Below are 57,214 nucleotides of genomic sequence, written 5' to 3'. Positions count from 1 at the left end.
CACCTTCGGCCTGGTCGCCGTCGACCGGGAGACATTCGCCCGCAGCCCCAAGCCGAGCCTCGCCTGGCTGGGCGGCGTCGCCGGCCGCAACGGCCTTCCTGCATCCTGACCTGGTGTTCAACTCGACGCACCGACGGCGCAACCCGCTCACCGGCGAGTGGGTCCTCGTCTCCCCGCACCGGACCGCGCGTCCCTGGCAGGGGCAGGTCGAGGACCCGGCGGTGCCCCGGCTGCCCGCCTACGACCCCGGCTGCTACCTCTGCCCGGGCAACGAGCGGGCCGGCGGGCAGCGCACCCCGCGGTACGACGGCACCTTCGTCTTCGACAACGACTTCGCGGCGCTGACCCCGGACGTGCCGGCCGCGGCCACGGACCGATCCGGCCTGCTGGTCGCCGAGAGCGAGCGCGGCGTCTGCCGGGTGGTCTGCTACTCGCCCCGGCACGACCTCGCGCTCGGGCAGCTGCCGGAGGACCAGATTCGCGGGGTGGTGGACACCTGGGCCGACCAGTACACCCAGCTCGGCGGGCTGGACTGGGTCAGCTGGGTGCAGGTGTTCGAGAACCGCGGCGCGGCCATGGGCGCCAGCAACCCCCACCCGCACGGCCAGATCTGGGCGCAGGAACGGCTGCCCACCGAGGCGGTGCGCGAGCTCGCCACCCAGCAGGCCGCCGCCGAGGCGGGGAGCTGCCTGCTCTGCGAGTACCTGGCCGTCGAGGAGGCCGACGGCGAACGCGTCGTCTTCCGCGACGAGCACGTCACCGTGCTGGTCCCCTTCTGGGCGGTCTGGCCGTTCGAGACCCTCGTGCTGCCGCGCGCCCACTGCGGCGCGGTGCCCGACCTCGATGGCGCCCGGCGGGACGCGCTGGCCGGCGCGCTGGGCCGGCTCGCCCGCTGCTACGACGGGCTCTTCGGGGTGCCCTTCCCGTACACGATGGGCCTGCACCAGCGCCCCACCGACGGGCGCGAGCACCCGGGCTGGCACCTGCACGGGCACTTCTACCCGCCGCTGCTGCGCTCGGCGACGGTGCGCAAGTTCATGGTCGGTTACGAGATGCTCGCGCAGCCGCAGCGCGATCTCACCCCCGAGAGCGCGGCCGCCCGGCTGCGGGAGGTGACCGCGTGACCGGCGTCGCGGCTCGCGAGACCTTCGCCCGGACCGTAGGTGGCGAGCCCGATCTCGTCGTCCGCTCCCCCGGGCGGGTCAACCTGATCGGCGAGCACACCGACTACAACGACGGCTTCGTGCTCCCGGCCGCCCTGGACCGGGGCACGGTCGTCGCGGCCCGCCGGCGGTCCGACGGCCGGCTGCGGACGACCGCCGTGCGCATGGGCGGGAACGACGACCGGGCGGTGGCCGACCTGCGGCCGCAGGAGGGCGCCGGCTGGTCCCGCTACGTGGCCGGGGCCGCGGCCGTGCTCCAGGACGAGGGGCACCAGCTGACGGGCGCGGACCTGGTGATCGACAGCGATCTGCCGATCGGGGCCGGCCTCTCCTCGTCCGCGTCGCTGGAGCTCGGCGTGATGGTCGCGCTGCTGGCGCTGACCGGGGACGCGCTCCCGCCGGAGACGCTGGCCCGCCTCGGCCAGCGGGTGGAGAACGAGGTCATCGGCGTGCGCACCGGCATCATGGACCAGCTCGCGATCGCCGGCGGCGTCGCCGGGCACGCGGTGCTCGTCGACTGCCGCAGCCTCGCCACCGAGGCGGTCCCCGTGCCGGCCGGGACGGCGATCCTCGTCCTCGACAGCGCCGTTCCGCGCACCCTGGCCGGGTCCGCGTACAACGACCGGCGGGCCGAGTGCGAGGCCGCGGTCGCCACGCTGCGCGTGGTCGAACCCGGTCTGCGGGCCCTGCGCGACGTCTCCCCCGACCTGCTGGCCGAGCACGCGCACCTCCTCGACGACGTGCAGCTGCGCCGGGCGCGGCACGTCGTCGGGGAGAACGCCCGGGTGCTCGCCGCCGCCGACGCGCTCCGGCGCGGGGACGCGCCCGCCTTCGGGGAGCTGATGGACCGGTCGCACGCCTCGCTGCGCGACGACTACGAGGTGAGCGTCCCGGAGCTGGACGCACTGGTCGGCATCGCCCGCGGCACGGCAGGCGTGCTCGGGGCGCGGCTGACCGGGGCCGGCTTCGGGGGGTGCGCGGTGGCGCTGGTGGAGCGCGACTCCGCGGCAGCGGCGGCCGCGGCGATCACCGCGGCCTACCGATCGGCGACGGGCCGGCCGGGAGAGGCGACGATCTGCACGCCGTCGGACGGCACCGGGGTGGTGTGACCGCGCGGGCGCTCCGAGGGGGTCCGGGCGGTCGGCCCCGCGTCCGGGAGCCGACCGCCCGAACTGATCAGCCCGAGCCGGAAACCGGGCCGATCCGCCGGTCCGCCGCCGCCCACGCGGCCGCCGCACCGGACGAGGGGAGGTACGTGCGCGTCTCCTGGGTGGCCCGGAGGAGCGCTCGCAACTCGGCGAGCCCTCCCTCGAGCACCCCGGCGGCACGGGCCTGGACCAGGGCGTTGCCCAGGGCCGCGGCCTCGACCGGGCCGGCGACCACCGGCAGGCCGCACGCGTCCGCGGTGAGCTGGCACAGCAACTCGTTGCGGGCGCCCCCGCCGACCAGGTGCACCACCTCGACGTCCCGGCCGGAGAGCTCCGCCGCCCGGCGGACGGTGCGCCGGTAGGCCAGCGCCAGGCTGTCGAGGATGCAGCGCACCGTCTCGGCCTGGCTCTGCGGTGGGGTCTGGCCGGTCTCCCGGCAGACCGCGGCGATGCGCGCCGGCATGTCCCCCGGCGGCAGGAACCGGGAGTCGTCGGGATCGACGACCGCGGTGAAGGCCGGCACCCGGGCCGCCGCGGCGAGCAGGTCGGCCAGGTCCGCGGGCAGGCCGGCGGCCGCCCAGGTGCGCACCGACTCCTGCAGCAGCCACAGCCCCATCACGTTGCGCAGGTAGCGCACCGTGCCGTCGACCCCGAGCTCGTTGGTGAACCCGGCCCGGCGGCTGTCCTCGGTGAGGACCGGAGCGTCCAGCTCGAGGCCGACCAGCGACCACGTGCCGCACGAGACGTAGGAGTACCGGTCGGACTCCGCAGGCACCCCGACCACCGCCGACGCCGTGTCGTGCGACCCGACCGCGGTCACCGGGACCGGCCCGGCCAGACCCGTCTCGGCGAGCACCTCGGCGGTCAGCTCCCCCAACCGCTCCCCCGGCTGCCGCAGCGGTGGCAGCAGCCCCCGGTCCAGACCGAGCCGGTCGACGACGTCCCACGCCCACTCCCGGGTCGTCGCGTCGAGCAACCCGGTGGTGGAGGCGTTGGTGACCTCCGCGCCCACCGCGCCGGTGAGCCAGTACGCCAGCAGGTCGGGGACCAGCAACGCCGTCCGGGCGGCGGCGAACTGCGCGCTCCCCCGGGCCGCGGCAAGCTGGAACACCGTGTTGAACGGCAGGTGCTGCAGGCCGTTGACCCGGTACAGCTCGTCGGGCGGGACGACCGCGTGCACGTCCGGCACCGCGGTGGCGTGCCGGCCGTCGCGGTAGTGCAGCGGGTTGCCCAGCAGCGCGCCGTCGGCGTCCAGCAGCCCGACGTCGACCGCCCAGCTGTCGATGCCGACCCCGTCCAGCCGGCCGGCGTCCCGGCCGGCCGCCCGCAACCCGTCGAGCACGCCGGCGTAGAGCCCGAGCACGTCCCAGTGCAGGGTGCCCGCCGTGCGCACCGGCCGGTTCGGGAAGCGGTGCACCTCGTGCAGGTCGAGCCGATCCGGGCGCACCGTCGCGGCCATCACCCGGCCGCTGGAGGCGCCGAGGTCGACGGACGCGAAGGCGGGCATCAGCGGAGGAAGGCGCCGGCGACGCCGGAGTCGACCGGGATGTGCAGCCCGGTGGTGCGGGTGAGCTCGCCACCGGTGAGCGCGAAGACGGCGTCGGCCACGTGGTCGGGCAGCACCTCGCGCTTGAGCAGCGTGCGCTGGGCGTAGAACTCGCCGAGCTCCTCCTCCTTGACCCCGTAGACGGCCGCGCGCTGCGCACCCCACCCACCGGCGAAGATGCCCGAGCCGCGCACGACCCCGTCGGGGTTGATGCCGTTGACCCGGATCTGGTGCGGCCCGAGCTCCGCCGCCAGCAGCCGCACCTGGTGCGCCTGGTCGGCCTTGGTGGCGCCGTAGGCGAGGTTGTTCGGGCCGGCGAACAGCGAGTTCTTGCTGGAGATGTAGACGACGTCGCCGCCCATGCCCTGCTCGATCATGATGCGCGCCGCCTCGCGGGAGACGAGGAAGCTGCCCTTGGCCATGACGTCGTGCTGCAGGTCCCAGTCGGCCTCGGTGGTCTCCAGCAACGGCTTGGAGATCGACAGCCCGGCGTTGTTGACCACCAGGTCGACGCCGCCGAACGCGAGGGAGGCCTCGCGGAAGGCGGTGGCCACGGCCTCGGCGTCGCTGACGTCGGCGGCCACGCCGAGCGCGACGTCGGACGAGCCGATCTCCTCCGCGGCGACCTGCGCCCTGGCGAGGTCCAGGTCGGCGACGACGACGCAGGCGCCCTCGCGGGCCAGCCGCTGGGCGATCGCCTTGCCGATGCCGCTGGCCGCGCCGGTGACCAGCGCCACCCGGGACGCCAGCGGCTTGGGCTTCGGCATGCGCTGGAGCTTGGCTTCCTCCAGCGACCAGTACTCGATGCGGAACTTCTCGCTCTCGTCGATCGGCGCGTAGCTGGAGACCGCCTCGGCGCCGCGCATCACGTTGATGGCGTTGACGTAGAACTCACCGGCCACCCGCGCGGTCTGCTTGTTGGCGCCGAAGCTGAACATGCCCACGCCCGGCACCAGCACGATCGCCGGGTCGGCGCCGCGCATGGCCGGGCTGTCCGGGGTGGCGTGCCGGGAGTAGTAGGCCGCGTACTCGGCGCGGTATTCCTCGTGCAGCTCCTTCAGCCGCGCGACGACGTCCTCCACCGGGGCGTCGGCCGGCAGGTCGACGACCATCGGGCGCACCTTGGTGCGCAGGAAGTGGTCCGGGCAGGAGGTGCCCAGCGCGGCGAGGGGGGCGAGCTTCTCGCGGGAGAGGAACTCCAGGACGACGTCGGAGTCGGTGAAGTGGCCGACCTGCGGCTTGTCGGTGGAGGCCAGTCCGCGGATCACCGGCGCGAGCGCGGCGGCCTTGGCGCGGCGCTGCTCCTGCGGCAGCGGCTCGAAGCCGGGGACGACGGCGCCGAACGGCTCGGCCTTCCCCTTCTCGGCGAGGAACGCCTCCGCAGTGCGGATGATCTCGAGGCTGTTGGCCTCGCACTCCTCGCTGGTGGCGCCCCACGCGGTGATGCCGTGCCCACCGAGGATGCAGCCGATCGCCTGCGGGTTCTTCTCCTTGATCGCGGCGATGTCCAGGCCGAGCTGGAAACCGGGCCGGCGCCACGGCACCCAGACCACGCGGTCGCCGAAGCACTCGCGGGTGAGCGCCTCGCCGTCGGCCGCCGTCGCCAGGGCGATGCCGGAGTCCGGGTGGAGGTGGTCGACGTGCGCGGCGTCGACGAGGCCGTGCATCGCGGTGTCGATCGACGGTGCGGCGCCACCGCGGCCGTGCAGGCAGAAGTCGAAGGCGTGGACCATCTCGTCCTCGCGGTCGACACCCGGGTAGACGTCGACGAGCGAGCGGAGCCGGTCCAGCCGGAGGACGGCGAGGCCGGCCTCCTTCAGGGTGCCCAGGTCGCCGCCGGAGCCCTTGACCCAGAGCAGCTCGACCGGCTGCCCGGTGACCGGGTCGGTCTCGCTGCCCTTGGCGGAGGTGTTGCCGCCGGCGTAGTTGGTGTTGCGCGGATCGGCGCCCAGCCGGTTGCTGCGCTCGATGAGGTCACTGACCACGGGGTTGCTCACGTTCGGGAGTCCTCTCTTGATGGCGTTTCGTGCCCAGCCGTGGCCCCCTGCAGGGCCCCGCCGCGAGCGGAGCGAGTGGCGGGGGGGCAGGGGGTCCTTTCTCAGGCGCCCCAGCCGGCCTGCTGGCCGCCGACGCGCTCGCGCTCGATGCGCTGCTGGTAGCCGCTGCGCGCATAGGCCGCGTAGGGGTCGGGGTCCAGGCCCTGGGACTCCCGCAGCTCGCCCAGCAGCGGGCGGACGTCGGTGCTGAACGCGTCCATGAGCACCGAGTGCGCGTCGAGCACCTCACCGGCCTGCTGCGCGGCCGCCAGGGCCTCGCGGTCGACCAGCAGCGCCTTCGCCGTCGCCTCCTGGACGTTCATCACCGAACGGATCTGCCCGGGGATCTTCTTCTCCAGGTTGTGGCACTGGTCGAGCATGAAGTTGACGCCGGACTCCGGGCGGAGCGCGTCGTTGCCGACGATCTCGTTCATGATCCGGAACAGCTGGAACGGGTCGGCCGAGCCGACGATGAGGTCGTCGTCGGCGTAGTTGCGGGAGTTGAAGTCGAAGGCGCCCAACCGCCCGGCCCGCAGCAGCTGCATGACGATGAACTCGATGTTGGTGCCCGGGGCGTGGTGCCCGGTGTCGAGGACGACCGTGGCCTGCTCCCCCAGCGCCAGGCAGTGCACCAGCGAGGTGCCCCAGTCGGGGATGTCCATCGCGTAGAAGTGCGGCTCGAAGAACTTGTACTCGAGCAGGATGCGGTGCTCCGGGTCGAGCATCGCGTAGATCTGCTGGAGGGAGTCGGCCAGCCGGTCCTGCCGGGAGCGGAGGTCGTCCTGGCCCGGGTAGTTGGTGCCGTCGGGCAGCCAGATCTTGAGGTCGGTGGAGCCGGTCTGGCGCATGACCTCGATGCACTGCGCGTGGTGCTCGACCGCGCGGCGGCGCACCGCCGGGTCGGCGTGGGTGAGCGAGCCCAGCTTGTACTCGTCGTCCTGGAACAGGTTCGAGTTGATCGCGCCGATCGTGACGCCGAGGTCGCGGGCGTGTGCGGCCAGCTTGCCGTAGTCGTCGACGAGGTCCCACGGGATGTGCAGCGAGACCCGCGGTGCCGCCCCCGTGTACCGGTGCACCTGGGCGGCGTCCTCGAGCTTTTCGTAGGGGTCGCGGGCGACGCCCGGCTGGCCGAACACCTTGAACCGGGTGCCGGAGTTGCCGAACGCCCAGGACGGGAGCTCGATGGTCTGGTCGGCCAGCGCCGCGAGGGCGCCGGTGCGGAGGTCGGTCACGGGCGTGCTCCGTTCGAGTGCGGGGGTGGTGCCTGCTCGAGCGCCGCGATCTGGGCGTCGAGGTCGAAGACGAGATCGAGCTGCTGCTTGGCGCGGCCGTCGCCGCCGGGCAGGTCGAAGAAGGGCGCCATCTCGGCCTCCCACCGGGCGCTCACGTCGGTGGCGTCCATGGCCGCTTGCGCGGCGGCGAGGTCGTCGGCGACCACGGTGCCGACGAGCAGGCCGTCGTCGCGCAGGAAGAGCTGGTAGTCGCGCCACCCGGCGTCCCGCAGCGCGTGCAGCATCTCCGGCCAGACGGCGGCGTGCCGCTCGCGGTACTCGGCCAGCCGGTCGGGCCGAACCTGGAGTGTGAAGCAGATGCGGGGCACGAGGAAGTTCCTCTCAGGTGTTCGGGCGCGGGCCGGGCCTGCCGCCGCCGACCGGACGACGGCCGGCGGCGGCAGGCGAGGTGCGATCGGCTCAGAAGTCGAACTCGCCGATGTTCTCGGCGTCGAAGACCGTGGGTTCGCCGAGGACGACGACCCCGCCCTCCTCGACGGTGTACTCGCCCAGCTCGCCGGCCTCGAAGGTCTCGCCCTCCTGGCCGGTGATCTGCCCGGCGGCGAGGGCCGCCCCGGCGTAGGCGGCCAGGTAGCCCAGCTCCTCGGGGTTCCAGAGCGCGAACGCCTGGACGGTGCCGTCCTCCACGTACTCGCGCATCTGGTTCGGCGTGCCGAGACCGGTCAGCGCGACCTCGCCCTTGTACTCGGAGCCGGACAGGTACCGCGCCGCCGCGGCGATGCCGACCGTGGTCGGCGAGATGATGGCGTCGAGGTCGGGGTGGGTCGCCAGCAGACCCTGGGTCTCCTGGAAGGACTTTTGGTCCTCGTCGTCGCCGTAGACGGTGGCCACGATCTCGATGCCGGGGTACTCCTCGGCGGCGTACTCCTTCATCATCTCGATCCACGCGTTCTGGTTCGTGGCGTTGGCCGTCGCCGACAGGAAGGCCACCTGGCCCTCGCCGCCGATCTGCTCGGCCACCAGGTCGATCTGGGTCTGCGCGATGCCCTCGGCCGTCGCCTGGTTGATGAACAGGTCACGGCACTCGGGGTCGGTGTCGGAGTCGAAGGTGACGACGGCGGCGCCGGCCGAGCGCGCCTGGTCGAGCGCGCCGCAGATCGCGTTCGGGTCGTTGGCCGAGGTCAGGATGACGTCGGCGCCCTGCTGGGTGAGCGTGTTGATGTAGCTCACCTGCGAGGAGGCGCTCGCCTCCGACGGACCGGTGACCGTGAGCTCGCCGTCGAACTCTGAGACGGCTGCCTCCGCGCCGTCGGCGGCGGTGTCGAAGTACGGGTTGTTGACCTGCTTGGGCAGGAAGGCGACGGCGAGGTCGGCGGGGATCTCGGCGTCCGGGTTCGCCTCGGCGGCCGCGCCGCCTCCGCCGCCGGTGGTCTCTTCGTCGCCGCGGGTGGTGCCGCCACAGGCGGCCGTCGCGAGGACGAGGGCGGCGACGGCGACACCCGTCACGCCGCCGCGCAGCGGCCGGCGGCCGGTCAGGAAGCTGGTCATTGGTTCCCTCTCTGGAGTGCGCCGGCGTGAGAGCGGCCGGGGTCGGTGGGTCGGACGGGCACCCGTCGGTGGGTGCACGGCGGTGGTGTCACGGGATCCGGCTCCGGGCAGCGGCACGCCGCCGGACCCATCCGATGACCTGGGGGGCGACCACGGCGGCGATGAGCAGCACGCCGGTCACGATGTTGAGGACGTCGGCCGGCACGCTGGCCAGGCGCAGGGCGTTGCGCACGGCACCGAGGAGGAGCGCGCCGGCGAGGATGCCGACCATCCCTCCCCGGCCGCCGAAGATCGACACCCCGCCCAGCAGGATGGCGGCGACGACCTGCAGCTCGAGCCCGGTGGCGTTGTCGGCGCGGGCGCTGCCGTAGCGGAGGGTCCAGTAGACCCCGCCCAGCGCGGCGATCACCCCGGTGACGACGAACAGCCAGAACTTGGTGCGGGCGACGTCGATGCCGCTGAAGCGGGCGGCGTCCTCGCTGTTGCCGATCGCGTACAGCGACCGCCCGATCGGGGTGGCGTGCAGCACGACGCCGAAGACGAGGACCAGGACCGCGAGGGGGACGGCCGCCACGGGGATCCCCGAGTCGCCGATCGTGCTGATCGCCCACGTGGTCCACGCCCGGGGGAAGTCGGCCACCGCCTGGTCACCGAGCACGACGAAGGCCAGCCCCCGGTAGAGGGCGAGGCTGCCGATGGTGACCGCCAGCGACGGCAGGCCCAGCCGGGTCACCAGCGCGCCGTTGACCGCCCCGAGCACGGCGCCCAGGAGCAGGCACAGCGGGACGATGAGCTCCAGCGGGAGGCCGGCGATCCACAGCTGGCCCATCACGGCCCCGGTGAGGCCGACCGTGCTGGCGACCGACAGGTCGATCTCGCCGGTGATGATGACCATCGTCAGCGGGAGCGCGATGAGCACGATGACGATCACGTCGAGCAGCAGGAAGCCGGTGTTGCGCGCGGTGGCGAAGCCCTCGACCGAGAGGGAGGCCAGCAGCACGAAGACGACGAGCACCAGGGTGATGACCCCGTCGCCGGTGCCCAGCAGCCGCATCCGGTCCGACAGCGTCCGCGGCGGCGCCTGGTCCTCGGCGGGCGGGGCGACGGTCTCAATGGCCACGGGAACTCCTCCTCCGCAGGCGCCCGGCCAGGCGCAGCGCGAGCACCCGGTCCAGCGCGATGGCGGCGATGATCAGGGCGCCGACGGCGGCGTTGCGCCAGAACGGGTCGATGCCGAGCTGCGGCAGGGCGGTGCCGATGGTGGTGAGGAGCAGGGCGCCGAGCGCCGCGCCGGCCACCGAGCCGCTCCCGCCGAAGATGGCCACGCCGCCGACGACGGCGGCGGCGACGACGGTCAGCTCGTATCCGGTGCCGGCGGTCGCGTCCAGCGTCTGGAAGCGGGCCGCGTACAGCACCCCGGCCAGCCCCGCGAGCGCCCCGTTGACCACGAACGCGCTGAGCACCCGCCGGCCGACCGGGATGCCGGACAACCGCGCGGCGTCCGGGTCCGAGCCGATGCCGTACATCTCCCGGCCGCTGCGGTAGCTCCGCAGGTAGTAGCCCACGACGAGCACCACCAGGACGGCGACGAGGAAGAGCACCGGGATGCCGAGCAGCCGGGCGGTCCCCAGGGACTTGAACCCGCTGGGCAGATCGGCGGCGTTGATCTGCAGCCGGCCGCTGGTGCTGGCCCACAGGGCGTCGATGCCGCGGAAGACGTAGAGGGTGCCCAGGGTGACCACGAGCGAGGGCACCTTCGCGACGGCGACGATCACCCCGTTGACGACGCCCGCGACGGCGCCGACCGCCATGCCGACGAGCACCGCCAGCAGTACCGGCGTGTCCGGCTGCGTCGCCAGCAGCGTCCCGGTCGCGTAGGCCGACAGGCCGAGCGTCGAGCCGACGGAGAGGTCGACGTTCCGGGTGATGATCACCATCGTCTGGCCGGCCGCCAGCACCGTCAGGATGGACGCCGACAGCAGCAGGTCGCGGATGTTCTGCTGGGAGAGGAACCGCGGCTGGACGACCACCGTCACGACGACGAGCAGCAGCAGCGCGGCGAGGATGCCGAACTCGCGGACGGCGAACAGCCGGTGCACCAGCGGGCTGCCGCCGGTGCCGCGGCCGGACGTCTCCTCCGGGGCGGCGGGAGGCCGGGTCACCGCCGTGCTCACGACGCCACCGCCGTGCGGGTCGCCTGGCCGGTGGCCGCGAGCATCACGTTGCTCTCGTCGGCCCGGGAGCGCGGGATGTCGTCGACCAGCCGCCCCTCGTGCATGACGAGGACGCGGTCAGCCATGCCCAGCACCTCGGGGAGCTCGCTGGAGACCATGACGACCGCCATCCCCTCCGCGGCGAGCTGCGACATCAGCCGGTGCACCTCCGCCTTGGTGCCGACGTCGATGCCCCGGGTCGGCTCGTCGACGATCAGCACCTTCGGCCCGGTGGAGAGCCACTTGGCCAGCACGACCTTCTGCTGGTTGCCGCCGGACAGGGTGGAGACGGGATCGCTGAGCCTGCCCGCCTTCACCTGCATCCGGCGGGTCCACTCCGCCGCGGCGTCCCGCTCGCGCCGGGCGGACAGCCAGCCCCGCCGGGACAGGGCCCACCGGCGGGTGAGCGTGGTGTTGCGCTCGACGGAGAGCTCCATGACCAGGCCCTGCTGACGGCGGTCCTCGGGCACCAGCGCGACGCCGGCGGCCATGGCCGCTGCGGGGCTGCCGCGGCGGAGCTCCTGGCCGGCGATGCGCACGGTGCCGGCGTCGTAGGGGTCGACGCCGAACACCGCGCGCACGACCTCGCTGCGGCCCGCCCCGACCAGGCCGGCCAGCGCGACGATCTCACCGGCGCGCACGTCGAAGGAGACGTCGCTGAAGACCCCGGCGCGGGTGAGTCCGCGGACCTCGAGCAGCACCTCGCCGGGCTCGACGTCCTGCTTGGGGAAGAGGGTGGCGACCTCGCGGCCCACCATCGCGTGCACGACCCGGTCGACGGTCAGCTCCGAGGTGCGGTCGGTGGAGACCCACTCGCCGTCGCGCATGACGGTGATCCGGTCGCAGAGTTCGAACACCTCGTCGAACCGGTGGGAGATGAACAGCACCGCGGCGCCGGCCTCCCGCAGGGCGCGGGCGACGGCGAACAGCCGCTCGACCTCGACGCCGGACAGCGCGGCGGTCGGCTCGTCCATGACCAGCACCCGCGCGTCGAACGACAGCGCCTTGGCGATCTCCACCATCTGCTGGTCGGCGATCGACAGGCCACGCGCGGGTCGGTCGGGGTCCAGGTCCACGCCGAGGCGGTCGAACAGCTCGCGGCACCGCGCGGCCATCGCCTTGCGGTCGATGCGCCGGCCGGCCGTCAGGGGCTGCCGGCCCATGAAGATGTTCTCCGCGACCGACAGGTCGGGGAAGAGCGTGGGCTCCTGGTAGATCACCGCGATGCCCGCGGCCCGTGCGGTCGCCGGGCTGTCCAGGCGCGCCGGTTCGCCGTCCAGGAGCACCCGTCCGCCGTCGGGGGCGTGCACCCCGGCGAGGATCTTCACCAGCGTCGACTTGCCCGCGCCGTTCTCACCGACCAGGGCGTGCGCCTCACCGGCGCGCAGCTCCAGCCGGGCGCCGCGGAGCGCGGCGACCGCCCCGAAGGACTTGCGCACGTCCTCCAGCGCGAGGACGACGTCGCCGGGCGCCGCCGGCTCCTTCGTGTGGTCCACAGTGACCGCCTCCGTGTCCGATGTCATCGCTGTGAATCGTTTCAGACGCGATGTGACGGCCACCATAGAAAGGTCCCGAATGTGTGTCAACCGCCACGCTCATGGCCGTGACTTGTGCGCGACGAGGGCGCGCGCTGTGCGGTTGACACGTTTCAGAGGGTGGCCCCATCATGGCCTGCACCGGGTCTCGCCGCGAGGTCCGTCGACGCGCGCCCGAGGAGGAGCACTGACCGCCAGCATCCGGGACGTCGCCGCTCGGGCGGGCGTCTCGGTGGGCACGGTCAGCAACGTCCTGAACCGGCCGGAGGTGGTCGGCGCGGCCACCCGCGAGCGCGTGCTCGCCGCGATCGCGGAGCTCGGCTTCGTCCGGAACGAGTCCGCCCGGCAGCTGCGCGCCGGCTCCAGCCGGACCGTGGGGCTCGTGGTCCTGGACATCGCGAACCCGTTCTTCACCGATGTCGCCCGTGGCGTGGAGGAGGTGGTGGACGCCGCCGGGCTGTCGCTGATCCTCTGCAACACCGACGACCGCCCGGAGCGGGAGACCGCGCACCTCGCCGCCCTCGCCGAGCAGCGGGTGCACGGCGTGCTCATCACGCCCACCGCCGAGCTCAGCCCGGACCTCGCCGCCCTTCGCAGGAGAGGCGTACCCGTCGTGCTGCTCGACCGCCGGGCTCCGGACGGTGACCAGTGCGCGGTCGCCACCGACGACGTCCTCGGTGGCCGGATCGCCGCCGAGCACCTGCTCGAGCGCGGCCACCGGCGCATCGCCTTCATCGGGGGCGCCTCCGGACTGCCGCAGGTGCACGAGCGGCACGCCGGCGTGGCCAGCGCCGTCCGCGAGGCGTCGGGCGCCGAGCTCACCGTCCTGTCCCCGGAGGAGCTCACGGTGGCCGGCGGACGCGAGGCGGCGGGGCGGATCATCGGCATCCCCGCCACCCGGCGCCCGACCGCCGCGATCTGCGCCAACGACCTGCTCGCGCTGGGGGTGCTGCAGGAGATGGTCCGGCACCGCGTGCGGGTCCCCGACGAACTGGCGATCGTCGGCTACGACGACATCGACTTCGCGGCCGCCGCCGCCGTCCCGCTCACCTCGGTGAGCAAGCCGCGGCACGCCATGGGCCGCCGCGCCGCGCAGCTGCTCCTGGACGAGGCGCGCGAGGGCCACGTCCACGAGCAGCCCGTCTTCGAGCCGGTGCTCGTCGTCCGCGAGTCGAGCATGGTCCGGCGGGATCCGGCGCCCGACCGGGAGGGGATCCGATGAAGGTCGCGCTCTTCGCCACCTGCCTGGTCGACACGATGGTGCCGCGGGTCGCCGAGGCGACGGCGGTGCTGCTGGAGCGGCTCGGCCACGAGGTGGTCGTGCCCCCGGGCCAGAGCTGCTGCGGGCAGATGCACGTCAACACCGGCTACCGGCGCGAGGCGGTGCCCGTCATCGCCAACCACGTGCGCGCGTTCGCCGGGGCGGAGGCGATCGTGGCGCCGTCCGGCTCCTGCGTCGCCTCCATCCACCACCAGCAGGCCGCCGTCGCCCGCCGCGCCGGGGAGCACGCGCTCGCCGACGACGCCGCGGCGCTGGCCGAGCGGACCTACGAGCTGTCGCAGTTCCTGGTCGACGTCCTGGGCGTCACCGATGTCGGGGCGTACTACCCGCACCGGGTCACCTACCACCCGACCTGCCACTCGCTGCGGATGCTGAGGGTCGGCGACCGGCCGCTGCGCCTGCTGCGCGCCGTCCGCGGCCTGGAGCTGGTCGAGCTGCCCGCGGCCGACCAGTGCTGCGGGTTCGGCGGCACGTTCGCGGTCAAGAACGCCGAGACCTCGACCGCGATGCTCACCGACAAGATGGCCAACGTGCTCGCCACGCACGCCGAGGTGTGCACCGCGGGCGACGCCTCCTGCCTCCTGCACATCGGCGGCGGGCTCTCCCGCCTCCGGGCCGGCACGCGCACGGTGCACCTGGCCGAGATCCTCGCGTCGACGGAGGACGCCGTGGCCCCCGAGCAGTCGACCCGACCGGCGGTGCGCTCGTGACCGCCGTCTTCCTGGGCATCCCGACCGCTCCCCGGGGCGTCGGGCACCTGCGCGGCGACCGGTCGTTCCCCGACGCCGCGCGCGACTCGCTGCGCGACGGGCAGCTGCGCGCCAACCTCGGCCATGCCACGGCGACGATCCGGGGCAAGCGGGCCGCCGTGGTCGGCGAGGTGCCCGACTGGGCGGAGCTGCGCGAGGCCGGCCGGGCGATCAAGGCGGCCACGATGGCCCGGCTCGACGAGCACCTGATCGCGCTGGAGGAGCAGGTCACCGCCCGCGGCGGCACGGTGCACTGGGCCCGCGACGCCACCGAGGCCAACCGGATCGTCCTCGACCTGGTGCAGGCCACCGGCACCGACGAGGTGGTCAAGGTCAAGTCGATGGCCACCCAGGAGATCGGGCTCAACGAGGCGCTGGAGGCCGCGGGCATCGCGGCGCACGAGACCGACCTCGCCGAGCTGATCGTGCAACTGGGCGAAGACCGGCCGTCGCACATCCTGGTCCCGGCGATCCACAAGAACCGGGCCGAGATCCGCGAGATCTTCCTGCGCACCATGCCCGGGGTGGACCCCGAGCTCACCGACGACCCCCGTCGGCTGGCCATGGCGGCGCGGGCGCACCTGCGCGAGCGCTTCCTCCGGGCCCGGGTGGCGATCAGCGGGGCGAACTTCGCCGTCGCCGAGACCGGCACCCTCGCCGTCGTCGAGTCCGAGGGCAACGGGCGCATGTGCCTGACGCTCCCGCAGACCCTCATCACCGTGATGGGCATCGAGAAGGTGGTGCCCACCTGGACCGACCTCGAGGTCTTCCTGCAGCTGCTCCCCCGCTCCTCCACGGGCGAACGGATGAACCCCTACACCTCGCTGTGGGCCGGGGTCACGCCCGATGACGGACCGCAGGAGTTCCACCTCGTGCTGGTCGACAACGGGCGGACGGCGGTGCTCGCCGACGAGGTGGGGCGCGAGGCGCTGCACTGCATCCGCTGCTCGGCGTGCCTGAACGTCTGCCCGGTGTACGAGCGCGCCGGTGGCCACGCCTACGGGTCGGTGTACCCCGGGCCGATCGGCGCCGTGCTCTCCCCCCAGCTCACCGGCGTCGAGGACAACGCGTCGCTGCCGTACGCCTCGTCGCTGTGCGGCGCCTGCTACGACGTCTGCCCGGTGGCGATCGACATCCCCTCGATCCTGGTGCACCTGCGCGCCGAGCACGTCGAGGCCCAGACGCGCACGACCCCTGAGGCAGCGGCCTTCCGCCTCCTCTCCCGCGTGATGGCCTCCCCGCGGCTCTGGCGGCTCGCCCAGCGGGCCGCCGGTCTGGGCCGGTTCCTGGCCCGTGGGCGGCCGACCCTCCCGGCCACGCTGCCGCCGCCGCTGTCGGCCTGGACCCGGTCCCGCGACCTCCCCACTCCGCCCGGGAAGACCTTCACTTCTCAGTGGGCCGAGGAGCACCGGCGGTGAGCGCGCGCGAGGAGGTGCTCGGGCGGATCCGCGCGGCGCTGGGCCCGGACCGGCGCGCCCCTGAACCCGTCCGGCGCGACTACCGGCGGCGGGACGACCGCCCCGCCGCCGTGCTGCACGAGGTGCTCACCGACCGGCTGGAGGACTACAAGGCCACGGTGGTGCGCTGCGCGCCGGCCGAGGTGGCCTCCACCGTGGCCCGGTCGCTCGGCGACCTGGACCTGCCCCCCGACGCCGTCGTCGTCGCGCCGGGCCTGCCCGCGGACTGGCGGCCCGACGGCGCGGTGCCGGACGACGGCCGGCCCGCGGTCGGGCTGGCGTCCTTCGGCGCGTCGGTCACCGGGGTGGCCGTGGCCGTGGCCGAGACCGGCACGCTGGTGCTGGACGGCTCCCCGAGCTGCGGCCGGCGGGCCCTGTCGCTGCTGCCCGACGTCCTGGTGTGCGTGGTGACGGCGGACCAGGTCGTCGGCGGGGTCCCCGAGGCGCTCGCCCGGCTGGACCCGACGGCCCCGCTCACGATGATCAGCGGCCCGTCGGCGACCAGCGACATCGAGCTGCAGCGCGTCGAGGGCGTGCACGGCCCGCGCACCCTGGTCGTCGTCCTCGCCGGCTGACCGGCCGATCGGCCGGACGGCCACCCTCTCCGGCGGAACGGTGCCTAGCCTCGGTGCGTGCCCTTCACGCTTCCCGACGCCCACCTGCTCGCCCTGGAGGCGCACGAGGGCCAGGTGGACGAGGACGGCCGCGACCACTACCTGGCGCAGCTGCGGCCGCTCGCCGAGGCGCTGCGGCCGTTCGGACCCGAGGCCGAGATGGCCGGCGTGCTCAAGGACGTCGTGGCGGGCACCCGCGACCACCCCGACCCGGCCCGCCGGTACGACCTGGACCGGTTGCGGGCCCTCGGGGTGCCGGGCGTGGTGGTCGAGGCGATCGACGCGGGGACCCCGCGCCCGGGCGAGCCCTACCTGTCCGGGTTCGTCCGCCGGGTGGCCGCCCACCCGCTGGCCCGCCTGGTGAAGCTGGTGGAGAACAAGGCCGACCTCGCCGCCACGGAGCGGCTGGCGGGCACCGACCCCGACCGGGCACGCACCCTCCGCGAGGGCCGCTACCGCCCGGTCCGCCGGATGCTCCTGTCCGCCGAGGCGGCCGACCGGGTGCACGGCCACCGCATCCTGGTCTGACGGGCCGGCGCCGCACCCGCTGTGTCGGCCCGTGGTGGTGTCGCCCCGTGCCGACGCCACCACGGGTCGACGACCGGCGCGGCCCGCCGGCGGGTCAGCCTCCCGGCGCGAGCGCGGACGACAGCTCCGCGCACAGCTCGGCGAGGGCCTGCGGCGCGCTGCGGCAGAGCCTCGGGAAGGCCAGGTACCCGTGCGGCATCCCGACGTAGGTCGTTGCCCGCACCGGCACCCGCGCGGCCCGCAGCGTCTCCGCGTAGCGCAGCCCGTCGTCGCGGATCGGATCGTGCTCGGCGACCTGCACCAGCGCCGGCGGCAGGCCGCCGTGGTCGGCGGCGAGCAGCGGCGAGACGTACGGGTGCGCACGGTCCCGGTCGCCCAGGTAGTGCGCGCGGTAGGCCTCCATGTCGCGCCGGGTGAGGACGGGGGCATCGGCGTTCTCGGCGATGGAGGCGCTGCCGAACGTCAGGTCGGTCGCCGGGTAGAGCAGCGCCTGGACGGCGATCGCCGGCCCGGACCGGTCGCGGGACATGAGCGCGACGACCGCGGCCAGGTTCCCCCCGGCGCTGTCGCCCATGACCGCCAGCCGGCCCGGATCGGCCCCCAGCTCGCCGGCGCGGGCGGCGACGTCGACCAGCGCCGCGTAGCAGTCCTCGGGCGCGGCGGGCCACGGGTGCGCCGGCGCGAGGCGGTAGTCGATCGACACCACGACGGCGCCCACGGTCGCGGCCACGTTGCTGCACAGCCAGTCGGCCTGGTCGAGCGAGCCGAGCACCCAGCCGCCGCCGTGGAAGTTGACCACGAGCGGCAGCGGCCCGCCGGCGGCGCCGCGGGGGCGGTAGACCCGCATCGCCAGCGGTCCCGCCGCGCCGGCGGTGACGCCGTCCTGCAGGGTCACCCCCGGCGCCACCCCGCCCAGGAGCAGGTCGGTCACGGGGTTGTGCCCGGGCGAGCGCTCCTGGACGCGAGCGAGCCGCTCGGCGTCCAGGGTGGCGACCGACCCCAGCCGCAGCGCCCGCCCGAGCAGCCGCACCCGCAGGTCGAGGCGAGCCACGTCAGCGCCCGAGGATGCCGAGGTCGACCGGCAGCTGGACGCCGGTCACGTGCCGCGCCTCGTCCGAGGCCAGCCAGGCCACCGCATGCGCGATGTCCTCGGGCTGGGAGATCGGGTCGGGCAGCGCGCCCATCAGCATGGGGGCCAGCGTTGTGGCGTACTGCTGCGCGAGTTCGAACATCTCCGCAGGCTGCATGCCGGTGGCCACGCCGTGCGGGTGCACGGTGTTGACCCGGATGTTGTGCTGCCCGAGCTCGTTCGCCATGGTCCGCGCCAGGCCGACGATGCCGTGCTTGCTGGCCGCGTAGTCGGCGAGGAACGGCAGCCCCCGCAGCCCGGCCACCGAGCTGATCACGATGATCGAGCCGCCGGTGCCCTGCTCCAGCAGCACCGGCACGGTCGCCTTCATCGTGAAGAACGTGCCGGTGAGGTTGGTGTCGATCGTCTCCTGCCACTTCTCCACCGGGATCTCCCAGGACATCGAGCCCGAGCAGATGCCGGCGTTGGCGACGACGACGTCGAGCCGGCCGAACTCCGCCACTCCGTCGCGGACCACGGACATCTGCCCGTCGAGGTCGCGGACGTCGGCCTTGCGGGCCAGGATGCGCCGCCCCTGCGCCTCGACCAGGCGGGCGGTCTCGGCGAGGTCCTCCTCGGTGGGGCCGGCGTAGGACGTGGTCTTCGCCGTCTCGCAGTTGTCGATCGCGATGACGTCGGCGCCCTCGGCCGCGAGCCGGACCGCATGGGCGCGGCCCTGGCCGCGGGCGGCGCCGGTGACGTAGGCGACCTTGCCGGCGAGGCGGCCGGACGTGCTGGTGGTCACGCATCTCTCCTGTGGTGAGGGAACCGGCGCGCGGTCGCGCGCCGGGAAGGTGGGACCGGGCTCAGGCGGGCCGGCGGGCCATGTGCCGGGCGGCGCGCAGTCCGAAGACGGCGGCGGGCCCGATGGTGGAGCCCGGGCCGGGATAGGTCCGCCCCATGACGGAGGCGGAGTTGTTGCCCGCGGAGTACAGGCCCTCGATGATCGAGCCGTCCTCGCGCAGCGCACGGCCGTCGGGGTCGGTGACCACGCCGCCCTTGGTGCCGAGGTCACCGATGACCACGCGGAACGCGGTGAACGGGCCCTTCTCCAGCGGACCGAGGCACGGGTTGGGCCGCACGGTGGGATCGCCGTAGTAGCGGTCGTAGGCGGAGTTGCCCCGCCCGAAGTCGCCGTCGATGCCGGCGCGGGCGAACCCGTTGAACCGCTGGACGGTCGCCTGCAGCCGGCCCGGCTCCATGCCCAGCCGCTCGGCCAGCTGCGGGATGCTCCCGGCCTTGACCATGATCCCGGCTTCGCGCATCGCCTTGTTCAGCCGCGGGTCCAGGGCGAACGTCCGCAGGTACCGGCGGGCGTGCCGGGCATCGGCGACGAGCCAGTACGGGCCGTCCTTGTCGTGCTCGAGCATGTGGTGGCCGAGGTCGACGTAGGACTCCGACTCGTTCGCGAAGCGGTCACCGCGGGCGTCGGTCATCAGCGAGTAGGGCATCGACCGCTCCCCCACGATGAACGCCGGCGTGTGCCCGGCGGGGGCGGCGACGGACGCGCCCCACCAGGCCTCGTCCATGAGCTCCAGAGCCGCCCCCGCGCGCTGCGCGATCTCGATCGGGCCACCGACGTTGCCGGGGTTGCCCGACGGCGAGCCGTCGATGCCGTGGTGCTTCTGCCGCCAGTCGCGGTTGTGCTCGAACCCACCGCCGGCCAGCATCACGCCGCGCACGGCGCGGATGCGCACCTCGCGACCGGTGCGGCGGACCCGCACGCCCACCACGCGCTCGCCGTCGAGGACCAGGTCCTCCAGCGGCGCCTGCAGCCAGAGCGGCACCTTCCCGTCGACCACGACGGCCTTGCAGAAGGCGGTGGCCAGGGCCACCCCGATCCCGACCACCCGCCGCCCGCGGGCGACACCACCGAGCGCGCGGAACACGAACCGCGCGCCGCGCACGAACCCGCCCGGGGTGGACCAGGCCCGGCCCAGCAGCCATACGTCGTCGGTCTTCACCGGGAGCGGCACCGCGTTGCGCAGGGTCGACCACCAGTCGCCGATCTGCTTGGAGTCCAGCGGCTCGGCCTCGAGCGAGCGGCCGATCTTGCCGCCGGGGAGCTCGGGGTAGTAGTCGGGGTAGTCCTTCGCCCGGGCGAAGGCGAGGCCGTGCCGTTCCGCCGTCGTCACGAAGTCGGCGACACCGTCGACGAACGCCTCCTTGCGCTCCCGCGTCGCGGCGCGCCCTTCGTCGCCGACCGTCGCCTCCAGGTACGCGAGCGCCTCCTCCCGGGAGTCACCGGCGCCGGCGCGGCGCATGAGCGGGTTGTCCGGCAGCCACATGCCACCCCCGGACATCGCCGTGCTCCCGCCCCACTTCTCCGTGCCCTCCAGCAGGAGCACGCTGAGCCCCTCGTCCAGGGCGCCCAGCGCGGTGGCGAAGCCGGCGCCACCGGTACCGACCACGACGACGTCGTAGGTCTCGTCGAACTGCTCCACGCTCCTGGCCACGGTGCCCTCCTCGCCCACCGACCGGACAGTGTTGTCCGGATCGCTAGGGTGTGAGCATGGCCACGTCGGGCGGGAGAGTCAACCGGGGTCCGGCAGCGGCTCCGGACAACCGGCGGGCGATCCTGCAGGCCGCCCGCCGGGTCATGGCCTCGGGTGGCTACCGGGTGCCGCTGAGCGCGATCGCCCGCGAGGCGGGCGTGGGGCAGGGCGTGCTCTACCGGCACTTCCCGACGCGGCTGGATCTGGCGTTCGCCGTGTTCGAGGACAACTTCGCCGAGCTCGAGGCGATCGCCGCCGATCCGGACGCGGGGTCTCTCGGCCGGCTGTGGAGCCGCCTGGTCGACCAGGCCATCGAGACCACGGCCTTCGTCGAGATGGTCGTCGACGCTCGCCGGAACCTGCCCGAGTACGACGGGGCGGAGCGGCTGCTCGGCCTGGTGGAGGCCACCCTGCGCCCCGCCCGCGACGCCGGGGTCGCCCCCCCGGAGGTCAACGCCGACGACGTGCTGCTCGCCCTCCGGATGACCTTCGGCGTGGTCATGACCGCCGCGACACCGGACGCCGTCCGGCCCGCCGTCGACCGGGCCCTGGCACTGCTGGACCCGCCGTGGGCCCGGCCGCGTGCCGGGGTCAGCCGGTGAAGGCCTCGATCTCGGCGAGCCGGGAGGGGGTCACCGTCTTCAGCCGGGCGACGGCGCGCGCCAGCGGGACCAGCTCGATCTCCGTCCCCCGCAGCGCGACCATCTGACCGGTACGGCCCTCGTGCGCGGCGATGGTGGCATGCAGGCCGAAGCGGGTCGCCAGCACGCGGTCGAACGACGTCGGGGTCCCACCGCGCTGGACGTGCCCCAGCACCGTGGCCCGCACCTCCTTGCCGGTGCGCCGCTCCAGCTCCTCCCCCAGCTGCTGGGTGACGCCGGTGAACCGGCGGTGGCCGAACTCGTCGACGCCGCCGCGACGGAAGGCCATCTGCCCGGGCAGCGGCTCGGCCCCCTCGGCGACGACGCCGATCACGTGGGACGCCCCGCGGGCGAACCGGTCGCAGACCAGCCGCACCACCTCGTCCACGTCGAACGGCTGCTCGGGCACCAGGGTCAGATGGGCGCCGGCGGCCAGGCCGGCGTGCAGCGCGATCCACCCGGCGTGCCGGCCCATCACCTCGACCAGCAGCACGCGCTGGTGCGACTCGGCGGTCGTGTGCAGCCGGTCGATGAGCTCGGTGGCGATGCTGACCGCGGTGTCGAAGCCGAACGTCAGATCGGTGCCGTCGATGTCGTTGTCGATCGTCTTCGGGATGCCCACCACCGGCACGCCGGCCTCCGACAACACGTGGGCCGCGGTGAGGGTGCCCTCCCCGCCGATGGGGACGAGGACGTCGACCCCGTGCTCGTCGAGCGTGCCGATCATCTCCTCGATGCCGGCGTGCAGCTTCTCCGGAGCGACGCGGGCCGAGCCGAGCGTCGTGCCACCGCGGGTGAGCAGGCCGTCGACCGCGGCCACGTCCAGCGGCGTCCAGCGGTTCTCCAGCAGCCCGCGCCAGCCGTCGCGGAAGCCGATCACCTCGCTGCCGTAGTGGGCACCGGCGGTGCGCACCACCGAACGGATGACGGCGTTGAGGCCGGGGCAGTCCCCGCCTCCGGTCAGGATTCCGATGCGCACCGGCTGGCTCCTCGCGCTCGTGGGCCGGGTTGACCCGACCATACGTCATGACGTCTCGACGACCGCCCGCCGACGCGCGGGGTGCCTGCGAGCCGTCGGCGCGGCGCGCCTGCCGGTCACCGCCCGGGGCGGAAGGGGTTCCGGCCGGGCCGGAACAGCGTCTCCTGGGTGAAGCTCGCGCCGAGCACACCGCCGGCCGTGGTGATCGATCCGGTGTACCAGCCCCGCCCCCCGGACACGGTGCGCGGCACCATGTCCATGAGCACCCAGTCGTCCAGCGGCGCGTGGCGGTGGAACCAGACGGCGTGGTCCAGGCTCGGGCCGGGGGCGGCCTCGTCGTCGGGCAGCGCCGACAGCCCGGTCCCGATGTCGGAGAGGTAGGTCAGCACGCAGGCGTGCACCAGGTGGTCAGCCGGCAGCGGCACGGTGGCCCGCGCCCAGAAGCGGGTCGGCCAGTGCGCGTCCGGGTAGGGCTGCGGGGGCCGGCGGCTTTCCATGGAGAACACCCGGGGCAGCTCGAAGACCGGCAGTCCGTCCGGCGCCTCGACGGCGGGGGTCGGCTGCACCTGCTGGTCCGGGCCGGGACCGGGCACCGCGAACGAGGCCGACATGCTGAACACGACCTCGCCGCCCTGGAGGGCGACCACCCGCCGGGCCGAGAACGAGCCGCCGTCGCGGTCGCGGTCCACGCGGAAGATCGTCGGGCGGGCGGCGTCACCGCTGCGCAGGAAGTAGCCGTGCAGCGAGTGCGGGAGGCGGTCCGTGGCGACCGTGCGCCCGGCGGCGTACAGCGCCTGCGCGGCCACCTGCCCGCCGTACAGCGGGAAGGGGTCGCTGAACAGCAGGGTGCTGCGGTACAGGTCGCGGTCGATCTCCTCCAGAGCCAGGACGTCGAGGACCGTCGGCCCCGCCGCTCGGCGTGCGTCGTCGGCAGCCACGGTCTCCACGCAGGGCACCCTAACCGGGTGCTCGGATCGGGTTAGGGTCCCCTCTGTACCGTCGCCAGTCGTGATGAGCGAGCCACGGAACGGCGACGAACGACCGCCCCGCAGACGGATCCCCCGGATCGGCGAGGTGGTCCGGACCTCGTGGCTCACCCCGCACATGGTCCGCGTCGTGCTCGGCGGCGAGGGCCTGGCCGGCTTTCCCGACGGCGAGTTCACCGACCGCTATGTCAAGCTGCTCTTCCCGCCCGCGGACGCCTCCTACGCGGTCCCCTACGACGTCGAGCAGGTGCGTGCCGAGCTGCCCGCCGACCAGTGGCCGGTCACCCGCACCTACACGGTGCGCGCGTGGGACGCCGCCGCCGGCGAGCTGACCATCGACTTCGTCCACCACGGCGACGAGGGGCTGGCCGGCCCCTGGGCCGCCGCGGCCCGGCCCGGCGACCGGATCCAGTTCATGGGACCGGGCGGCGCCTACGCGCCCCGGCCGGACGCCGACTGGCACCTCCTCGCCGGCGACGAGGCCGCGCTCCCCGCCATCGCCGCGTCCCTCGACCGGCTGCCGGCCGGCGCACGGGCGCTGGTGTTCGTGGAGGTGGCCGGACCCGAGGAGGAACAGACCGACCTGGCTCTCTCCCCCACCGTCGACCTGCGCTGGCTGCACCGGGGCGACGCGCTGCCCGGTGTGGCCCTGGTCCAGGCGGTCGAGGCCACCCAGCTCCCGCCGGGGAACGGGCACGTGTTCGTGCACGGCGAGGCGTACGCCGTCCGCGACCTGCGGCGCCACCTGCGGGCCGAGCGCGGGCTCGACCCGGAGTGGACGTCGATCTCCGGCTACTGGCGGCGCGGAGACACCGAGGACGCCTGGCAGTCGGGGAAGCGCCAGTGGAACGCCGCGATCGAGGCCGAGGACGCCGTCGGTCGCTGACCGTCAGCCCCCGAGCGGCGGGGCGAGCTCCGCCGCGCCCGGCGCCTCCGGGCCGCCGACGACAGGGTGCACCACCCCGGCGCTCCCGCCGCCGCGGCGCTCCACCTCCGCGGCGGCCAGCAGCAGGCCGCCCGGCAGGTACTCGATGCCCGTGGCCGCGCCGAGCTCCTCCACGACGGTGAACTCGTGCCCGAGGGCGGTGAGCGGCTCGCCGTACGCGTCGACGAACGCCGGCTCCGCGCTGACCGCGGCCGTGTTGCGCTGGCTGGCGCGCGGGGCGGCGATCGCCTCCGCCAGGTCCATGTTGCGGTCGATGCGGTTCACCAGCGTCTGCAGGACGGTCGTGATGATCGTGCTGCCGCCCGGCGAGCCGAGGGCCAGGACCGGCTCGCCGTCGTGCAGGACGATCGTCGGCGCCATGCTGCTGCGCGGGCGCTTCCCCGGGGCGGGCAGGTTCGGCTCGGGCCGGGTGGGGTCGGCGGCGGCGAACGTGAAGTCGGTCAGCTCGTTGTTCAGCAGGAACCCGCGGCCGGGCACCGTGATCCCGCTGCCCCCGGTCTGCTCGATGGTCAGCGTGTAGCTGGCGATGTTGCCGGCGGCGTCGCCGACCGTGAGGTGGGTCGTGGACGGACCCTCCGCACCCTCCTCCACCGTCGGCCCCTCGCCGGCCGGGCAGGGGGCGTACTCGCCGTCCGGGTCGCCCGCGGGGGTCGGCTTCGCCAGCACCGCATCCGGCGCGATGGCGCAGGCTCGCTCCGTGGCGAACCGGTCCGAGAGGAGCTCGGCCAGCGGCACCTGGTTGTACGCCGGGTCGCCGACGTAGGCGTTCCGGTCGGCGAACGCCAGCGCGCTCGCCTCCAGGTAGGCGTGCAGCACCGGCACCTCGGGCAGCGAGGCGAGCGGGAAGGGCTCCAGGATGTTCAGCGCCTCACCGACGGTCGAGCCGCCGCTGGACGGCGGGGCCATGCCGTAGACCTCGAGTCCCCGGTAGCCGACCCGGGTCGGCTCCCGGAGCGGCGCCTCGTACAGCGCTAGGTCCACGGCCTCCAGCAGACCCGGCCGGACCTCCGCCGCCCCCTCCGCCTCGGGCGGGTCCTGCACCGTCGCCACGATCTCCTCGGCCAGCTCCCCCGTGTAGAGCGGGTCCACCCCCTTGCCGGCCAGCAGCCGGTAGGTGTCGGCCAGGTCGGGGTTGCGGAACACCGATCCCACCTCGGGCAGGGCGCCGCCGGGGAGGAAGAGCTCGGCGGTCGGCGCGAACATGCGGAACCTCTCCTCGTTGTCCGCCGTCTGCTGCCGGAACGTCTCGTCGACGACGAAGCCCTCGTCGGCCAGCCGGGTCGCACCGCCGAGCGCGTCGGCCAGCGACCAGGTGCCGAACTCCTCCAGCGCCGTCACCCAGGTGGCCGGGGTGCCCGGCGTGCCCACCGACAGACCGCTCGAGACTGCCTCGGCGAACGGGATCGGGTCGCCCGCCTCGTCGAGGAAGGCGTCCGCGCCCATGGCCAGCGGTGCGGTCTCCCGGCCGTCGATCGTGGTGACCTCTCCGGTTGCGGCGTCGTAGTAGACGAAGAAGCCGCCCCCACCGATGCCCGCCGAGTACGGCTCCGTGACGCCCAGCGCGGCGGCCGTGGCCACCGCCGCATCCGCAGCGTTGCCACCGGCGGCCAGGACGTCCAGCCCCACCCGGGTCGCGTCGGGGTCGACCGTGGCGACCGCGCCCCCGGTGCCCACGGCCAGCGCGCGCTTCTCCGGGTGCGCCCCGCCCGGAGCGTCGTGCGGGGCGGCGCTCGCGGGGCCGCCCGCCACGAGGGCGCCGCCGGCGAGCGCGGTCAGGGCCAGGAGGGTGGTACGCGGACGCGGCATGGGAGCTCCTCGGGCGTCATCGCTGCGCAGGAACCCATGGGACACCCGCGGAGCCCGGCGCGCCAGGCGGTCCGGCGTCCCCGTCCCGGGACGGGGACGTGGCGGCGGCTGTCACACAACCGTCGTGCCTGGTCGGGGCGCCGACGGGTAGCCGAGGACCATGGACTCCCCCACTCAGCTCAGCACCGCCTCTCGCCACGAACTCCTGCGCCTGGCCCGGGAGCACGGGATCCCCGGCCGCAGCCGGATGGCCAAGGAGCAGTTGGTCGCCGAGCTGCGGCAGCGGGAGCAGCCGGAGCCGCTGCACGAGACCGAGCAGCCCGGCGCGGGCCGGCAGCAGATCAGCTCCCGGGTCGACGCGTTCCGCCGGCTCGCCGAGGCGCGGGCGGCCGGCGAGATGGTGCTGATCCCCCGCATGCTGACCGGCAACGACCGCCGGGTGCACGTGCGGGAGACCGTGCGCGAGGACCACGAGACCCGCATCGCGAACGGGGACCTGGAGGCGCGGGAGAAGTTCGACAAGCTCGCCGGCTCGGTCTTCCACTTCTTCCGCGGCACGAACCTGCTCTTCTACCGGGACCTGGTCGGCGAGGACGCCCGGCTGCCCACGGTGCTCGCGCTCGGTGACGTCCACCCGGGCAACTTCGGCGTGATGCCCAGCTCGGACAACGTGCCGATCTTCGGCGTCAACGACTTCGACGACGCCTACTACGCGCCGTTCACCTGGGACCTCAAGCGGGGCGCCGTCGGCTTCCTGCTGGGCGCGGCCGAGAAGTCCGGCTCCGGCCGGAAGAAGCAGCGGGCCATCGCGGAACGGTTCGTGCGCGGCTACGCGGCCGGAATCGCCTCCTACGCCGCCGACGGCCGGGAGCAGACCGAGCAGCTCCGGCTCGACAACGCGCCGCCCCTGATCCGGCGGCTGATCGCCGGCACGCTGGAGACCAGCCGCGCCGACTGGCTGGCCGGTCTGCTGGACGAGACCCGGAGCGGCTTCCGGACCGACGAGGAACTGGTGCCGGTCAGCAGCCGCCGGCAGGAGTTCCAGGAGCTCGTCGACCGCTACGTGGCCGAGAACGAGGTGGCGGTGCCCGAGCGGGCCGGCGCGGTGCGGGTCAAGGACGTCGCCGAGCGACGCGGCGCCGGCACCGCCTCGCTGGGCCTGACCCGGTACTACGTGCTCGTCGCCGGGGTGCGCGACGACGGGACCGACGACCTCCTCCTGGAATTCAAGCGCGCCCGCCGCTCGGCCCTGTCCGGGCTGGTGCCGCCGTCGGGATACGAGGTGGACGGCGAGGGCGACCGCATCCGGCACGCCCAGCGGGTGCACCTGGTCAGCGGGGACGTCTTCTACGGCAGCGTCGACATCGACGGCCGGAGCTTCATGGTGCGCGAGCGGGCACCGTTCCGCGACGACATCAGCCTCGGCTCGCTCTCGACCGGCGAGTGGAAGCAGTACGCGGAGATCTGCGGCCGGGTGCTGGCGCACACCCACGCGATGTCCGACGAGACCGGCAACGTCGACTACGACGTGGAGCCCGCCATCCTGGACGCGATCGGCAACCGGGACCTGTTCGTCGACGACATCCTGCGGTTCGCCGAGGAGGCGGCCGCCCGGGTGCGCCGGGACCACGAGCACTTCGTCGCCGACCACGCGTTGGGCGCCTTCCGGAGCGTAGACGTCGTCTACCGCTGACCGCGCTCCGGTGCGCGCTCGACGGAGGCCCCCGCGTGGTCCTGCGCGACGTCGCCGGGAAAGCCCTCCGCGTCGGCCGGCCGGGGCCGGGCGCCCTTCCGGAACGAGGCCTCCACGCGCTGGAAGCCCTTGTACCGCTCGCTGCGCGCGTAACCGGTGTAGGCCCGGACGTCGGCCGCGGTGAGCTCCACGTCGTCGGTGAACGGGGTCAGCAGGGAGCGGGGGTAGAGCCGCCGGTGCCGGACGACGTTGATCTCCGCGGCCAGCACGACGACGAGCGCCTGCAGGTAGATCCAGACGACCAGGCCGAGGATCACGCCGAAGACGCCGTAGACGTCGGTGGAGCGCGTCACGTACGTGCCGAAGTAGTAGGTGCCGAGCACGTGCAGCAGCTCCCAGAGGACCGCGGCGACGACGGCACCGACGGCGACGTTCCGCCAGTCCAGCCGGCGGGCGGTGAGCACCTGGTAGACCACCAGGAAGATCCCGACGTTGATCGCCAGGCCCGCCAGCGTGCCCGCGGCCGCCACCACCGGCCCGGGCACCGGCAGCGCGCCGGAGAAGGTCGACACGAAGGCGGTCAGCGCGGTCGACGCCACCGCGGCCAGGCCGAGCGCCACGACGAGCAGCAGGCTGCGCAGCCGGGACAGCAGGGGGTTCGGCTGGGCGAAGCGCGGCACGGCGTAGATGCGGTTGAGGGCCGCCTGGGCCGCCTGCATGACGCCGAGCCCGCCGTACAGGCTGCCGAGGATGCCGATGACCAGCGCCACGCCGCTCCCCCGGAAGGTGCCGATGTTCTCCACCAGCGCGGGGCCCAGCAGCGGGAAGTCCGACAGCGCGGACTCGAGGATCCGCTGCTGGAGCGCGGGGTCGTCCTGCAGGAGGAAGCCCAGCACGGAGGTGAGCATCAGCAGCAGCGGGAACAGCGAGACGACGCCGTAGTAGGTGATCAGCGCGGCGAGGTGCGGGCCGCGGTCGTCGGCGAACTTGTAGGCCACCGCGAGCGGGAAGCCCACCACGCGATGCCGGGCCTGGAACGCGTCGAACCGCGCGACGACCGACATCGGTGCACCCCTCCCTCGTCGGCGGCTACCCACGACCCGCCTGCGCACTCGCGACCGCGGCGGATCCCCCGTAGGAAGAGGGCATGTCCGAGTCCTTCCCCACGCTCGCCGAGCTCGCCGCGGAGGAGGAGCGCCTGCAGCTCACCTCCTTCACCAACGAGGACGCGTGGGTGCTCGGCTGCGCACTGGTGGCCGCCGCGAGGCGCGATGCCGCCCCCGTCGCCGTCGAGATCACCCGCAACGGCCACCGGCTCTTCTCGGTCGCACTGCCCGGGGCGACGCCCGACAACGCCCACTGGATCGAGCGGAAGTCCCGGGTGGTGCACCGGTTCGGGCACAGCTCGCTCTACGTCCGGCAGTCCAGCATCGAGCGCGGCACCACCTTCGAGGCGGAGTTCGGGCTCGACCCACAGCACTACGCCGCGCACGGCGGCGCCTTCCCCCTGCTGGTGCGGGACGTCGGCCCGGTGGGTGTCGTCGCCGTCTCCGGGCTCCCCCAGCTGGACGACCACCGGATGGTCACCGCCGTCCTCGCCGAGCACCCGGGGCGCTGACCCCGGTACCGGTCGTCGCCCGGCCGGCGTGACGGACACCACCGACCGAAGTGGTCGGTACACCTACCGATCCGGTCGGTCGCGCGTAACCTGCATTCCGTGGCGCGACCGTTCCGGCAGCAGGTGGACGAGGGCATCCTCGACCACGCCGCCGCCCTCTTCGCGCGGCGCGGCTTCGCCAAGACGTCGGTCCAGGACGTCGCGGACGCCGTCGGGTTGTCCAAGGCCGGGCTGCTGCACCACTTCCCCAGCAAGGAAGCGCTCCACGCGGCCGTGCTGGCCCAGGCCGGCGCGCTCGGCCAGCGGGTGCTCGACCAGGTGGTCGACCTGCCGCCGGGCCCGGCACGCGACCGGCTGGCGCTGGACGTGCTCGTCGACATCGCGCTGGCCCACCCCGGGTTGGTCGCGCTGCTCCTCGCCCCGCTGACCCAGGGGGGCACCGAGGACGCCGGGCCCGAGGTCGAGACCGCCGTCGCGGCGGCTCTGGAGGCCTTCGGCGTCACCCCCGGCGCGCTCGGGTCCGAACGGGCCATCCGGGTCGTCGGCGCGCTCACCGCGCTGGCCGTGCTCACCCTGACGGCCCGGCAGCACGACGGCACCACCGCGTGGCGGCCCCTCGTCGTCGCCACCTGCTTCGACGCGCTCGGCCACCACGGGGCCGGCGCCGCTCCTCCCGCTACCGACCAGGTGGAGGCCTGATCCCCATGGCTGTCTTGTTGTCCCGGCTCGGCGCGTTCGCGCACCGCCGCCGTCTCCCGGTGATCCTGGTCTGGCTGGTGGTCCTCGTCGCCGGCGGCGCGGGCGCCGCGACCCTCGCCGGCGAGACGACGAGCTCCTTCTCCATCCCCGGGCAGGAGTCGACCAACGCCCTCGAGCGGATCGGCGAGGAGTTCGGCGCCGGCGGTGAGGGCGCGACCGCCCGCGTGGTCGTGCAGGCGCCGGAGGGCGAGACCCTCACGACGCCCGAGAACGCGCCGGTCGTCGGGGAGCTCGTCGCCGAGCTCGCCGAGCTGCCCGGCGTGGTCGACGCCACGAACCCGCTGGACCCGGCGGCGCCGGCGGTCAACCAGCAGCAGAACACCGCCTACAGCACCGTCACCTACGACGCGGCGCCGGGCGAGGTCACCCCCGGGCAGCAGGAGGCGCTGCTCGAGGCGGTCGACGGCGCGCGGGAGGGCGGCTTCACCGTCGAGGTCTCCGGGGAGGCCACCCAGGAGGCGCCGCACGTCGGCGGCCCCGCCGAGGCCATCGGCGTCGTCGTCGCGCTGGTCGTCCTCGCCGTCACCTACGGCTCGCTCGTCCTCGCCGGCCTCAACCTGCTGACCGCCCTCGTGGGCGTCGGCATCGGGGTCCTGGGCATCACCATCGCCACCGGCTTCACCGACCTCTCCTCGACCACCCCGACCCTCGCCGCCATGCTGGGGCTGGCCGTCGGCATCGACTACGCGCTCTTCATCGTCAGCCGCCACCGGCAGGAGCTGCGGGCCGGCGCCGACGTGGGCACCGCGATCGCGACCGCCGTCGGCACCGCCGGCTCCGCGGTGGTGACCGCGGGGCTCACCGTCGTCATCGCGCTGACCGGCCTGGCCGTCGTCGGCATCCCGTTCCTCACGCAGATGGGCGTGGCGGCGGCGCTGACCATCGTCGTCGCCGTCCTGATCGCGCTGACCCTGGTACCGGCCGCGCTGAGCTACCTGGGGTACCGCGCCCTGCCGCGCGCGCAGCGGTCGGCCGCGCAGGAGGGCGCGGGGGGCGTCGCGACCTCGCACCGGCGGGGGCTGCTCGCCGGGTGGGCGGACACCGTGACCCGCCACCGCATCCCCTCGCTGCTCCTCGCGGTCGTCCTGCTGGGCGCGATCGCCGTGCCGTTCTTCTCGATGCAGACCACGCTGGTGCAGACACCCCCGGCCGACAGCACCCAGGCGCGCGCCCAGCAGCTGCTCGCCGACGGTTTCGGCGAGGGCTTCAACGGGCCGATCACCGTGCTGTTCGAGGGCGCCGGGGCCGCGGAGTCCGCCGCGCAGGTCAGCGGCACGATCTCCACGCTCGACGACGTCGCGCTGGTGACGCCGCCGGTGCCGAACGCCGACGGCAGCGCCGCCCTGCTGACCGTCATCCCCGAGTCCGGCCCCACCGACCCGGCGACCGAGCAGCTCGTGGCCGACCTGCGCGCCGAGTTCGCCGACCTCGACGGCGTGCAGGCGTCGGTCACCGGGCAGACGGCGGTCAGCGTGGACGTCGCCCAGAGCCTCGACGAGGCCCTGCCGGTCTACCTCGCCCTCGTGGTGGGCCTGGCACTGGTGCTCCTCGTGCTGGTGTTCCGCTCGCTGCTGGTGCCGCTGGTCGGCGTGCTCGGCTTCGTGCTGACCATCGGCGCCTCGCTCGGCGCCACCGTGGCGGTGTTCCAGTGGGGCTGGCTCGCCGCCGCGGTCAACCTCGACACCACCGGGCCGCTGATCAGCCTCACGCCGATCCTGGTGATCGGCATCCTGTTCGGGCTGGCGATGGACTACCAGATCTTCCTGGTGTCCCGGATGCACGAGGCGCACGCCCACGGCGTGGCACCCCTGCAGGCGATCCGCACCGGGTTCCGCCAGGCCGCGCCGGTCGTCGTCGCCGCCGCACTGATCATGTTCTCGGTCTTCGCCGGGTTCGTGCCGGCGGGCGAGGCGACCATCAAGTCGATCGCCTTCGCCCTGGCCGCGGGCATCCTGTTCGACGCCTTCGTCGTCCGCATGGTGCTCGTCCCCGCGGCGCTGGCGCTGCTGGGCGAGCGGGCCTGGTGGCTGCCGCGGTGGCTGCGCTGGCTGCCGGTGCTCGACGTCGAGGGCTCAGCGCTGGAGAAGTCGGCGCCTCCGCAGGACCGGGAGTCGGTCGGCGCAGCCCCGCGCTGAGCCCATCGCTCCGGTCCTCGAACGGCCCGCCTGCACCGCAGGCGGGCCGTTCCCCGTCCGGGCCCTCCGTCGCGGCGGCGACCGCCGGTGCCGCCTCCTCGCCACGCCACTGGTCGACCCCCGGGCATGGATCGGTGACCGTGGGTGTTGGGTGTGGATGACGGTGCGCCTCCGTGAGGCACACGACCCAGACTTTTCACACACGAAGGACCACGTTTGCCTGACACCCACGCCCAGCCCGCCACCGTGCGCCGCCGGGAACGCTCCGCCGGCCGCCAGGCCGCGGCGCGCGAGACCGACCGAGCGGCCGCCCGCGAGGAGAAGCGCGCCCAGCAGAGCTGGGTCGAGGGAGCCGCGCCCGAGCTGCCGGCCCGCGCGACCCGCCCCGAGAACGTCGTCTTCCACCTCGGCCCGACCAACTCGGGCAAGACCTACGAGTCCCTGCAGGCGCTGGCCGCCACCGGCTCCGGCGTCTACGCCGCCCCGCTGCGCCAGCTCGCCCACGAGGCCTACGCCAAGCTCTCGGCCCAGCTGCCCGAGGGCACCGTGGGCCTGTCGACGGGCGAGGAGGAGATCGACCCGTTCGCGCCCATCGTCTGCTGCACGGTGGAGAAGGCGCCCGACCGCGGCGAGATGCTGGTGCTCGACGAGGCCCACTGGGTCACCGACCCCGACCGCGGCCACCACTGGGCGCGGCTCCTGCTCACCGGCGAGTACCGCGAGATGCACCTGATCTCCGCTGCCGAGGCCTACCTGGTGCTCAAGCCGCTGGTCTCCGACGCCGAGCACGTCGAGGTCGTCAACCACAAGCGGCTCTCCCGGCTGGACGTGCTCCGCGCGCCGGTGCGACCGGCGAACGTGCGCCCGCAGACCCTCGTCGTCGCGTTCTCCCGCAAGGCCGTCTACGCCGTCGCCGCGGAGCTCGACCAGCACCGGCCCGGCAAGGTGGGCGTCCTCTACGGCGCGCTCCCGCCGGCCACCCGACGGGAGGTCATCGAGCGGTTCACCAGCGGCGAGCTCGACGTGCTCGTCACCACCGACGTCATCGGCCACGGCATCAACGTGCCGGCCACGACCGTGCTGTTCGCCGAGACGACCAAGTTCGACGGCCAGGAGATGCGGCCGCTGCGCACCTGGGAGGCCGCCCAGATCGCCGGGCGGGCCGGGCGCTACGGCCTGACCGGCCACGGCGCCGTCGGCATCCTCATCGGGGTGAGCGGGCTCAAGCCGATCGCCTCGCTGGTCGGCGCCGGAGCCGCCGTGGCCCGCGGCGACGAGATGAGCGACCTGCCCAAGCGCGCGCCCCGGCTGCGGCCCGAGCTCGAGGACCTCGGCGCCTTCGAGGCGGTCGACCTCCCGGAGGCACTGACCCGGTGGATGGCCTGGGCGCGGGCGGCGACCCGCGACGAGGCGATGACCGCCGACGACGTCACCAGCCTCGTCCTGCGGGTACACGCCCTGCTGCCGCTCCTGCGCGGTCCGCTGGGCGCGGCCGGCGACCTGACCACCGTCTGGCGGCTGGTCAACCTCGCCATCGACTACAACCCGCCGCGCCGCACCCGCTGGCTGGTGCTCGCCAAGGCGGCGCTGCAGCACGCCGTGGGGCTGCCCGTCCCGCCCGAGACCGTGCTGCCGGACGTCCCCCGCGGCGGCACCGTCGAGGAGTACGAGCAGGCCGCCGCGGCTGCCCGGGACGCCCAGACCCTGCTCCGCCAGTTCCCCGGCGTCGCCGGCCTGGACAGCGAGGACGCCGCGTGGGTCGAGGAGGAGTGCGCCGAGATGATCACCGAGCTGCTCCCCGACGCCATCGCGCTGGGCCGGTCCGGGAAGTGCGTGGAGTGCGGCAGCGCGATCGCGCCGTGGTTCACCACCTGCCGGCCCTGCAGCGCCCCCGCGGGTCGCGGCGGCGGCGAGCGGGACCGCCGGCCGAGCACGGGCGGCCGCCGGACCGCCGGTCGCGCGGCCGGCCGCACGCTCGGCGGGCGACAGGGCGGTCCCCGGGGCAGGTCTCGCCGGAGCTGATCAGCCGGGCCGCCCGCCCCCCTCCCCCGCCGGCTGCTCCGCCCCGGTGCCCTCGGGGAACCACAGCACCCGCTGCGGGAAGGGGATGGAGATCCCGGCCGCGTCCAGCGCCGCCTTCAGCGAGATGGCGACGGCGCTGCGCACCCGCCAGCGGCTCGCGATGTCGGCCGGGTGCCAGTAGCGCACGGCGACGTTGATCGAGGAGTCCGCGAACTCCTCCACCCAGACCTCGGGCGGCGGGCTGGCCTGCACCTCGTCGGTGTCGCGGCACGCCCGCAGCAGCACCTGCCGGGCCCGCTCCAGGTCGGCGTCGTAGGGCAGCCCCACGGTGAGCGAGGTGCGGCTCACCGGCGTCTGGGTGTAGTTGATGATCGGGTTCTTCAGCACCTCGGCGTTGGGCAGGTACACGACCAGACCGTCGTAGGTGCGCAGGACCGTCGTCCGCAGGTTGACGTCGTCGACCACGCCCTCGTGGTCACCGCTGCCGATCTGGTCGCCCACGCGGAAGGGGTGCCGGACCTGGAGGAGCACCCCGGCGATGAAGTTCTGCAGGATGTCCTGGGCGGCGAAGGCGATCGCGATACCGCCCACGCCCAGCGCCCCCAGCAGCGGTCCGATCTGCACGCCGATGAGGCCCAGCGCGTAGACGGCCCCCGCCGCGGCGATCAGGACGCTCGCGAACCGGCCGACCACGCGGCCGATGTGACGATCGCCCTCGCGGTCGATCGCGCGGACCAGCACCCGGCGGACGACGGCGGCCAGGGCGATGCCGAGGACCAGCGCCAGCAGGGCCGCGGTGGCCTCCTGCCACGTGATCGCGTCCGTGACGAGCTCGTCCTCGGCCGCCAGGAGTGGGATCAGGGCATGCTGTCCGGCCACCCCCGGAGGCTAGGCAGCGCCCGCGTATCCCGCTGCGCGACACGGGTCGGCGACGGCGACAGGACACAACTGGCCAAACGGACGAGACGGTTTCGTACGGATTCTGCCAGTGCCGACGCGACACCTCCTCCGTAACGTCACAGGTAGCAAGCAGGCCGTACCGGTCCGTCACCGCGCCTGCCACCGGCCACCGTTCGAGGAGCTTCCCCCGTGTCTTCCTTCTCCCGCCCCGTCCTCACCCTGGTCCCCGGCTCCGCCACCGAGCACCTCGCGCCGATCGACGACGCCCCGGCCTGGCCGGTCCTGCCGGCGGCCGACGACGCGTGGCGGCTCGACGCGCTCTGCGCCGAGACCGACCCGGAGGCGTTCTTCCCCGAGAAGGGCGGGTCGACGCGGGACGCCAAGCGCGTCTGCACCGGCTGCCCGGTGCGGGCCGAGTGCCTGGAGTTCGCGCTCGCCAACGACGAGCGGTTCGGCATCTGGGGCGGCCTCTCCGAGCGGGAGCGCCGCCGGGTGCGCCTGCAGCGCCGCGACACCATCAGCGCCTGATCGTCCCCGGCCGCCCGCCGGTGATCCTCGTACCCTCGGAGGGGTGACCTCCGCGCCGGTACGCACCGTTGCCCTGGACGACCGCTTCGCACGGGACTTCCCGGAACTGGCGGTCCCCTGGCGGGCCGAGGAGGCTCCCGACCCGCGGCTGCTGGTGCTCAACGAGCCGCTCGCCGCGGAGCTGGGTCTGGACGCCGCATCGCTGCGCAGCGCCGAGGGCGTGCGCCTGCTGGTCGGCAACCTGGTCCCCGACGGCGCCACGCCGGTGGCGCAGGGCTACGCCGGGCACCAGTTCGGCGGGTTCACCCCCCGCCTGGGCGACGGACGCGCACTCCTGCTCGGTGAGCTCACCGGCCCCGACGGAGCGCTGCGCGACCTGCACCTGAAGGGCTCCGGCCGCACGCCGTTCGCCCGCGGCGGCGACGGCCTGGCCGCGGTGGGCCCGATGCTGCGCGAGTACGTGGTCAGCGAGGCGATGCACGCCCTCGGCATCCCGACGACGCGCGCCCTGGCCGTGGTGGCGACGGGCCGCCCGGTGCGCCGCGAGACCCTGCTGCCCGGCGCCGTGCTCGCCCGCGTCGCGAGCAGCCACCTGCGGGTGGGCAGCTTCCAGTACGCCACCGTCCTGGGCGACGTCGAGCTGCTGCGCCGCCTCGCCGACCACGCCATCGACCGTCACCACCCCGACGCGGCCGGCGCCGAGCACCCGCACCTCGCCCTGTTCGACGCGGTGGTCGCCGCCCAGGCCGAGCTGGTCGCCCAGTGGATGCTGGTCGGCTTCGTGCACGGCGTGATGAACACCGACAACACGACCATCTCGGGCGAGACCATCGACTACGGCCCGTGCGCCTTCCTCGACGCCTACGACCCGGCCACCGTCTACAGCTCCATCGACCACAGCGGGCGCTACGCCTACGGCAACCAGCCCGCGGCCGCCCAGTGGAACCTGGCCCGGCTGGCCGAGGCGCTGCTGCCGCTGCTGTCCGACGACCAGGACCGGGCCGTCGCCCTCGCCGTCGAGTCGCTGGGCCGCTTCGCCCCGCTGTACCAGACCGCCTGGACCGCCGGGATGCGCGCCAAGCTGGGCCTGCCCGACGACGTCGAGGACACCGTCGTGCGGCCGTTGGCCGAGGAGCTGCTGGCCTTGCTCGCCCGGGACCACGTCGACCTCACGGCGTTCTTCCGCGGGCTGGGGTCGGCGGCGCGGGGGGACGTCGAGCGCGTCCGGCTGCTGTTCCTCGACCTGGCCGGCATCGACGACTGGCTGGGGCGCTGGCGGGCGCTCGCCCCCGACGCCGCGGCCATGGACGGCGTAAACCCGGCGTACATCCCGCGCAACCACCTCGTCGAGGAGGCCCTGGACGCGGCGACCGACGGCGACCTGGCGCCGCTGGAGCGGCTCCTGTCCGTGGTGACCGCCCCCTTCGACGAGCGGCCGGGGCTGGAGCGCTACGCGGAGCCCGCCCCGCAGGACTTCGGCGCCTACCGCACCTTCTGCGGGACCTGAGCACGGGACCGGAACCGCCGGCCCCGTCGCGACGGGTTCACCCCGGCCGCGCCGGGTAGTCGCGATCCGTGCCACGAGAGATGGACCCCCGGGACCCGGACACCCTGTACGCCGAGGGGCCGGTGGCCCCCGAGCCTCCCGACGACGACGTCCCCGACACCTCTCCCCTGCCCGACTCCGGCGGCACCGGTCCCGGGCCGGACGACCTCGACCGGCTGCTCTGACGGCCGGCCGACCGGCCGGTGCCGGTGCCGGTCAGTCAGATCCGGGCGGCGGGCGCCACCTCGTCGCCGGCCGGCTCCGTCGCCGTGGCGGGAGCGTCGTCGTCCTCGTCCTCCGGGGCGGCGGTCTGCTCACCGGCGTCCCCGTCGTCCTCCGGCGGGGTGGTGGACTCGGTGTCCCCGTCGTCCTCCGGCGGGGTGCTGGGCTCGGTGTCCCCGTCGTCCTCCGGCGGGGTGCTGGGCTCGGCGTCCCCGTCGTCCTCCGGCGGGGTGCTGGGCTCGGCGTCCCCGTCGTCCTCCGGCGGGGTGCTGGGCTCGGCGTCCCCGTCGTCCTCCGGCGGGGTGATCGGCTCGGTCGTGCCCCCGTCACCGTCGGGCGGGCTGCTCGGCCCGGCGATGACCTCCCCGTCCTGCGGCGGGGTGCTCGGGCCGGCGGCATCCCCGGCGGGGGGCGTCGTGGGCGTGCCCGTCGCCGGATCCGCGCTCTCCTCCGCCGGGCCGCGGGTCGACGCGCCGCTCGGCACCGGCTCCTCGGCGACCGGCACCTCCGGGGCAGGTGCCACGGGCTGGGGGCGTCCCACCGGGATGGCACCCCCACCGGTCGACGGCGCCACCTCCGGAACCGTCACACCCGGCCGGACAGCGACACCGAGACGCACCTCGTCGCCGGGGAGCAGCATGCCGGCGGCCGGCTCGAGGCGGGTCACCGTGCCCGGGGCCTGCTCCGCGGTCGCGTCCTCCTCCTGCCGCACCGTCAGCCCGAGCGCGCCGAGTTCAGCGGCCACCTCGGCGGCCGGGCGGCCGAGGTACTCCGCCGGCGCCAGCACGACGCCCGCGGCTGCCGAGGGGGTCGAGACGGCGCCGGCGGACCGGCCGGCGCCCGCGTCCCCACCGGGATCCGGGATGATCCACAGGGCGCCGCCCCCGAGCAGGAGGAACGCCGCCAGCGGCGTCGCGACGGCCAGGGCCGGACGGCGGCCGGCCCTCCCGGGCGCCGCCCGGGTGCCCCGGGACGGGGGGCGCGCCGCCCGCACCGGGCGCGTGACCAGCGGCCGGCGACCCGGTGCGGTCCCCGCCGGTCGGTGGATCGCCTCCTCGATGGCCGACAGGAAGGCGCCGCCGTCCCGCGGCCGCTGCGCCGGGTCCTTGACCAGGGCGGCGTCGATCAGGGCGCGCACGCCGGGCGGCAGCTCGGCGGGAAGGGGCTCGGGGTGCTCCTGCACCTGCTTGAGCGCGACCGTGACCGGGTTGTCGCCGTCGAAGGCGGCCTGGCCGGCCAGCGACTCGTAGCCGACCAGACCGAGGGCGTAGACGTCGCTCGCCGGGCTGACGTGCTCGCCCCGGGCCTGTTCGGGCGACATGTACTGGGCGGTGCCGACCACCTGCCCGGTGCCCGTGATCGGCGCGCTCCCCGCCGACCACGAGATCCCGAAATCGGTCAGCTTCACCGTGCCGTCCCGGCCGAGCAGGATGTTGGCCGGCTTGACGTCACGGTGGACCACGCCGGCCCGATGGGCCTCGGCCAGCCCGGCCGCCGCCTGCCGCAGCAGCGAGAGCGCGGCGGCGGTGTCCAGCGATCCCACCTCGGCCAGCCGGGCCGACAGCGGAGGCCCCTCCACGAGCTCCATCACCAGGTAGGCCAGCCGCTCGCCGGTGTCCTCGGCGGTCGTCTCCCCGTAGTCGAGGACCGCGGCGATGTTGGGGTGGCTCAACGCCGCCGCGTGCCGGGCCTCGGAGCGGAAGCGCGCCACGAACTCCGGGTCGTCGGCGTACTCGCTGCGCAGCACCTTGACCGCCACGGACCGGTGGAGCTGCAGGTCGCGCGCCCGCCAGACCTCACCCATCCCGCCGACGGCGATGAGCTGCTGCAGCTGGTAGCGGCCGTCCAGGCACCGTCGGCTGGTTCCGGCCGTGGTCACTCCCGAGTCCCCTCGTGTCGGTGCCGAGAGGGCGCCTCCGCGCTCCCCCGTACTCGTACGTCCTGCAGGTGTGCCCGCCCGGAGGGGGTCTGAACCCCGGCGGAGCCGACGAGGTGGAACCCGGCCGGCCCCACGCGCCGCCGCGGTGCCGGCCGCGGATCCGCCTGCGGGCTCTCGTACCGTGCGTGCCGGCCGGCCGCAGCGGCTTGCCGCACCGATCGACAGGAGCACCCATGAACACCGGCGTCGTCCTCATCACCGGCGCGAGTTCCGGCCTGGGCGAGGAGATGGCCCGGCAGTTCGCCGCCCGCGGCCACGACCTGGCGCTCTGCGCCCGGCGCACCGATCGGCTGGACGCCCTCGCAGCGGAGATCCGCTCGGCCACCGGCCGGCGGGTGGAGACCGCGGCGCTCGACGTCACCGACGCCCAGGCCGTGCCCACGGTCTTCACCGCGTTCGCCGCGGCGTTCGGCTCGATCGACCGGGTGGTCGTGAACGCCGGCCTCGGCAAGGGCGCGCCCCTGGGCACCGGCCGGGCCGAGGCCAACCGCGAGACGGCGATGACGAACTTCGTCGGCGCGCTGGCGCAGACCGAGGCGGCGCTGGAGATCTTCCGCCGCCAGGGCCGCGGGCACCTCGTGCTGATCTCCTCGATGTCGGCGCTGCGCGGCATGCGCCGGTCGATGACCACCTACGCCGCCACCAAGGCCGGGGTCGCGTCCCTCGCCGAGGGGCTGCGGGCCGAGCGGATCCCCGGCCTGGACGTGTCGGTGATCTACCCCGGCTACATCCGGTCGGAGATGAACCAGCACGTGCAGCAGCGGACCCGGTTCATGGTGGACACCCCGACGGGCGTCCACGCCATGGTGACCGCCATCGAGGCCCGGCGGGCCACGGCCTACGTCCCCGCGTGGCCGTGGGTGCCCATCGGGCTGGCCATGCGGGTGCTGCCGCTGTCCGTGGTCCGCCGGCTCACCTAAGCACGGCCGCGGGACGGCGGGATCAGTTGTAGTTCACGTGCACGTGGTCGAAGTGGTTGGCCGTCGCGCTGCCCCGGTTCTCCATCGCCTGCCACGAGCCGCCGGGGGACGAGAGCATCCGCTGCTGCCAGATCAGGTAGTCCACGCCCAGCTCGGCCCAGTGGGCGCGGTGGTAGGCGACGATCGCGTCCCCGAGGGCGGCGTCGGACATCACCATGTAGTCCAGCGCCAGGCCCGAGGGGTGCCCGCCCGGGTCGGCGGCGCTGGCCCGGGTGCCGCCGAGGGTGATCCCCGCGGCGCCGGGCACGTTGCTGACCACCGCGTCGGCCGCGGCCTGGGTCTGCGGCTTCACGCTGCCCGCGGTGTTGGAGATGCGGGCGACCGCCGTGGCCGCCACCGAGGCGGCGGTGGTGGCGGCGGCCCGGGCCTCCTGCGTGGGCGTCGCCGCGGCGGGGGCCGCGGCCGCCCGCTCGGCGGCTGCGGCCTCCTCCGCTGCCTTCTCCTCGGCAGCCTTCGCCTCGGCCTCGGCGCGGGCGGTGGCCTCCGCCTCGGCCTTCTGCCGGTCGAGCTCGGCCTGGTCGGCCGCGGCCTGGGCCTGCTGGGCCGCGACCTGCTCGGCCTCGCGGCTGCTGCGGCTGGCCGCCAGGTCCTGCAGCGGGGCGAGGTCCTCGGCGACGTCGACCGGGCCGGAGCGGGAGGTGAGCCCGAGCTCCTGGGCGACGCTCACCGACTGCGAGGTGCCGGCCTCGGCCTGGGCGCCCGGGTCCACGCCGACGAGGGTGTTGACCAGGAGGGCACCGGCGGCGGCGACCCCGAGGTAGAACGCCGGACGGCGGAGGCCCGAGGGCGGGCGACGGCGGAGGGCGAGCGGGCCACGACGGCCCGAGGTGGTGGTGCGGGGATCCATGGGTTCGGGGTGCTCCGTTGGTGCGGCGGGGTCGGCCGGGCGAGGCGGACCGCGAGGGATGCGGGCTGCGGACCGGCGCCGGGTCGCGGGGCCACCGGGCACCGGCGGCTCGGCCGGCGGTCATCGCTGGTGGGGGCGACCGGCGGGACGCCGGGTGCGCGTGCGGTCAGGTCCGGGGACGCACCGGGGGGCGGCGGTGCCGGCGGGCGCGGGGTGGTGCGGCGGTGCAGGGGCGCGCCATGCGGCGGCTCTCCGTTTCTTCCGTCGTGCCGCCTACCGGGTTAGCTGACGGATTCGGACGGGAAGCAGCCCTACCCGCACCGGGACGTGCCCGGTGCGCGATTCACCCCAGAACTTCGGTGGGTCCCCGGCTCGCCCGCAGCTCGAAGGCGGCGGGCGACTCGGCGGCGCCCGGCAGACCCTCCCCGGATGGGGAGAGAACGATCGGCCGGGCTCCGCCACGGTAACCGTCGTTATGCAGTCGTGACAATGCGGGAGCGGTCACTTCCGCAGATCGTGACGCGTGTCGCGCCACCGTGCCGGCCCCGTCGGTGGTGTACGGCAGTCCGTTCAGCCGGCGTCGGCCCAGGACCGGACGACGGCGACGTCCAGCGGGAAGTCCACCGGGAAGGCGCCGAACAGCAGCCGCCCGGCCGTGGTGGCCGCGGCGCGCACCGCCTCGACCACGTCGTCGGCCAGGTGCTCGGGGGTGTGCACGACCACCTCGTCGTGGAGGAAGAACGCGAGGTGCGCCCGGGTCCCCAGCGGCCCGTCGCCGCCCAGCCGCCAGAGCCGGTTGCGGAGGTCGGCCAGCCAGCACAGCGCCCACTCCGCTCCGGTGCCCTGGACGACGAAGTTGCGGGTGAACCGACCCCAGGCGCGGCGGGCGCGGTCGCGGTCCTCCCGGGAACCGGCCTGCTCCGCGGCCTCGCCGAGCCCGTCCGCCCGCTGCGCCCACGCGCCGCTGGGCGACGGCGACCCCCGGCCCAGCAGCGTGTGCACCACCTCGCCGCGTTCGCCGGCCCGGGCGGACTCCTCGACCAGGCCGATGGCGCGCGGGTAGCGGCGGGCGAGCCGGGGCATCATGCGACCGCTCTCCCCGCGGGTGCCGCCGTACATGGCCCCGAGGATGCCCAGCTTGGCCTCCGCCCGGGTCGCCACCGCGCCACCGGCGACCATGCCCGCGTAGAGGTCCGAGGCCCGCGCCGCCTCGGCCATCGCGGTGTCCGCGCTCATCCCGGCGAGCACCCGGGGCTCCAGCTGGGCCACGTCGGCGACGACGAATCGCCAGCCGTCGTCCGCGACCGCCGCCGGGCGGATCAGCGTGGGCACCGAGAGTGCACCCCCGCCGTTGGACGCCCACCGACCCGTGACCACCCCACCCGGCAGGAAGGCCGAGCGGAACCGCCCTCCCTGCACCCAGGCCTCCAGCCAGCTCCAGCCGTTGGCCGTGAGCAGCCGCATCAGCTTCTTGTACTCGAGCAGCGGGGGGACGCACGGGTGCTCGAGCTGCTCGAGGGTCCACGAGCGGGTGTCGGCCACCGGGAGGCCGGCCTGCTGGAGTGCCCGCAGCAGCTCGGCCGGCGAATCGGGGTTGAGCGACGGGGTCCCCAGCGCCGCGCGGATCTCGCCCAGCAGCCGCTCGAGCACCGCGGGGCGCCCACCGGTTCCCGGGCGCGGGCCGAGCAGGTCGGTGAGCAGGCGCTCGTGCACGTCCGCCCGCCACGGCAGGCCGGTGTGCGTCATCTCGGCGGCCACCAGGGCGCCGGCGGACTCCGCCGCGAGCAGCAGCGCGAGCCGGTCGCCGTGCGGTGAGGCGGCCAGGGCCGCCTGCTGGCGCCGCTGCTCGGCCAGGGGGTCGAGCCGGTCCGCCGGGTCGGCCAGCGGGAAGAGGGCGGACTCCGCCGGCTGGCCGGGCTGCAGCACGTCCCACCCAGGGGTGTCGTCCCCGGCGAGCAGCTCCTGGGCCGCGAACGGGGACCGCCGCAGGATCGCGTGGCCGAGCCGCAGGTCGGTGCAGCGCTCGACGCGGACTCCCGCCGCCAGCAGCGCGGGGTACCAGCGGGTGGTGTCGTCCCACACCCAGCGGACGGGTGCGGCAGCGGCCTCCCGCTGTGCCACGACGGCGGGCAGCCCCCCGGCCGCGACGCGGGTGACCGACCCCGTCGACCCGTCGTCGACGAGCTCCGTCATCTCCACCGCGGACTCGCGGCGCCGGAGCAGGATCCGCTGCACGCCCGCAGTGTCGCCGACGGAGCCGACCGATCCGCCGGACGGCCCCGACGCATGTCCCCGGTGCGGGATCGCGCGAGGACGGCGGCCGGCGCGACGCGACGCGACGATGGAGCAGGGGGTGCTCGTCGCGACAGGCCGCCATCACGACGGACCCACGACGTCGAGCAAGGTCAGCGCCCGGCGTCCACCCCCGCCGCCTGCAGGTAGCGGCCGAGGGCGGCGCTGTTGTCCTGCAAACAGGCGATCCGCGCGTCGATCTCGCGTCGAGTGGCCACGAGGGTCGCGATGAGGTCGGGGCGGGGCTCCAGCTCGGGCCGCTCGCCCCGGGCGCATGGCAGGACGTCGCGGATGACCTCGGTGGACAGACCCGCAGCCAGCAGCCCCTGGATCTGGCTGACCGTCAGCGGCGCGTCGCCGGGGAACTCCCGATAGCCGTTGGCCGCGCGCGCCGGGGTCAGCAGCCCCTGCTCCTCGTAGTAGCGCAGGGCTCGCGGACTGACGCCCGTCCGCCGAGCCAGCTCACCGATCCGCACGGCGCTCTTCCCTCCGCCCTTGACCTTCACGTCGACGTCAGACTTTACGGTCGCCGCCATGTCCACCGATCAGCGATCCCTGCGCCTGCCCCGCGCGGCCACTCCGGCCCTGCCCGCTGTCGTCACCGGCACGGGACCGGCCCTCCTGCTCCTGCACGGCGCCGGCGGCAGCCCGCAGGACAACTACCCGTTCCTGGACGACCTGGCTTCCGACCACACCGTCGTAGCGCCCTACCTGCCCGGCACCGCCCCCGCTCCACTGCCCGATGGACCACTGGACGTCGACCTGCTCGCCGACCAGGTCGTCGCCACCGCGGACGCCGCGGGGGTGGACACCTTCGCCCTGTCGGGCTACTCGCTCGGCAGCGCCCTCGCGATCCGCGTGGCCGCCCGACACCCGGAGCGGGTCACCGCGCTGGTTCTGACCGCCGGCTTCGCTGCCGCCCGCCCGTCGCCCGCGGCGACCAGCCGGCTGTGGCAGCGGCTGCTCGAGCAGGACCCCGTCGGCGCCGGCTGGGTCGTCGCGGCCCTGTTCCCCGGGGATGCCGCGCTCCACGCCCTCGGCCGGGACGCCACCGCCCAGCTGGCCCGGGACGTCACCGAGCACCTACCGGCCGGCGCACGCGCGCAGGTCGAGCTGGTCGGTCGCGTCGACGTCACCGCCGACCTGCCCCGGTTGGCCGCACGCCGTCTTCCGGTCACGCTCGTCGTCCCCACGCGCGACCGGCTGGTCGACCCCGCACATTCCGCAGACCTCCAGGCCGCCCTGCCGCACGCGGTCCGACACGAGCTGACCACGGGTCACGACGTCGCCGGCGAGGCCCCGATCGCCTGGCTGCAGATCCTTCGAGCCGCGGGCACGACGCCCTGATCCCCCGCGGCGCCCTCGAACCGACCACCGCCCCCGCCGCCGACCCGCCCGTCCGGGAAGCGCCTAGCCGAGCAGCCGGCGTAGACAGCGGACGGGCGTGGCGAGGACGGCCCGGGCGACGTGCACGCCCAGCCGCAGCAGGTCGGTGTAGTCGGGCGGACGGACGGTGGCACCCGCCCCTGGCCGGCCGGGAGACGGCCGGTCGTCCGTCGCCGCCCGGGCCGCGGCGACCGGCGGGGCCGGCGCCGGCGTCTCGGTGAGGAGCAGGTCGACCGCCGACCGGCGTCGTGGGGCCCGGAGCGAGTCGAACGACGGGATGGCCGGCGCCACCGGACCGTCCTCCTCGGACGGCTCGCCATCGGTCGGCTGCCCACCGGCCGGCCCGCCCACCGCCGCGCCGGCGCCCGGCAGCTGGGCCGGCGGCTCGGGGACGACGGCGCGGATCGCCGCGACCAGGCCCGGTCCGAGGCCGGCGACGTCGCTGAGCTCCCGCCGGGTGAGCGCGGCGAGCGCCTCGACGTCGGTGATCCCCGCCCGGGTCAGCGCGCTGACCGCGCGCGTCGGCAGACCCAGGTCACGGATCGTCCCGGCGGGCTGTCCCGGTGAGCTGGTCGGCATGTCGGCCAACCCTAGCGATGCCGGCCCGCGGTCGCGCCGGCGGCGGCAGCCCGGTCAGACCTCGGTCACCTCGTAGGTGTGCCCCGCCGCGCGCAGCCGCTCCACGAGGACCTCCCCCAGCGCCGTCGCCGGCGTCAGCGAACCGGCCCGGTCGGGCAGCCGCTCCCCGTCGAGGGCGAGCGCCAGCGCGGCCTCCCCGAGCATGACGGCGGTGGCGGCGTACCCCGGGTCGCCGCTGCCCGCGGCGGTGGCGCGGTAGCGGCGGCCGCTCTCGGTCGTGGCGTCGACCACCATCCGGAACCAGCCCTTCCGCCGCACGGCCTCGCTCGGGCCGGTGCCCGGCGCGGGGAGCACCCGGTCCAGCACCGCACGGGTGGGCGCCAGGCTCATGGCGGACACGGTGGCGACCAGCCCGGCGGAGACGCCGGCCGCGGCGACGGCGCCGAGCGGCCCGCGCCCCACCCCCATGACCTCGCCGTAGCGCATGTCGCGCCCGTAGGCCCAGCCCTGCAGCGCGTTGCTCCGCCGCACGATGCGGGTGTTGAACGGCGCCATGACGAAGGCGGCCGTCCAGCGCCCGTCGTCGGTCCGGCGTGGCAGCGCACCGTCGAGGGGCTGCGGGGTGTCGGGCTCGGCAGCCCGGTCGGGGCTCAGGCCGAACGGGTCGCCGACGACGCGACGCAGCGACGGGTTCTCCTGCATCGCCTCCACCTGGGCGCGCATCGAGTCGATCGTGCCGCCGCTGAGCCCGCCCCGGGCCGTGGCCACCAGCTGGACGTCGCGCAACCCTCCCGCACCGTCGGCCGCGGCCCGCCGGCCCAGCAGGAGGACGCTGAGGTCGGAGGGGACGGAGTCGTAGCCGCAGGCGTGGACGAGGCGGGCGCCGGTCTCCCTGGCGACGGCGTCGCAGCGCTCGATGGCGTCACGGACGAACAGGACCTCCCCGGTCAGGTCGGCGTAGTGCGTGCCGGCCCGGGCGCAGGCCTCCACCACCGGCAGCCCGTAGCGGGCGTAGGGGCCGACCGTGGTGACCAGCACGCGGGTGCTGCCGGCGAGCGCGGTCAGCGACGCGGAATCGGTCGAGTCGGCCTCGACCAGCGCCCAGTCGCGGCCGGCGGCCGGGAGGGCGTCGCGGACCTCCTCGAGCCGCCGCCGGGAGCGCCCGGCCAGCGCGATGCGGGTTCCCTCCGGGGCGTGCTCGGCCAGGTAGGCCGCGAGCAGCCGCCCGACGAAGCCGGTGGCCCCGTAGACGACGAGGTCGTAGGTCCGTGCGTCTTCAGCCATGCGGCCATCCTGACCCGCCCGGGGAGCGCCGGCAGCCCGCGCTCCCCCCGGGCGCCACCTCACGGCGAGGTCACGGAACGGCACACGGGTCACTCCGACCTCCCCCGTGCGCAAGGAACTGCGGGGAGGTGCCGATGGAGGTCGCATGGCAGTGCGGCTCGCAACGGTGCGGACCGCGACCCGGCAGCAGGTCGCGGCCCAGACGTCGACGTCCCCGTGGTGGCGGTCGGCGGTGGTCTACCAGGTCTACCTGCGCTCGTTCGCCGACGGCAACGGCGACGGCATCGGCGACCTGGCCGGCCTCCGCTCCCGGCTGCCGTACCTGGCGTGGCTGGGGGTCGACGCGGTCTGGATCAACCCGCACTACCCCTCCGGTGGTGCCGACGGCGGCTACGACATCGTCGACTACCGCGCCGTCGACCCCGAGTACGGCGACGTCGCGGACCTGGAGGCGCTCGTCGCCGAGGCCCGCGCGCTCGGCCTGCGGGTCGTGCTGGACGTCGTCCCCAACCACACCTCCGACCGGCATCCCTGGTTCCAGGCCGCGCTGGCCGACCCGGACTGCCCCGAGGCGTCGCGGTACCACTTCGCGCCCGCGTCGGAGGAGCCGCCGAACAACTGGCGCTCGCTCTTCGGCGGCCCGGCGTGGTCGCGCACCCCGGACGGCCGCTGGTACCTGCACCTGTTCGCCCCCGAGCAGCCCGACCTCAACTGGCGCGACCCCGCCGTCGCCGCCGACTTCGAGCGGACGCTGCGCTTCTGGCTCGACCGCGGCGTCAGCGGATTCCGCGTCGACGTCGCCTACGGCCTGTTCAAGGACGCCGGCCTGCGGGACAACCCGGGCGCCTACTCCCCCACCCTGTTCGGGCACGGCCCCGAGCAGGCGATGACCTGGAACCAGCCCGAGGTGCACGACGTCTGGCGCCGCTGGCGGTTGATCTGCGACGAGTACCCGGAGACGATGCTCGTCGGCGAGGTCTGCCTGGCCGATCCGCACGAGGTGGCCCTCTACTCGCGGCCCGACGAGATGCACCAGTCCTTCAGCTTCCGCCTGCTGAAGTCCCCGTGGTCGACGGAGGCCTTCGCCGACGGCGTGCGGAGCGCGCTGGACGCGTTCGGGCAGGTGGGCGCACCCGTTTCCTGGGTGCTCGGCAACCACGACAAGGACCGGCAGGTCACCCGGTTCGGTGGTGGTGCCGTGGGCACCGCCCGTGCCCGCGCCGCCGCGCTGCTCATGCTGGCCCTGCCCGGCTCCGCCTACGTCTACGCCGGCGACGAGCTGGGCCTGCCGCAGGCCGACGTCCCCGACGAGGCCAAGCGCGACCCGATCTTCTTCCGCAGCGGCGGCGCCCGCAGCGGACGGGACGGCTGCCGCGTGCCCATGCCGTGGAACCCCTCGCCCGGCGTGGGCTTCTCCGCCGGGACGGCGGCCGAGCCCTGGCTGCCGATCCCCGACGAGTGGAGCCGGTACGCGGTGTCCCGCCAGGCGCGGGACGGTGGGTCGATGCTGACCCTCTACCGCCGCGCCCTGGCGCTGCGCGAGGCCCACCCGGCCCTCGGCTCGGGCGAGGCCACGGTCAGCACCCGGGGCGACGTCCTCACCGTCCGGTGCACGGCCGCCGACGGCAGCGTCGTCCGGTGCGTGGTCAACATGGGCACCGGGACGACGCTCGTGCGCACGCGCGGCACCGTGCTGCTGGCATCGAACACCAGCGTGCGGCGGTCACCGGGCACCGTGGCGCTGCCCCCGCACACGGCGATCTGGCTCGCCGAGAGCTGAGCTCCTCCCAACGGGGTATGTCCGCGCCCTGGGGTTGGAGCCGTCGCGGCGACGGGCCGATGGAGGTCCGGTGACCAGCGTGGCGGAGAGATCCGGTGGGGAAGGCGGCTCCGTCGTCCCCGCACCGGCTGCCGTCGATGCCGGGGCCGTTGGGCTGTGGGAGCGGATCGCCGAGCTGGAGGACCGCTCCCGATTCGACGACGACGGCTTGGAGGAGCGGGCCGAGCAGGCTCTCGCCGACGCTCGCGAGGTCGGGACGGCCGAGCTGGAACAGCGCGCCCGGCTGGTCCAGGCCGACCTGGTGCGGCGCCGCGGCAACATCGCCGAGGCAGGCCGGCTGGCCCGGGAGATCCAGCGCTGGGCTGCCGACCGCGGCTTCCGCTGCCTCCTGGCGCGCAGCCACTTCGTGCTTGCCGCGGTGTTCCAGGAGCTGGGCGATCTCTCCCTGGCGCTGGAGAACGCCGTCCGCGCCGTCGAGCTGCTCGACGAGGACGTCCGGCCCCAGCAGCGGATCGACCACCACGCCCGGCTGGCCGACTGCCTGGGGCTCAACGGCGACCTCGCCGCGCGGGAGCGCTACGACCACGTGCTCCAGCTCGCCGACGAGATCGGCGACGTCGACCGGCAGGTGCTGGTGCTCAACAACCGCTCCTACTGCGAGATCCTCTCCGGTCACTTCGAGGAGGCCCTGGTCTGGAGCACGAAGCTGCAGGACCTCGCGGCACGGCACGGCGTCCCCCTCCGAGTCGGTCGGCTGGACACCGTCGGCCGCGCGCTGCTGGAGCTGGACCGGCTGGAGGACGCCGAGGCCGCACTGCTACCCGGTCTGCACCCGGACGTCCTCGACGCCTCGCTGGACGGTGACGCAGGCGCGGACTTCCTGCTGACCCTCGCCGAGGTCCGCCGCCGCCGGGGGCACCTCGACCGGGCCCGGGACAGCCTCGACGAATGCCTGCGCCGCTGCGAGCGGTACGGGCTGACGTCCATCCGCGTGCGCGCCCGCCGGGAGAAGGCCGAACTGCACGCCGCCGCCGGGGACTTCCGGGCCGCGTACGAGGAGCACCGGCAGTACTCCGACGAGCTCGTCGAGCTCCAGTCGGCCGAGCGCGACGCCCGGGCCCGGGCGTTGCAGGCCATGTACGAGACCACCGAGGCCCGCCGGCAGAGCCGGCGGTACCGCGAACTGTCGCTGCGCGACCCGCTCACCGGCCTCTACAACCGCCGCTACGTGGACGACGAGCTGCCGCGCGTGCTGGCCGCGCACCCCGGCGAGGTGACGGTGGCGCTGCTGGACCTCGACCACTTCAAGCAGATCAACGACACGTGTTCGCACGAGGTGGGCGACCGGGTGCTGCGCACCGTGGCGGAACTCCTCCAGGCACACGGCCGTCCGGACTCCGGCCCTGGCGGCGCGTTCGTCGCCCGGCTCGGCGGGGAGGAGTTCCTGCTCGTGCTGACCGGCACGGACCCCGCCACCGCGACGCGGCACCTCGAGGACCTCCGCCGGGCCATCGCGGAGCACCCGTGGGGAGAGCTGACCGGTGGCCTGCCGGTGACCGTCAGCATCGGCACGGCCGGCGGCGGCGCCACCGCGGCGGACGCGCTCGGCCGGGCCGATGCCGCCCTGTACACCGCCAAGCGGCGGGGTCGGGACCGCGTCGTCGCGTCCTAGGTCCCGTCCCGCCGCGCGACGGTCAGACCGGTTCGACGCCGAACACCCCGGCCAGCCGCTCGATCTTGCGCGCGCGGGCGAGCCGGGGCAGGTCGCTCCCGTCGCGGATCACCTGACCGCGGGCGTCGAAGTCGGCGAGGAAGTCCCGCGCCCACGCGACGTCGGAGGGGGCGGGGCTGATGACCTCGTTGATGACCGGCAGCTGCTCCATGTCCAGGCACAGCTTCCCGGTCAGCCCCAGGGAGACGGTGACCGCGGACTGCTCCCGGAGCACCGGGAGGCTGCTGCTGACCGTGGGGCCGTCGATCGGGCCGGGGAGCCCGCCGATGCGGCTGGCCACCACCAGGCGCGAGCGGGGGTAGGCCATGGCCAGGTCGTCGGCGCTCGTGCCGGTGTCGCGGCGGTAGTCCCCGCTGCCGAAGGCCAGCCGGAACGCACCGCGGGCGCGGGCGATGTTAACGGCCTCCTCGATGCCGAGCGCGGACTCGACCAGGGCCAGGACCGGCGTCGCGCCGCCGAGGCGGTCGAAGGTCTCGGTCACGTGCTCGGCGGCCTCGGCCTTGGCCAGCATCACGCCCAGCAGCCCCGGCACCCCGGCGAGCGCGGCGACGTCGTCGGCCCAGAACACGGTGGAGTGGTCGTTGATCCGCACCCAGGCGCTGTTGCCCTCCTGGGACAGCCAGGCGATCACCCCGTCGCGGGCCTCGCCCTTGTGCGCCGGATCGACGGCGTCCTCGATGTCCAGCACCACCTGATCGGCTCGCGACGCGTGCGCTCCGTCGAACAGCTCCGTGCGGGCGCCGTTCACCAGCAACCAGGAGCGGGCGTCCTCGGGGCCGACCCTTCTGCTTCTCACCACCGGTCCATCCTCGTACGGATCCGCTCCCGGCACCGCCCGGCGCGCCCGCGCCGATCCGTTCGGATGACCTGACCGGTCCCCGCACGCGGGTGTTCCCCGGTCCCCCTCGGGTACGCCGGGCAGGCACGGACGACCCCGGACGAGAGGAGCAGACGTGACCGAGGGAGACCTGGAGCAGACCGGCACCGGCGACGCCGCCAAGCGCATCGGCCAGGCGCCGACGACCACCGATGTCACCGACCCGGAACGCTCGTCCCGCAACACCGCCGCCGGCTCCGGTTCCGAGCCCGGCGAGGGCCCCGTGCAGCCCGCGGCCGACGAGGGCGTCGACCCCTCGGCGAGCATCGAGCCGCACAACGAGGGCCTGGCCTGAGCCCGCGGCCCGTCGCTGGCTCCCCTCGGGGGCTGGCGACGGGCCGCCGTCAGGCCCCGGCCACCCGGGGGGCGACCTCGGTACCCAGCAGCTCGATGCCGCGCAGCAGGTCCTCGTGCGCCAGCCGCGGGTTCGTCATCTGCAGCGCCACCCGGTCCACGCCCCCCAGCTGCTCGGAGACCCGCCGCAGCTTGGCGGCCACGGTCTCCGGGTCGCCCATGAAGAAGGCACCGTCGGGCCCGCTGGTCGCGTCGAACTGCGCCCGGGTCGGGGGCGCGAAGCCCCGCTCCCGGGAGATCTTCGCGAACATCTCGTGCCAGCCAGGATAGATCGTGTCCGCGGCCGCCTGGGTGCTCTCCGCGACGAACCCGAACACGTGCAGTCCGACCTGCAGCGCCTCGGGCGGGTGCCCGGCGTGCTCACCGGCCCGCCGGTACAGGTCCACCAGCGGGGCGAACTGCCGCGGCTCGCCACCGATGACGGCCACCATCAGCGGCAGCCCGAGCAGCCCCGCCCGGGCGAAGGACTCGGGAGTGCCCCCGACGCCGACCCAGATCGGCAGCGGGTCCTGCAGCGGGCGCGGGTACACCCCCTGACCGGTCAGGGCCGGCCGGTGCTTCCCCGACCAGGTGACGTGCTCGGACGCCCGGATGCGGAGCAGCAGGTCCAGCTTCTCGGCGAACAGCTCGTCGTAGTCGGCGAGGCTCAGCCCGAACAGCGGGAACGCCTCGGTGAACGACCCGCGGCCCACCACGAGGTCGATCCGGCCCCGGGAGATCAGGTCGAGGGTGGCGAACTGCTGGAAGACCCGGACCGGGTCGGCGGCGCTGAGCACCGCGACCGCGCTGCCGAGGCGGATGCGCGAGGTCCGCGCCGCCGCGGCGCCGAGGATCACCGGCGGCGCGGAGTCGTAGTACTCGCTGCGGTGGTGCTCCCCGATGCCGAACGAGTACAGCCCCACCCGGTCGGCGAGCTCGATCTCCTCCAGCAGGTGGGCCATCCGCTCCTCCGGGCCGATCAGCCGTTCGGTGCGCGGATCGGTGACCGCCGCGACGAAGCTGTCGACGCCGACGTGCATGGGCCGTCCTCCTGGGGCTCGGAGCGGGGCGGGGCCGGCCGGCCCCGCCCTCCAGTCAACACCGGGACCGCGCCGGCCGCGCCCGCTCCCCCAGCACGGCGTCGCACGTCAGCTCCGCCGCCGCCGGCCGGTCGACGACGATCGCGGTACCGGCCTCGGCGGGGGCGTCCGCCAGCCGGGCGAGGTAGCCGCGCCAGCGGTGCTCGTGACGCCGCATCCGCGCGTCGGGAAGCGTCCGGCCGCGGGTGCGCTGCCCCTCCTGGGCGAGCTCCGTGGGCACGTCCAGCAGCACCAGCCGCACCGACCGGCCGGCGCAGCGGGCCGCCCGCAGCACCGCCGCCCGCCACACCGGGCTGGTCCAGGGATCGGTGAGGACGACGACGGACGACCCGCCGGCGACGTGCCGCAGGACCCGCCACCGGTGCACCAGGTGCACCCACGGGCGGAGCACCCGGTAGGGCACGCCGATGCCCGTTCCGCGGACCCGGGCGGCGACGTCCTCGGAGTCCAGGGCGGTGAGCGGCCCGCCACCGCCGTGCGCGAGCAGGCGTCGCAGCAGCGTGGTCTTACCGCTCCCAGGCAGCCCCGCGAGGACGACCAGGCCGTACCCGGTCACCGGGTCCGTCCCGAACGCCCCCCTGATCGGTGCCCTCACCATGCCGTCTCCTCCGTATGCCCGGGTCGACTGTGCGCCCGGAAACTGCCGCCGGCGTGTGGCCTCGCTGGGAACCGGCTGGACGTCTCCTGGTGGTTGGGCCACCGGGCCGCGCAAACTCACAGCCGTCGCGCACCCGGTGATCAGCGGAGTTCCAGTTCGCGCACCCACGGTGGTGCTCCGAGGACGGCGCCGCAGTGCCCCGCGAGGGGGTGGCCGCGGCCCGTCGGACGAGGAGCACTCCCGTGCAGGAATGGGTCTTCGACCGGGACGGCGCGCTCACCCCGCGCTCCACCGGCACCGCACCGGCAGGCGAGTCGCCTGCGCCCGCACCCCCGGACCGCACCCGGCGTTCGAGGGGCCGGCGCCGCCGCTGGGCCGCAGCCGGCGCGGCCGCCGTGGCCGTGCTCGGCGCCGGGGTGGGGTTGGCCGTGGCGGCCGGCTCCCCGGCGCCGGAGACCACCGCGGCGGCGGCTCCGACCGACGCCGACGACCAGGGCGCGACGGAGGGCAGGCGGACCGGCCGGCTCCCGGCCGACCCGCAGCCGGACGAGGACGCGACCGCGCAGGAGGAGAGCCCGACCGGCTCGACGAGCACCCGGTGGTCGGCTCTTCACGAGGAGCAGGAGCTCCAGCAGCCCGACGGCAGCACGGTCACCATCGCCGTCCAGGGCGGCACCGTCACCGCGCTGGACACCGGTTCGGTGACCGTGCAGAGCTCCGACGGGTTCACCCGCACGTACGCGGTGACTTCGGGGACCCGTATCGCCTGCACCGCCCTCGCCGTGGGGGACCCCGTCCTGGTCGAAGCCGTCGTCGACGGCGGGACCGCCACCGCCACGACCATCCGCCCGACGGCCGGCGGCCGCGGCCTCCCGGGTGGCGCCACGTCGCCCGACACCGAGACCCAGGAACCCACGCAGGGCGCCTGAACCGAACCGCTCACCCAGGATCCGAGGAGGACCCGTTGTCCGACACCCGCTCCCTGCCCACTCCCCCGGCGTCCGCCGCGCTGCTCGAGCACGCCCTGATGGAGGTGAAGAAGGTCGTCGTCGGCCAGGACCGGATGGTCGAGCGGATCGCCGTGGCGCTGCTGGCCCGCGGGCACTGCCTGCTCGAGGGCGTGCCCGGCGTCGCGAAGAGCCTGGCCGTCGAGACGCTCGCCCGGACGGTCGGCGGCAGCTCGGTGCGGCTCCAGTTCACCCCCGACCTGGTGCCGAGCGACATCGTCGGCACCCGCGTCTACCGGCCCTCCCAGGAGCGCTTCGACGTCGAGCTCGGCCCGGTGTTCGCCAACCTGGTGCTGGCCGACGAGATCAACCGCGCCCCGGCCAAGGTGCAGTCGGCGCTGCTGGAGGTCATGGCCGAGCGGCAGGTCTCCATCGGCGGTGTCACCCACCCGCTGCCCGACCCCTTCCTGGTGCTGGCCACCCAGAACCCGGTCGAGAGCGAGGGCGTCTACCCGCTGCCCGAGGCGCAGCGCGACCGCTTCCTCATGAAGGTGGTCGTGCCGCACCCGACGATGTCGGAGGAGATGGAGATCGTCCGCCGCATGTCGGTGCGCCCGCCGGGGGCCGAGCAGGCGCTGACGCTCGAGCAACTCGTCGCGCTGCAGGACGCCGCCGAGGCGGTGTTCGTGCACCACGCCATCGCCGAGTACGCCGTGGCCCTGGTCATGGCGACCCGCGAGCCGGCGGCGTGGCGGCTGCCGGAGCTGGCGCGCCTCATCGGCGTCGGCGCCTCGCCGCGCGGCAGCCTGGGCCTGGTCCGCGCGGCGCGCGCGCTGGCCCTGCTGCGCGGGCGCGACTACGTCGTCCCCGAGGACGTCGCCGACCTCGCCGTCGACGTCCTGGCCCACCGGCTGGTGCTCTCCTACGAGGCGCTGGCCGACGGGGTGACCGCGGAGGAGGTCGTCGGCCGGGTGCTGGCCACCATGCCGCAGCCGACGGTGGCCCCTTCGCAGCACACAGTCGTCCGCCCGGACCTGCAGCGGGTCGTGGCATGAGGCCGCTGCCCCCGCCGCCGGACGCACCGGAGGCGCAGGTCTGCCGGCTGACGCTGGAGGTGTCCCGCCGCCTCGACGGGGTGCTGCAGGGCGGCCACGTCCGGCTCACCCCCGGTCCGGGCAGCGAGCCGGCCGATCCGCGCCTGCACGCACCCGGGGACGACGCCCGCCGCATCGACTGGGCGGTGACCGCGCGCACCGGGGAGACCCACGTCCGCACCACGACCGCCGACCGGGAGCTGGAGACCACCCTGGTCGTCGACCTCACCCCGTCGATGGCGCTGGGCACGCGGCGCACGGAGAAGCGGGCGCTCGCCCTGGCCGTGGCCGGCGCCCTGGCGCAGCTGACCAGCGCGCACGGCGACCGGGTGGGCGCCGTCCTGCTGACCGCGGACGGCGTCCGGCGGGTGCCGCCCCGGGCGGGCCGCACCGCCGCGCTCGCGCTGCGGCACGTCCTGTCCAGCACGCCGCGGGCCGCCGACGGCCGGGGCGCCGACCTCGCCGACGTGCTCACCGAGCTCGCCCGCCCGCCCCGCAGGCGCGGGCTGGTGGTGGTGCTGAGCGACCTCGCCGAACCCGGCGGCGCCGGCGACGAGCCCCGCTGGGCCCGGGCGCTGCAGCTGCTCGCCCAGCGCTGCGACGTGGTCGTCTGCCACGTCCAGGACCCGCTGGAGACCGAGCTGCCGGCCGTCGGCACCCTGCACGTCGTCGACGTCGAGACCGGCCGCCAGCTGGAGGTGCGCACCACCCGGGCGGTGCGCGACCGGTACCGCGCGGCGACTGCGGCCCGCACCGGGGCGCACCGGGCCGCCGTGCTCGCCGCGGGCGCGGGCCACGTGCTGCTGCGCACCGACCGCGACTGGCTGCCCGAGCTCGCCCGCCACCTGTCCGCCCGGCGCACCTCGCTGCGCCGGCGCCGGGCCGCCTCGCCGGCCCGGCGCCCGTCGCCCCTCGTCCACCCGGGAGCATCCGCATGACCGACCTGTCGTTCGAGGCGCCGTGGCGCCTCCTGCTGCTGCTCGCCGTCGCGGCCGTCGCCGTCGGCTACCTGGTCGCGCAGCGGCGCCGCACCGCCTACGCCGTCCGGATCGCCGACGCCGACCTGCTGGCCTCCGTCGCGCCCCGGGCCCCGCGCTGGCGGCGGCACGTGCCGGCCGCCCTGCTGGTGACCGCGCTGGCGTTCATGGTCACCGCGTTCGCCAAGCCGGCGGCCGCGGTGGAGGTGCCGCGCGAGGCGGCCACCGTCGTCGTCGCCATCGACACCTCGACCTCCATGCAGGCCACCGACGTCGCGCCGTCCCGGTTCGTGGCGGCGCAGGCGGCCGCGGTGGAGTTCGTCGAGCAGCTGCCCGAGGGCATCGACGTCGGGCTGGTGAGCTTCTCCGGCACGGCCGTGGTGGAGGTCGCCCCGACCGACGACCACGAGGCCGTCGTCTCGGCCATCGAGGAGCTGCGGATGTCCCAGGGGACGGCGATCGGCGAAGCGGTCGCCGCGGCGGTCGCCGCCGTCGGCCAGGCCCCGGTCGAGGACGGCGCGGAGCCGGTCCCGGCGTCGATCGTGCTGCTCTCCGACGGCACCAGCACCCAGGGCCGCTCGGTCGAGGACTCCGTCGAGGTGGCGACGACGGCCGGCATCCCGGTCTCGACCATCGCCTACGGCACGTCCGACGCCGACGTGAGCGTGCAGGGACAGCGGGTGTCGGTGCCGGTGGACACCGCTGCCCTGGCGGACCTGGCGGCCGCCACCGGCGGGCAGGCATACACCGCCGAGAGCGGCAGCGAGCTCGAGGACGTCTACGCCGACATCGGCGAGCAGGTGGGCACGACCACCGAGCGCGAGGACGTCTCCTCGGCCTTCGCCGGGGTGGCCCTGCTGGTCGCGCTCGGCGCGGCCGGCGGGTCGCTCGCCTGGTCGCCCCGGCTGCCCTGACCCGTTCGCCCGCACCCGACGCGGGGGGGGGGGGGGGGGGGGGGGGGGGGGGGGGGGGGGGGGGGGGGGGGGGGGGGGGGGGGGGGGGGGGGGGGGGGG

At 75.0% G+C, this 57,214-nt stretch carries 52 protein-coding genes and 1 riboswitch (1 of these 53 cut by a window edge); of the genes, 27 read left to right on the top strand and 25 right to left on the bottom strand.

Translation table 11 applies throughout. The features are described from left to right. The 3 genes in view from ACI79K_RS16215 to galK are tightly spaced (at most 4 nt apart) and all read left to right on the top strand, a layout consistent with a single transcriptional unit that may run on beyond the window. Window positions 1-109 carry the 3' end of a glycoside hydrolase family 1 protein gene (locus ACI79K_RS16215; protein ID WP_456600202.1) on the top strand. 1,073 nt of this gene lie to the left of the window's left edge, so the window shows 109 of its 1,182 coding nt (coding positions 1,074-1,182); the start codon falls outside the window, past its left edge; the stop codon is at window positions 107-109. A 4-nt stretch (window positions 110-113) separates the two neighbouring features. Next, window positions 114-1,124 (top strand): UDP-glucose--hexose-1-phosphate uridylyltransferase, encoded by a 1,011-nt coding sequence (locus tag ACI79K_RS16210; protein ID WP_456588260.1) that lies wholly within the window; start codon window positions 114-116, stop codon window positions 1,122-1,124. Then, a complete protein-coding gene (gene galK / locus ACI79K_RS16205) occupies window positions 1,121-2,272 on the top strand; it encodes a galactokinase (protein WP_456600201.1) in 1,152 nt (383 codons plus the stop codon). Before ACI79K_RS16210 ends, galK begins: the two co-directional genes overlap by 4 nt. 67 nt (window positions 2,273-2,339) lie before the next feature. Here galK and ACI79K_RS16200 read toward each other — a convergent pair whose 3' ends face one another. From ACI79K_RS16200 to ACI79K_RS16165, 8 genes are all read right to left on the bottom strand, one after another. Further along, complete coding sequence (locus ACI79K_RS16200; protein WP_456600200.1) at window positions 2,340-3,818, bottom strand: rhamnulokinase; 1,479 nt, start codon at window positions 3,816-3,818, stop codon at window positions 2,340-2,342. Next, entirely contained in the window at window positions 3,818-5,854 is a 2,037-nt protein-coding gene (locus tag ACI79K_RS16195) for a bifunctional aldolase/short-chain dehydrogenase (protein ID WP_456600199.1), read from the bottom strand. Before ACI79K_RS16195 ends, ACI79K_RS16200 begins: the two co-directional genes overlap by 1 nt. 101 nt (window positions 5,855-5,955) lie before the next feature. Continuing rightward, window positions 5,956-7,125, bottom strand: a complete 1,170-nt coding sequence (rhaI, locus tag ACI79K_RS16190) for an L-rhamnose isomerase (RefSeq protein ID WP_456600198.1) — start codon at window positions 7,123-7,125, stop codon at window positions 5,956-5,958. Next, window positions 7,122-7,493, bottom strand: coding sequence for an L-rhamnose mutarotase (locus ACI79K_RS16185; RefSeq protein ID WP_456588265.1), 372 nt, complete (start codon window positions 7,491-7,493; stop codon window positions 7,122-7,124). The genes rhaI and ACI79K_RS16185 overlap by 4 nt, the downstream gene beginning before the upstream one ends. 91 nt (window positions 7,494-7,584) lie before the next feature. After that, on the bottom strand, window positions 7,585-8,673 hold the full coding sequence (gene rhaS, locus ACI79K_RS16180) for a rhamnose ABC transporter substrate-binding protein (RefSeq protein WP_456595513.1): 1,089 nt from the start codon (window positions 8,671-8,673) through the stop codon (window positions 7,585-7,587). 88 nt (window positions 8,674-8,761) lie between these two features. Then, a complete protein-coding gene (locus tag ACI79K_RS16175) occupies window positions 8,762-9,793 on the bottom strand; it encodes an ABC transporter permease (protein ID WP_456600197.1) in 1,032 nt (343 codons plus the stop codon). Continuing rightward, window positions 9,783-10,847, bottom strand: a complete 1,065-nt coding sequence (locus tag ACI79K_RS16170) for an ABC transporter permease (RefSeq protein ID WP_456600196.1) — start codon at window positions 10,845-10,847, stop codon at window positions 9,783-9,785. The genes ACI79K_RS16175 and ACI79K_RS16170 overlap by 11 nt, the downstream gene beginning before the upstream one ends. Continuing rightward, a complete protein-coding gene (locus tag ACI79K_RS16165) occupies window positions 10,844-12,409 on the bottom strand; it encodes a sugar ABC transporter ATP-binding protein (protein WP_456600195.1) in 1,566 nt (521 codons plus the stop codon). Before ACI79K_RS16165 ends, ACI79K_RS16170 begins: the two co-directional genes overlap by 4 nt. 148 nt (window positions 12,410-12,557) lie before the next feature. Between ACI79K_RS16165 and ACI79K_RS16160 the strand changes: the two genes are divergently transcribed. From ACI79K_RS16160 to ACI79K_RS16140, 5 genes are read left to right on the top strand one after another with little or no spacing between them, the layout of a single operon-like run. Further along, the gene (locus tag ACI79K_RS16160) at window positions 12,558-13,643 is read left to right on the top strand and encodes a LacI family DNA-binding transcriptional regulator (RefSeq protein WP_456600212.1); all 1,086 of its coding nucleotides are present in this window, start codon (window positions 12,558-12,560) and stop codon (window positions 13,641-13,643) included. After that, window positions 13,640-14,413 carry a (Fe-S)-binding protein gene (locus tag ACI79K_RS16155; RefSeq protein WP_456600194.1) on the top strand — a complete coding sequence of 258 codons (774 nt, stop codon included), beginning with the start codon at window positions 13,640-13,642 and terminating at the stop codon, window positions 14,411-14,413. Before ACI79K_RS16160 ends, ACI79K_RS16155 begins: the two co-directional genes overlap by 4 nt. Next, window positions 14,410-15,870, top strand: a complete 1,461-nt coding sequence (locus tag ACI79K_RS16150; RefSeq protein ID WP_456600193.1) for a LutB/LldF family L-lactate oxidation iron-sulfur protein — start codon at window positions 14,410-14,412, stop codon at window positions 15,868-15,870. Before ACI79K_RS16155 ends, ACI79K_RS16150 begins: the two co-directional genes overlap by 4 nt. Then, window positions 15,867-16,484 carry a LutC/YkgG family protein gene (locus ACI79K_RS16145; protein ID WP_456600192.1) on the top strand — a complete coding sequence of 206 codons (618 nt, stop codon included), beginning with the start codon at window positions 15,867-15,869 and terminating at the stop codon, window positions 16,482-16,484. Before ACI79K_RS16150 ends, ACI79K_RS16145 begins: the two co-directional genes overlap by 4 nt. A gap of 57 nt (window positions 16,485-16,541) precedes the next feature. Beyond that, window positions 16,542-17,051, top strand: coding sequence for a phosphohydrolase (locus ACI79K_RS16140; protein ID WP_456595505.1), 510 nt, complete (start codon window positions 16,542-16,544; stop codon window positions 17,049-17,051). Between the two features lie 94 nt (window positions 17,052-17,145). On the opposite strand, the gene ACI79K_RS16135 is transcribed toward ACI79K_RS16140, so the two are convergent. The 3 genes from ACI79K_RS16135 to ACI79K_RS16125 form a co-directional block, all read right to left on the bottom strand. Beyond that, complete coding sequence (locus tag ACI79K_RS16135; RefSeq protein ID WP_456588274.1) at window positions 17,146-18,102, bottom strand: alpha/beta hydrolase fold domain-containing protein; 957 nt, start codon at window positions 18,100-18,102, stop codon at window positions 17,146-17,148. A 1-nt stretch (window position 18,103) separates the two neighbouring features. Next, on the bottom strand, window positions 18,104-18,925 hold the full coding sequence (locus ACI79K_RS16130; protein ID WP_456600191.1) for a mycofactocin-coupled SDR family oxidoreductase: 822 nt from the start codon (window positions 18,923-18,925) through the stop codon (window positions 18,104-18,106). A 61-nt stretch (window positions 18,926-18,986) separates the two neighbouring features. Then, window positions 18,987-20,636 carry an FAD-binding protein gene (locus tag ACI79K_RS16125; protein WP_456588276.1) on the bottom strand — a complete coding sequence of 550 codons (1,650 nt, stop codon included), beginning with the start codon at window positions 20,634-20,636 and terminating at the stop codon, window positions 18,987-18,989. A gap of 56 nt (window positions 20,637-20,692) precedes the next feature. Between ACI79K_RS16125 and ACI79K_RS16120 the strand changes: the two genes are divergently transcribed. Then, window positions 20,693-21,277, top strand: coding sequence for a TetR/AcrR family transcriptional regulator (locus tag ACI79K_RS16120; RefSeq protein WP_456600190.1), 585 nt, complete (start codon window positions 20,693-20,695; stop codon window positions 21,275-21,277). Here the strand turns inward: ACI79K_RS16120 and ACI79K_RS16115 are convergent. After that, entirely contained in the window at window positions 21,267-22,295 is a 1,029-nt protein-coding gene (locus ACI79K_RS16115) for an ATP-dependent 6-phosphofructokinase (protein WP_456595500.1), read from the bottom strand. The genes ACI79K_RS16120 and ACI79K_RS16115 overlap by 11 nt on opposite strands. Window positions 22,296-22,411: 116 nt before the next feature. Further along, window positions 22,412-23,242, bottom strand: coding sequence for an acyl-CoA thioesterase (locus ACI79K_RS16110; protein WP_456600189.1), 831 nt, complete (start codon window positions 23,240-23,242; stop codon window positions 22,412-22,414). 64 nt (window positions 23,243-23,306) lie between these two features. Here ACI79K_RS16110 and ACI79K_RS16105 point away from each other — a divergent pair, with 64 nt between their 5' ends. Next, the gene (locus ACI79K_RS16105; RefSeq protein WP_456600188.1) at window positions 23,307-24,167 is read left to right on the top strand and encodes a siderophore-interacting protein; all 861 of its coding nucleotides are present in this window, start codon (window positions 23,307-23,309) and stop codon (window positions 24,165-24,167) included. Between the two features lie 3 nt (window positions 24,168-24,170). On the opposite strand, the gene ggt is transcribed toward ACI79K_RS16105, so the two are convergent. Next, entirely contained in the window at window positions 24,171-26,033 is a 1,863-nt protein-coding gene (gene ggt, locus ACI79K_RS16100) for a gamma-glutamyltransferase (RefSeq protein WP_456600187.1), read from the bottom strand. Between the two features lie 160 nt (window positions 26,034-26,193). Here ggt and ACI79K_RS16095 point away from each other — a divergent pair, with 160 nt between their 5' ends. After that, complete coding sequence (locus ACI79K_RS16095; protein ID WP_456600186.1) at window positions 26,194-27,726, top strand: DUF2252 family protein; 1,533 nt, start codon at window positions 26,194-26,196, stop codon at window positions 27,724-27,726. On the opposite strand, the gene ACI79K_RS16090 is transcribed toward ACI79K_RS16095, so the two are convergent. Continuing rightward, a complete protein-coding gene (locus ACI79K_RS16090) occupies window positions 27,717-28,790 on the bottom strand; it encodes a YihY/virulence factor BrkB family protein (protein WP_456588283.1) in 1,074 nt (357 codons plus the stop codon). The genes ACI79K_RS16095 and ACI79K_RS16090 overlap by 10 nt on opposite strands. Window positions 28,791-28,873: 83 nt before the next feature. Between ACI79K_RS16090 and ACI79K_RS16085 the strand changes: the two genes are divergently transcribed. From ACI79K_RS16085 to ACI79K_RS16070, 4 genes are all read left to right on the top strand, one after another. Then, window positions 28,874-29,344: a heme-degrading domain-containing protein gene (locus tag ACI79K_RS16085; RefSeq protein WP_456600185.1), complete on the top strand. Its 471-nt coding sequence runs from the start codon at window positions 28,874-28,876 to the stop codon at window positions 29,342-29,344. Window positions 29,345-29,443: 99 nt separating this feature from the next. Continuing rightward, entirely contained in the window at window positions 29,444-30,043 is a 600-nt protein-coding gene (locus tag ACI79K_RS16080; RefSeq protein ID WP_456588285.1) for a TetR/AcrR family transcriptional regulator, read from the top strand. A gap of 5 nt (window positions 30,044-30,048) precedes the next feature. After that, window positions 30,049-32,238 carry an MMPL family transporter gene (locus ACI79K_RS16075; protein ID WP_456588286.1) on the top strand — a complete coding sequence of 730 codons (2,190 nt, stop codon included), beginning with the start codon at window positions 30,049-30,051 and terminating at the stop codon, window positions 32,236-32,238. Window positions 32,239-32,454: 216 nt separating this feature from the next. Beyond that, window positions 32,455-34,260 (top strand): helicase-related protein, encoded by a 1,806-nt coding sequence (locus ACI79K_RS16070; protein WP_456595493.1) that lies wholly within the window; start codon window positions 32,455-32,457, stop codon window positions 34,258-34,260. Here ACI79K_RS16070 and ACI79K_RS16065 read toward each other — a convergent pair whose 3' ends face one another. Then, window positions 34,261-35,139, bottom strand: a complete 879-nt coding sequence (locus tag ACI79K_RS16065; protein ID WP_456600184.1) for a mechanosensitive ion channel family protein — start codon at window positions 35,137-35,139, stop codon at window positions 34,261-34,263. It abuts the gene before it with no gap. Between the two features lie 210 nt (window positions 35,140-35,349). Between ACI79K_RS16065 and ACI79K_RS16060 the strand changes: the two genes are divergently transcribed. From ACI79K_RS16060 to ACI79K_RS16050, 3 genes are all read left to right on the top strand, one after another. After that, window positions 35,350-35,688: a WhiB family transcriptional regulator gene (locus tag ACI79K_RS16060; protein WP_456588289.1), complete on the top strand. Its 339-nt coding sequence runs from the start codon at window positions 35,350-35,352 to the stop codon at window positions 35,686-35,688. Between the two features lie 43 nt (window positions 35,689-35,731). Further along, window positions 35,732-37,195: a protein adenylyltransferase SelO gene (locus tag ACI79K_RS16055; RefSeq protein WP_456588290.1), complete on the top strand. Its 1,464-nt coding sequence runs from the start codon at window positions 35,732-35,734 to the stop codon at window positions 37,193-37,195. Between the two features lie 68 nt (window positions 37,196-37,263). After that, entirely contained in the window at window positions 37,264-37,419 is a 156-nt protein-coding gene (locus ACI79K_RS16050) for a hypothetical protein (RefSeq protein WP_456588291.1), read from the top strand. A gap of 35 nt (window positions 37,420-37,454) precedes the next feature. Here the strand turns inward: ACI79K_RS16050 and ACI79K_RS16045 are convergent, their stop codons facing one another. Continuing rightward, complete coding sequence (locus tag ACI79K_RS16045) at window positions 37,455-39,335, bottom strand: protein kinase domain-containing protein (RefSeq protein ID WP_456600183.1); 1,881 nt, start codon at window positions 39,333-39,335, stop codon at window positions 37,455-37,457. A 233-nt stretch (window positions 39,336-39,568) separates the two neighbouring features. On the opposite strand from ACI79K_RS16045, the gene ACI79K_RS16040 reads away from it, so the two are divergent. Beyond that, entirely contained in the window at window positions 39,569-40,315 is a 747-nt protein-coding gene (locus ACI79K_RS16040) for an SDR family oxidoreductase (protein WP_456600182.1), read from the top strand. Window positions 40,316-40,337: 22 nt separating this feature from the next. Here the strand turns inward: ACI79K_RS16040 and ACI79K_RS16035 are convergent, their stop codons facing one another. The 3 genes from ACI79K_RS16035 to ACI79K_RS16025 all read right to left on the bottom strand — a co-directional run bounded on the left by ACI79K_RS16035 (window position 40,338) and on the right by ACI79K_RS16025 (window position 44,050). Then, on the bottom strand, window positions 40,338-41,222 hold the full coding sequence (locus tag ACI79K_RS16035; protein ID WP_456588294.1) for a hypothetical protein: 885 nt from the start codon (window positions 41,220-41,222) through the stop codon (window positions 40,338-40,340). A gap of 254 nt (window positions 41,223-41,476) precedes the next feature. Continuing rightward, window positions 41,477-41,624: riboswitch (cyclic di-AMP (ydaO/yuaA leader) on the bottom strand. A 168-nt stretch (window positions 41,625-41,792) separates the two neighbouring features. Next, window positions 41,793-43,457, bottom strand: a complete 1,665-nt coding sequence (locus ACI79K_RS16030; RefSeq protein ID WP_456600181.1) for a bifunctional 3'-5' exonuclease/DNA polymerase — start codon at window positions 43,455-43,457, stop codon at window positions 41,793-41,795. A gap of 170 nt (window positions 43,458-43,627) precedes the next feature. Continuing rightward, window positions 43,628-44,050: a MerR family transcriptional regulator gene (locus ACI79K_RS16025; RefSeq protein WP_456600180.1), complete on the bottom strand. Its 423-nt coding sequence runs from the start codon at window positions 44,048-44,050 to the stop codon at window positions 43,628-43,630. On the opposite strand from ACI79K_RS16025, the gene ACI79K_RS16020 reads away from it, so the two are divergent. After that, window positions 44,049-44,861, top strand: coding sequence for an alpha/beta fold hydrolase (locus ACI79K_RS16020; RefSeq protein WP_456600179.1), 813 nt, complete (start codon window positions 44,049-44,051; stop codon window positions 44,859-44,861). The two genes, ACI79K_RS16025 and ACI79K_RS16020, sit on opposite strands and share 2 nt — an antisense overlap. Before the next feature lie 63 nt (window positions 44,862-44,924). Here ACI79K_RS16020 and ACI79K_RS16015 read toward each other — a convergent pair whose 3' ends face one another. Together ACI79K_RS16015 and ACI79K_RS16010 are read right to left on the bottom strand one after the other, a co-directional pair. Continuing rightward, window positions 44,925-45,479: a DNA-directed RNA polymerase subunit alpha C-terminal domain-containing protein gene (locus ACI79K_RS16015; protein ID WP_456600178.1), complete on the bottom strand. Its 555-nt coding sequence runs from the start codon at window positions 45,477-45,479 to the stop codon at window positions 44,925-44,927. A 54-nt stretch (window positions 45,480-45,533) separates the two neighbouring features. Beyond that, window positions 45,534-46,763 carry a saccharopine dehydrogenase family protein gene (locus tag ACI79K_RS16010; protein ID WP_456600177.1) on the bottom strand — a complete coding sequence of 410 codons (1,230 nt, stop codon included), beginning with the start codon at window positions 46,761-46,763 and terminating at the stop codon, window positions 45,534-45,536. Window positions 46,764-46,908: 145 nt separating this feature from the next. Here ACI79K_RS16010 and ACI79K_RS16005 point away from each other — a divergent pair, with 145 nt between their 5' ends. Together ACI79K_RS16005 and ACI79K_RS16000 are read left to right on the top strand one after the other, a co-directional pair. After that, complete coding sequence (locus ACI79K_RS16005; RefSeq protein ID WP_456600176.1) at window positions 46,909-48,543, top strand: glycoside hydrolase family 13 protein; 1,635 nt, start codon at window positions 46,909-46,911, stop codon at window positions 48,541-48,543. Between the two features lie 70 nt (window positions 48,544-48,613). Further along, a complete protein-coding gene (locus tag ACI79K_RS16000; protein ID WP_456600175.1) occupies window positions 48,614-50,215 on the top strand; it encodes a diguanylate cyclase in 1,602 nt (533 codons plus the stop codon). Window positions 50,216-50,237: 22 nt separating this feature from the next. On the opposite strand, the gene ACI79K_RS15995 is transcribed toward ACI79K_RS16000, so the two are convergent. Beyond that, window positions 50,238-51,071 (bottom strand): HpcH/HpaI aldolase/citrate lyase family protein, encoded by an 834-nt coding sequence (locus ACI79K_RS15995; RefSeq protein ID WP_456588302.1) that lies wholly within the window; start codon window positions 51,069-51,071, stop codon window positions 50,238-50,240. A 157-nt stretch (window positions 51,072-51,228) separates the two neighbouring features. Here ACI79K_RS15995 and ACI79K_RS15990 point away from each other — a divergent pair, with 157 nt between their 5' ends. Continuing rightward, entirely contained in the window at window positions 51,229-51,447 is a 219-nt protein-coding gene (locus ACI79K_RS15990) for a hypothetical protein (RefSeq protein ID WP_456588303.1), read from the top strand. Between the two features lie 49 nt (window positions 51,448-51,496). Here the strand turns inward: ACI79K_RS15990 and ACI79K_RS15985 are convergent, their stop codons facing one another. Both ACI79K_RS15985 and ACI79K_RS15980 read right to left on the bottom strand, forming a co-directional pair. Then, complete coding sequence (locus tag ACI79K_RS15985; protein ID WP_456588304.1) at window positions 51,497-52,525, bottom strand: LLM class flavin-dependent oxidoreductase; 1,029 nt, start codon at window positions 52,523-52,525, stop codon at window positions 51,497-51,499. A gap of 55 nt (window positions 52,526-52,580) precedes the next feature. After that, entirely contained in the window at window positions 52,581-53,183 is a 603-nt protein-coding gene (locus tag ACI79K_RS15980; protein ID WP_456589660.1) for an AAA family ATPase, read from the bottom strand. Window positions 53,184-53,425: 242 nt separating this feature from the next. On the opposite strand from ACI79K_RS15980, the gene ACI79K_RS15975 reads away from it, so the two are divergent. From ACI79K_RS15975 to ACI79K_RS15960, 4 genes are read left to right on the top strand one after another with little or no spacing between them, the layout of a single operon-like run. Further along, the gene (locus tag ACI79K_RS15975) at window positions 53,426-54,112 is read left to right on the top strand and encodes a hypothetical protein (RefSeq protein ID WP_456600174.1); all 687 of its coding nucleotides are present in this window, start codon (window positions 53,426-53,428) and stop codon (window positions 54,110-54,112) included. A 35-nt stretch (window positions 54,113-54,147) separates the two neighbouring features. After that, window positions 54,148-55,185 carry an AAA family ATPase gene (locus tag ACI79K_RS15970; protein ID WP_456600173.1) on the top strand — a complete coding sequence of 346 codons (1,038 nt, stop codon included), beginning with the start codon at window positions 54,148-54,150 and terminating at the stop codon, window positions 55,183-55,185. Next, entirely contained in the window at window positions 55,182-56,162 is a 981-nt protein-coding gene (locus ACI79K_RS15965) for a DUF58 domain-containing protein (protein WP_456600172.1), read from the top strand. Before ACI79K_RS15970 ends, ACI79K_RS15965 begins: the two co-directional genes overlap by 4 nt. Beyond that, window positions 56,159-57,115, top strand: a complete 957-nt coding sequence (locus ACI79K_RS15960) for a VWA domain-containing protein (protein WP_456589664.1) — start codon at window positions 56,159-56,161, stop codon at window positions 57,113-57,115. The genes ACI79K_RS15965 and ACI79K_RS15960 overlap by 4 nt, the downstream gene beginning before the upstream one ends. The last annotated feature ends 99 nt before the right edge of the window (window positions 57,116-57,214 follow it).

The sequence above is a fragment of the Blastococcus sp. SYSU DS0616 genome (genome assembly GCF_054051015.1).
Note: the sequence above shows the minus strand (reverse complement) of the source record. Positions and strands in the feature narration are given on the sequence as shown.

Bases quoted from the DNA above. Each gene is read 5' to 3' on its own strand.
- ACI79K_RS16095 (WP_456600186.1), top strand. From the start codon at position 26,194: ATGGACTCCCCCACTCAGCTCAGCACCGCCTCTCGCCACGAACTCCTG.
- ACI79K_RS16165 (WP_456600195.1), bottom strand. From the start codon at position 12,409: ATGACATCGGACACGGAGGCGGTCACTGTGGACCACACGAAGGAGCCG.
- ACI79K_RS16020 (WP_456600179.1), top strand. From the start codon at position 44,049: ATGTCCACCGATCAGCGATCCCTGCGCCTGCCCCGCGCGGCCACTCCG.
- ACI79K_RS16085 (WP_456600185.1), top strand. From the start codon at position 28,874: ATGTCCGAGTCCTTCCCCACGCTCGCCGAGCTCGCCGCGGAGGAGGAG.
- ACI79K_RS16005 (WP_456600176.1), top strand. From the start codon at position 46,909: ATGGCAGTGCGGCTCGCAACGGTGCGGACCGCGACCCGGCAGCAGGTC.
- ACI79K_RS16010 (WP_456600177.1), bottom strand. From the start codon at position 46,763: ATGGCTGAAGACGCACGGACCTACGACCTCGTCGTCTACGGGGCCACC.
- ACI79K_RS16075 (WP_456588286.1), top strand. From the start codon at position 30,049: ATGGCTGTCTTGTTGTCCCGGCTCGGCGCGTTCGCGCACCGCCGCCGT.
- ACI79K_RS16040 (WP_456600182.1), top strand. From the start codon at position 39,569: ATGAACACCGGCGTCGTCCTCATCACCGGCGCGAGTTCCGGCCTGGGC.
- ACI79K_RS16105 (WP_456600188.1), top strand. From the start codon at position 23,307: ATGAGCGAGCCACGGAACGGCGACGAACGACCGCCCCGCAGACGGATC.
- ACI79K_RS16120 (WP_456600190.1), top strand. From the start codon at position 20,693: ATGGCCACGTCGGGCGGGAGAGTCAACCGGGGTCCGGCAGCGGCTCCG.
- ggt (WP_456600187.1), bottom strand. From the start codon at position 26,033: ATGCCGCGTCCGCGTACCACCCTCCTGGCCCTGACCGCGCTCGCCGGC.
- ACI79K_RS15985 (WP_456588304.1), bottom strand. From the start codon at position 52,525: ATGCACGTCGGCGTCGACAGCTTCGTCGCGGCGGTCACCGATCCGCGC.
- ACI79K_RS16025 (WP_456600180.1), bottom strand. From the start codon at position 44,050: ATGGCGGCGACCGTAAAGTCTGACGTCGACGTGAAGGTCAAGGGCGGA.
- ACI79K_RS15960 (WP_456589664.1), top strand. From the start codon at position 56,159: ATGACCGACCTGTCGTTCGAGGCGCCGTGGCGCCTCCTGCTGCTGCTC.
- ACI79K_RS16155 (WP_456600194.1), top strand. From the start codon at position 13,640: ATGAAGGTCGCGCTCTTCGCCACCTGCCTGGTCGACACGATGGTGCCG.
- ACI79K_RS15980 (WP_456589660.1), bottom strand. From the start codon at position 53,183: ATGGTGAGGGCACCGATCAGGGGGGCGTTCGGGACGGACCCGGTGACC.
- ACI79K_RS16035 (WP_456588294.1), bottom strand. From the start codon at position 41,222: ATGGATCCCCGCACCACCACCTCGGGCCGTCGTGGCCCGCTCGCCCTC.
- ACI79K_RS16200 (WP_456600200.1), bottom strand. From the start codon at position 3,818: ATGCCCGCCTTCGCGTCCGTCGACCTCGGCGCCTCCAGCGGCCGGGTG.
- ACI79K_RS15965 (WP_456600172.1), top strand. From the start codon at position 55,182: ATGAGGCCGCTGCCCCCGCCGCCGGACGCACCGGAGGCGCAGGTCTGC.
- ACI79K_RS16015 (WP_456600178.1), bottom strand. From the start codon at position 45,479: ATGCCGACCAGCTCACCGGGACAGCCCGCCGGGACGATCCGTGACCTG.
- ACI79K_RS16090 (WP_456588283.1), bottom strand. From the start codon at position 28,790: ATGTCGGTCGTCGCGCGGTTCGACGCGTTCCAGGCCCGGCATCGCGTG.
- rhaS (WP_456595513.1), bottom strand. From the start codon at position 8,673: ATGACCAGCTTCCTGACCGGCCGCCGGCCGCTGCGCGGCGGCGTGACG.